Origin of the sequence: Paenibacillus amylolyticus, from assembly GCF_047302515.1 — a bacterium.
GTDB classification, from domain to species: domain Bacteria; phylum Bacillota; class Bacilli; order Paenibacillales; family Paenibacillaceae; genus Paenibacillus; species Paenibacillus amylolyticus_G.
In genome coordinates, this window is record NZ_CP168019.1 from 3,287,269 (window position 1) to 3,344,755 (window position 57,487).

The following is a 57,487-nucleotide window of genomic DNA, read 5'->3' on the forward strand; positions in this document are numbered from 1 at the left end:
CAATTGCATGACGCGGCGACTTGACCGTACTTCCTGTATCTACAACGAGCAGCTTGCCTACATCCGAACGATCTGCACCAAAGAAAAGGCGAGCGATCTCGGTACGACCAGACCCCAATAACCCAGCCAAGCCCACGACTTCTCCTTTGCGAATGTCCAGATCGAATGGCTCAATTGCTCCTTTGCGTCCAAGTGCCTTAGCGGTAATTAACAGTTCTCCCGACTCCGCCTGGGCAGCATCCGCTTCCTTCGGAAGCTCCTCAAGCACCTCGAGCTCCTTGCCGATCATCTTGAGCACCAGTTCCATGCGTGGAAGTTCTGCGGCTATGTACTCTCCTTCCAATTCCCCGTTACGGAGCACCGTTAGACGATCCGACATTTCGTATACCTGATCAAGAAAATGAGTAACAAAAAGAATTGCGAGACCTTCACTCTTTAATTTGTGCATAATACGAAACAGTTGCTGAACCTCGTTTTTGTCCAGACTGGATGTGGGTTCATCCAATATGAGCACTTTTGCCGAGATGCTGAGTGCTCTTGCAATTGCAATCAGTTGTTGCATCGCGACCGAGTAGGTCTGTAAAGGAGCCTTAACGTCGATGGACAGATGTAATCTGTCTCGCAGAATGTTCTCCGCATCTTTGTTCATTTGCTTCCAATTGATTTTGCCAAATCGCATCGGCTCCCGCCCGATGAAAATATTCTCAGCGACCGTTAAGTTTGGACAAAGATTGACCTCTTGATAAACGGTACTGATTCCCGCCTTTTGCGCTTCAAGCGGACCGGAGATCGAAAGATGCCGCTTATCCATGGTTACCGTTCCTTCATCAATGGAATAAACGCCAGTCAGAACTTTAATAAGCGTCGACTTCCCCGCTCCATTCTCACCCATCAAGGCATGAATCTCGCCCGGAAACAAGCGAAAGCTGACGCTGGATAGCGCTTTAACCCCGGGAAATTGTTTGGTGATGCCTGTCATTTGCAAAATGGGTGCTTGCTCGGCCATATAACCCTCTCCTTTGTTATGGAAAAAAGTCATTTAGCGACAGCCTGGTCGAAAAATGACTTTTCGGTGTTATACGAATCTGCTTTTAATATTCACGTGTTGGCAATGCTTCTTTGGCTTGCTCCGATGTGAAGGTCGTCTCATCCGTAACGATTCGGGGTTCGATGTCTTTCCCGTCCACTACCGATTGAACCGCTTCCATTAATTGAGGTCCTAACAACGGATTACATTCAACGATAAAGTTGATTTTGCCATCAGCAGCAGCCTGCATCCCATCCTTCACGGCATCCACAGAGATAATGGTAATATCTACGCCTGGTTTCAATCCTGCCGCTTCAATGGCCTGAATTGCCCCAAGTGCCATATCGTCATTATGTGCATAGAGAACATCTATTTTTTTATGTGCTTTGAGGAAAGCTTGCATGACTTCTTTGCCTTTGGCACGTGTAAAGTCACCCGATTGTGAAGCAATCACTTTAAGCTTCGAATTGGAAGCAATCAATTCCATAAAGCCCTCTTGACGGTCATTCGCTGGTGCGGAGCCTGTTGTACCCTGCAGCTCAACAATGTTGATTTCGTCTTGTGTGTCCTTGTATTGGTCACTAAGCCACTGACCTGCTTTGCGTCCTTCTTCTACAAAGTCGGAGCCAATAAAGGTTTTGTAGAGGGTTTTATCCGGGGAATCCACAGCACGGTCCGTCAAAATCACGGGAATTCCTGCATCCTTCGCTTCCTTCAATACGGTATCCCAACCGGATTCTACAACAGGGGAAAAAGCAATCACCGTCACCTTCTGTTGTATGAAGGATCGCAAAGCTTTAATTTGATTTTCCTGCTTCTGCTGCGCATCGGAGAATTTCAAATCATAACCCGCTTCTTTGGCTGAATCCTGAATCGACTTGGTATTCGCCGAACGCCAGCCACTCTCCGCACCAACCTGCGAAAAACCAAGCGTAATTGTTTTGGCGCTGGCAGGTGTACTGCCATTCCCACTCGTTGAAGTTTCATTATCGGAGCCTGCTCCTCCATTGGTACTGCTACATGCCGTGCTGACCAGCATCACCATAGCCAATGTTATGGCAAGTCCCCACTTTTTTTTGGTTCGCATGTTGTGATCCTCCCTTTTTTCGTTTCACCTTGTGGTGTGACCACATTATAGAACGCTTTCATTCCGAGCTTATATGGAGTCTCATACTTTATTTATGTAATAATTTAGTAATTTCAAAAAATGGAGTTTAAAAAGTGTAATTTCTTTGTTTAATTGTGTAGTATTTAGCGATTCTCTTACATATTAGAAAATCATGTTATACTAATGATACATTTTTGATCCCTTCAGATGGAGTGGAATACGTTGAAACTCATTCAATGGATTGCTTCAAGCCTCAGGCTTAAATTACTCAGCATGTTTATCATCCTCAGTTCAGTGCCACTGATCGTGGTTGGATTGATTTCTTACCACAAATCCTATACTGTCGTATCTAATCATAACAAGGCCTCGACACAGCTGGTTGCCGACCAGCTTGCCAGGAACATTGACATCTTGTTTGAGGATACGGAACGGCTGCTCGAACTGGGCAAGAACCCGCAAGTGCTTCAATACTTGTATTCTCAATCGGAGTCCTACCCAGAAGCCAAAGCCATCCTTCAGACATACAATCTTTATCGGGAAACCTACAAGTATGACAAGGTACTTAATATCTCATTCGTGAATTTTTATGGAAAAGGCATAAGTGAACGAAAAGGCGTGTTCAAGCTGGAACGAAATCCGCTGCGTAACCCGTACTTCAAGTATCTAATACAGTATCCGGATGCCATTCTGCGCATCCCTCATTCTGCAGCCTATGCCGAATATAACAGGCTGGATGGGTTTGCTTACCCTAAACAGAATGCGCTTTCAATTATAACCACGGTCAAAGAGCGAATTACGCATGAGGTCATCGGGTTCATCGTGATTGATTTGAATGATTTGTTCATTGATGATTTTTTGACGAATACCCCCATTAAGGATTCCGGTTTTTTCTATATTAGTGATCAATACGGAAATACACTCTTTAGGCCGGATGTCACCCCGGCATCCATAACCATGATGGATCAGATCCGATCGGTCCCTTTACATCTACAGCACGACAGCTTTATCCTGTCTGCAGGATCCAAGCCCCAGTTTGTTGTATACAGCACCTCAAAACAGACCGGATGGAAAATGATCGGGGTAGCTCCTTATCAGGAAATCATTGCTGAGGCCAATAGCATTCGCCAATTGATCATCATTACGGTTTTGTTAAGTGCTTTCTTTGCAATATCGTTATATTTTTTCCTGAATAACCGACTGATTCTTCCCATCCGGATTCTGATGAACAAGATGCGTAAAGCTGCAAACGGTTACTTGGAAGCCAAAGTCACACCACACGGCTCGGACGAAATTGCTGATCTGGGCAAAAGCTTCAATGTGATGCTGGATAAGCTCAAAATGCTAATTGAAAAGAGCATTCGAGAGAATGAACAGGTGAAAATAGCTGAACTACGTACGCTGCAAGCTCAGATCAACCCTCATTTCCTGTATAACACGTTGGAATCTATTCTATGGATGGCTGAAGCAGAGAAAAAAGAAAATGTAATCAAACTTGTGCAGGCCCTCTCGAAGTTCTTTCGTTTGAGTCTGAACAAGGGATTCGACTGGGTATCCATTCAAACCGAGCTTGAACATGCGCGAAGTTACTTGGTTATTCAACAGATGAGGTACCACGATATTCTCACCTACGAGATCAGCGTTGATCGTGAGCTTCAGGATTATCCCATTTTGAAGATGACGCTGCAGCCCCTGATTGAAAACGCGCTCTACCATGGGATCAAGAACAAACGCGGTCAAGGGCTGATATCCATACACGGGTATGTAGAGGACAATAGCATCATTCTCACCGTACAGGATAACGGAATTGGCATGTCTGCGGATCGATTGGCACAATTACGTGAAGAGCTGGAGAAGCCGGCAGATTCCCGTTCACCCCAAGATGACGAGCAGGAAGGCGGATTTGGTCTGCTCAATGTACATCACCGGATTCGACTCTATTTTGGACCAGCTTATGGTGTTGAAATGGAAAGTACGTATATGGAAGGCAGCACATTTATGATTCGTATCCCCAAAAGCAAGGAGGTTAACCATTGAAAAAGGTGATGATTGTGGATGACGAAATTGGAATTCGGGAGAATATACGGAGCTGCATCGATTGGGAAAAGGAAGGTTTTCACTATTGCGGGGATGCACCCGACGGTGAGCTTGCGTTGCCTTTAATTCATGAATGGGCTCCGGATATTCTGATTACAGATATCAAAATGCCATTTATGAACGGATTGGAACTGACCTCCATCGTTCGCACTCAACAGCCTGATATCAAAATCATTATTATGAGCGGTCATGATGAATTCAGCTATGCCCAGGAGGCTATCCGACTTGGTGTGACCGAGTACTGTCTAAAGCCCATTAGTGCAGCAGAGCTAATCCAAATGCTTCATAAGGTCAGCAAACAAATGGATGAAGAACATCAACGCATGACAAACCGGACGATCACCAAAGAAAAACTGCTGGCCGATCTGTGCGGAGGACTCATCGGTACAACCGATGCGATTGAATCAGCCAAACAACTCTCACTTCCTCTCTCGGCCAGGTATTATACAATTGTCATTATCGACGTTCGATTAACAGATGATTCACCGGACCCGGAATCCCTGATGAAGAAGCTGCTTCCCATACTGGAGGAAACTCGCGATCCCCACGTTGAACTTCTTCCATACATTCGAAGCCGGACCGAGTTGGTGCTTCTGCTCAAGTATCACTCCGATGACAGCATATCCATATATCTGGAGCAGCTTCGCGGGCGGGTTCGTATGGAACTTGAGCATACGTTCAAATGTAATATTATTCTGGGCATTGGCAGTCAACAGGAGCGTCTGCAAGGAATTCATGTCTCGTATCTGGAAGCGGAGGAGGATAAATATATTACCCGGCTCACCCTTCAGAACAGAGCTTCTCTACGTGAAATTAACCTGGATGAGCAAACGACTCTTTTTCTCGGCAGGAATTCGTTTCTTGAATTTCTCAAAATCGGCAGCCCCAATCAGCTTGACCATTTTGTGCAGGAGTTTGCCGCTCCATTACAGTCCTTCGACTGGAAGTCCTCCTCGTATGGCTTCTATCTGTTGAATGATCTTACGCTGGAGTCGTTTCGGCTCGCGAATCAGCTGTTCCGCATGAGTGACCATTCGGATGAGAACATTACTTCCCTGCAACAGACGATTCGGAAGATTACGAGCTGGGAGGATTGCACCCAATACATGTGTTCCCTGCTTAACCTGTTATGGCAGAGAAGAGCAGCGTGTTCTGGAAAATACAGTGATGTCATTGATCAGGTGAAAGCTTATCTATCCCGTGAATACAATAACGAACAGGTCTCGTTGAAGATGATTTCTGCACACGTCAGAATCAGTCCAAGTCATTTAAGCAAGATTTTCAGTCAAGAAACTGGTCAAACGATAACGGAGTATTTAACCCAGATTCGAATCGGCAAAGCCAAGGAGCTGCTGAAAACAACCAACAACAAAACCTTTGAGATTGCTTACAAAGTTGGTTACAACGATTCTCACTATTTTTCTAATATATTCAAGAAAACAACAGGTTTTACACCAAGAGAATACCGAACTCAAGGGACCGAGGAATCGCAGGCCAGACCAGCAGATATGAGAAAAGAGCAAATGTATGAATAAAGCCAGATTTGCACTTTTACTTACACTAATACTTGTGTTCCCGATGATCATTTCATCCGGTTCGGCACACATTCGCCCACAACAGATGGCTACAGCATTTCCTGCGACTTCACCTGTAGAGAAATCTGCAGCGAGCAAAACTTTCGGTATTATCTATCCAATGACGTATCCAACCTATGAGATGATCACGAAGGATGCAACGGAGTATGCAGGGAAACAGAATATCACGTTAATTGTAAACGCACCTGATGAAGCCAATACCGAACAACAGATCCGTATCATGGAGAATATGATCAAACAGCATGTGGACGGGATAGCTATATCTCCTGTGGATGCTGCTGCACTTACACCGGTTATTGATGCAGCCCAAGCTGCAGGTATTCCTGTCATTACATTTGAGTCAGATGTCCCATCCAGTCATCGAATCGCTTATGTGGGCGCCGATAACTATCTCACTGGCCAGCAGTTCGCGATGACGACTACACGACTCCTGCATAATCAAGGCATGATTCTTGTCGAGAATGGTTTGGAGGAGATGCAAGGTTTGCAGCAGCGGCTTAATGGATTCATTGATTATATCCGCAGTGAAACAGACATCGAAATCTTGGAAGTTCGTTATCATCAAGGGAATGAAGATCAAGCCATGTCCGATATGGAGAACATGATTCAGGCTCACCCTCACTTCAATGCAATTATCGGGCTCGATTTTGTTTCTGTCTCTGCCTCTACCCTGATCTGGAAAGCAAAAGGCCTTAACCGGCATTTAATCGCGTTCGGTGATAGCCCGACCAGTGAAAACGGGTTGCTCAACGGTCAATTGTCTGCCGTTATTTCGCAGAATGAAGGAGTCTGGGGTACCAAAATGATGGAGACCCTGTTACTCGCTAGCGACGGTGTGCCTGTGAAGGAATTTATTGATACGGGAATCATCGAAATAAACCATGAAGGTAGTAATTAAGGGAGGTCCTACTGTCATTCTGATGACAGTAGGACCTCCCCTTTTAAATTTTCGTACACGTAGTTATTACATCCGTTCATGGAAGTGTTTCTCAAGAAAGATGACTCTCAAGTATGATGATCCTTTTGAGAAGTCATTTTTTCCATTCATTTTCTAATATGCTCATCTCGATTAGATTCCAGAATGTATCTTCATATCTTCTCGCATCACGAATAAGTCCTTCTTGTACAAAGCCCGCTTTTTCATAACATCGGATGGCTGAGACATTAAAATCAAATACGCCCAGACTGATCCGGTGCAACTTCTCCTCTTCAAATCCAATTCGAAGTGCCTCATTGATCATTTGCTTTCCATAACCTTTACCCTGATATGGCTTACCAAGAAGTACCTTACCGATACGCCCTGAACGATTATATCGATCGATACCGCCAAGAGCAATATGACCCACAATCTCCTGAGTCGATTCATCCATCACTTTATAAATGAACTTATTTGAAGTGTTCTTATCATTGGCGCCATGCAAATAATCAGATAGCTGCTCTCTGGAAAGTGGATATTGGAACTGAGGGCCGGCCCACTGGAGCAGAAATGCTTCATCCCCACTCCATTCGATCAGTTGATCAAAATCTTCCGGTTCAAAGTATTGGAATGTAATCATGTGTATCCGCCCCTTCTTTTTTTATGTCATATCATAACCTATTTCAGTTCTCTTGTATCGTCATAATTATGAGTTTCATCAAACGCTCTGTTTCTTATATTCATTTCACGAATGTAGTTTCTGACAACATTCATTGTACTAATTAAACAGATAACTCCACCCAAAATACATATCGCGGCTATCCAATAATTCAGTGCAAAATTCACTTGATAATCACTCGGAGTATAACTGCCAGCTGCTGCTGACTGGAATGCTGCATAGCCTAGCTTGGGAATCACCTCTTCAATCATTTTCGAGATCGTAATAATCACAATTCCTAACATGATAAAGAGTAATGAGAAAATAATGTGTACATGCTTCAAAGACAAGCTACCTCCTTTACAATCCACATCGCGTGTGTTTTGGCACTACTTGCATCTTAGAAGCCGAACGACTTCGCCATCAATCAGCCCTTCACTTACGCTGTGAAAACCAAGTGATTCATACAGATTTCCGGCGATACCATTTTCCGGCCTGTGTCCAAATCATGATGCGTTTACAATTCAGCGATTCTTTCATTAGATCAATCAACTTCCTCAACGCTTCTCTTCCATAACCTCAGCAATCCAATATACAACTGGCGCGGGAAACTTTTTCTCTGCTCTTCAGTTACATCCAGTTGGGTGCAAGCATACCAATTATCCACCGACACACGTTTTAAATGAATCATAAATTGAAATTCCTCCTAGTGAAAATTACACAGAGGAATCCCTCGGAACCCTTCCTTGGGGGTCCTCTGCGCTAGACAAAAACACCTCTGGCAACTCCATTTCTTCTACTCGGATTTGTATTGTTTCTCATACGACATCACTCCTCTCACGTTGTTGTGCAAACTTCTTGCGACTTCAATCACCTCAAACTAGACCCTTGATCTCTGATAGTTCAGGAGTATGTTTGACAACGTCAGCTATTTCATAAGATGCATTAGTTGCTAATGCATCTTTAACTGCCTCAGTCCCTCTTGTCTTCCAGATCGAATATATCCACTTGGAAAAACCATATGCATTCATGTGGTAACCCCGTTCCTGTATCTGCACAAACAATTTCACACTTTCCTCATACCTTTCAATATCCGTTAAAATACAGGCCAAATTATTCAACGCAATGTTGATATCTCTCTGCGAATTTCTAGAGACATTAATATCCTCCCAGCTACCGACCACTTCATCTTTTCTTGAAATAGGAATTGCTCCATCATTGATTTCATCAATCCAGTCCATCGTTTCGTTTATAAGAACTTCAACTCCCGCAACCTCCCCGGCATGATGCAGATAGGCCAGACGCTGTTTGTTGTATGTAATTCGGGCAAAAAGAATATTGGACCATGTCTCATCTTCTTGTATAAGCTGGTTCATATTTTCAAGCACACTGTCCATTTCACTGTATCTCTCCAAAACCCAAAGCGAACCACCCAAAGCCCGATGACTCTCGAACCGAACACCTCGGTTGGTATCCAACTTCGGGGCATGATCACAAGCATACTGGTACCAATCCATCCAATGATCAAAGTAGTTCCCCAGAGATAATGACAACGCTTGTGTCGAATCCGAAACGATCCAGTGTAACTGCTCCGGGGCGAGGTTTTTTCTCCCCCATTCGAAGAATTCCCGGTGATTGGCATAAAGCGGTTCCGGCTCTCTTAACAAGGCATAACCATCTGAAATATTCCAGTAGACCCAGCCTCGTTCATGGACAGACAATTTCCTGGATTGTTCGAAGTTTTTCAGTAACTCAATCATACCCTGATGATCCCCTCGAACTACTAATTCCTGAAAAGATTGAACGATATTCATCCCCATCCTCCGTCCCTAATTAGTTTCAACCCAGTTATGTCAATGGCTTCGTGCCGCAAGCTGTAATGAAATTCATCATGGCATAGGCTTCCGGCGAATGATTTATCGCTTCAGAAGCTTGTTGCAGCTGAGCAAATTCCTCCGAACTGATCACACCTTTTTCAGCAAAATGTACAAAACGATTAAGATTAAACTGGTGCTTAAACCCTTCTATGCCTAACAGATCACTATGTTGAAGGACAGAATCAATGTCAACATCGATGTATCCGCTCTCAGAAAGGAGACGCGGCAGACTTCTACCAATTAAACGATTACCGCCGTGTTGTGCTACATAGTTCGAAATTTTCATTAATACCGTATGCAAAGCAGGAACATCAGGATTCACTGCTCCAAAAACGCCGTCATCCACATCAATAATAGCAAGACGGCCACCAGGCTTCAGCACACGATATATCTCTTTTGCAGCTTCGTCAGGATTGTTCAAATGAAGAAAGATAAGTCTTGCCACGACAAAATCAAAAGAATCATCCGGCAGATCCATCTGGTAGATGGAAGACTCTACAAATTGCAATCGCTTGGAAGGAATATTTTTCAGCCGTTCTTTGGCTTGTGCTTGCAGTGAACGATCAATCTCAAGCGAGGTAAGCTCGCTGTCCGGCAGACTGTTTAATAATTGCTCTGTAATGTAACCTGGTCCGCTTCCGACCTCCAATACACGCATTCCATTTTTCAAACCATACCACTCTAGATTTCGGAATTCTTTGGACCACCCCATGACCGCCTGCATCTTTAACCTCTCTAATTCCTCTTGTAAACTTAACACTGCCGTTTGGATACTGTATGTTGAACGCGGATCACTCATATATTCCCTCCTGTTCTTCTGTGGAAAAATAAAAACATCTAATACGACGTATAACAGGCCTTAAGTTACTTAAAAGCGTCATGCGGAAGGACAGCATGCACACCCTTCACGCCATTCACAATTTGGGTGATACGCAGATCAATTACCGCGCTTCCAAGTGCAATCGCTTCCACTCGATCTAGTCCGTACAACTCACCCATCAGATTGAGCATCCCGTCTAATGCTTGAACCGTAGCCTCATTCAGATCTTCATGAAACCCGAAGGTAATCCAGCCGGACGGCGTATGTGCACGAGGATTGGTCAAAATCATATCATTAATCACGTTGATCGTGATATCGACAACCTCCATTGGACATTCAATGGCCTGACAGCTGACTTCACCGTCCCCCTGCCGTGCATGACCATCACCAATCGCGGGATAACCTCCGTCTACGGGGATTTCCTGAGTTAATTCAATTGTATGAATGGTCATCATAACCTCCACAGTTTCGGAATTCAGCTTTTCACTTAATTATCACGGTATCGAGTATCTTTATTTGCAATAACGCTCTGCTTCAAATGATCATATGAACTTCTCATCCTTTCTAATAAATAACTGTTCAAGCTCTTCTCTCGTCACTGGATGTAAAATGATATCTTGTGAATTTATCATTCGTTCTACCAGATTAGAATCTTTCACTTTACGTCCCCATTTTCTTGAAAAAGACCTCCAATCACATACCATTTCTATCAGATATTTCGTAGGCATGGGCAGAGCTTCTTTTGTATTCCTATTTACAATGCAATACTCCCAATGATGTTTGTTATGATTTTGGTGATGTAGCCATGCGTTCTTCCATCTTAGATGGGTGTCTTCATCCTTCTGTTTTGAATAAAAATGAATTGCATAGGGAATAAATTCTTGCGGAAAGAACTTTGATATATCATGAATTAAACCTTGCACATACAGACCTTCTTGCCAACATTCGATCAGCACGTTCAATTTATGCTCAACAACATATAGAAAATACCTCCAGTATGCGGAACGAATGGTCACCATCTCCCATAACGTTGTGTTTAGAACAGCGCTGCAATAATCTTCTCGGCACATTCTTCAGGTGTATGCACACTCGTATCCACCGAGAAACTATACTGAATGTCGGAAGCCATGATTTGATGCTGCTCATCCGATTGCTCTTCTCTTCGATCCCCACGTTCGATGTTCCGCTGACGGCAGATGTCGAGGGGGCAATATAACTCAACGATATCCAGTGGAAACCCTTCAAAAATCTGTTTGACTTGTTCATAATGCAGCGCGAGCTCCGGTCTTTCCACAAGAATGCCATCAATCAGAACATGCTTTCCATGGTCTGAAAATACTTTTGCCGTATGATACATCATTACAGTCGCTTCACTCAGATACTTCCAGTAATCCGTCTGAAGATGTTTATCACCAATCGTATTTTCAAATAAATCATTAGCCACCACATAGAAAAACGGATCATCGTATGATTGCATCGCCTCTACAATTGAAGTTTTACCAGAGCTGGTTACACCGTTCAAAAATATAATTTTTCCTTTTTCCATGATAGTCATCTTCCTTGCTTAAGTATAATTTTATAAACGTAATACAGCGTGTACTACGTGTGTTTCATTGATTTTTTGAGCAGCATGATCTGTCCAATATGATAGGCATTATGAATACATAGATTTGATATAACTCCCCACCATGGCGCGTTGAAATAGGAAGGGATTTCACGGGTCAATTTATGTTCTTCGCTATCTTCAAGTGCCCTGTTCCAATCACCAAAGACGGTTTTTAGTCTATGTAATGTCTTGCCCCACTCCACATCATTCAAGTTAGACAGATCTATGTCGAATGTATCCTCATTATTCACTGAATTCTGCCCGTCGACCTGTTCGACAATATATCTCTCAAGCCACTTCTCATTCCAGAAAATAAGATGATTGACAATCGCCCAAATGGAATGCTCCCCCTCATTCTTTACATAAGCGGCTTCCGCCGCATTGAGGTCTGTCAAAATATCATGAAGCGGAATAAACCAGCTCTTGTCATGATAACAGGCGTTTAATTGGTCTATGAGAATAGCTTTGTAACTCATCGCTGCACCTCACTCAGATTAATATCATCATTTATCCGTTCATTGACTTCGCAATCTTCATCACAAGATCTTCGGACATATTTCTGCCAATGATCTCGTATTGCAAAGCCTTCCCATGCACGTCCTCTTCGATCCATACCAATTGGGAAGTTTCGTTATTGAAAATATAAAATGCTTGTACACCACGTACAGCTGCTTGTTTAACCTTAGTACCATCATGATCAGGCAATGCGATTCGGCTTTTTGTTGTCCCGAAAATATTAAGTTTATAACCACCGTATTCTTTATACGTGATGCTGATGCCCACAACCTTCTTATTGGGCTTCAGGTCTCGTATCACTACATTTCTACCTGACCTGTTACTTTCTTCAATCATTTCATCGATTTCTTGCGGAGTTAAATTATCAAATCCATAAAATACATGAATGGCATCTATATCAGAATCAATCGGAAATTTCGGCTGCCATGGAGAATAATGTTTCTGCAATTGTTCCAAACCGTCTTCCCATGGAATAGCTGCATAATTGGTCTGTTGCGTGAATTGATTCTCTATAACATCTGCAGTGTAAATCGCCTTCCCGTCACCTGGCTTTAAGTCAATGACGATCCGGTCAATCGCATTATCATTGCGTAAGGATTCAATTTGAATTTTTCCAAGCACATCTCCGCTTTTGTTTTTGATATCCATTGGTCCTTCACTCCTTTGCTTTCAAAAATACCTTTCTGATCTTCATACAATAGAAAGCTGAGCCCTACAGAAGATAAAGCGATCATTAGGACTCCAAACATGCAAATGGTCGGCAAGATATCCTCGTAACCATAACTTGTCGTTTATTCGTCTGAGATAAAAACCTTTTGGAAATTCATGATTCTCCGTAAGGGCTGCAGATGCTATGGTAATGGAGCCGGACGGAGCTTTGTTACCCTCTGAAATATTGGTAGAACATATCTCGGGCTGATCCAAATGTTGCATTCTTAGATAAGGTCCTAACTCGACCGGACAACATTCTAGCCCAAGATCATTTGCTCTTCGAAAGAGCTCAAAAGTCGTAGCACCATTCGAAAATCCAAGCTGTCTGATGGTTAACTCAACCGTTTGCAAGCTTTGCTTTGTACTGGAAACTATAAATCTTTCATCATTTAACAACTGTTCTCCATATTTATTCAATGAAATAGAGTATTGGTCCAGTTTCTGAATAAGCTGTGGCTTTGTTAAGCCGCCAATGTCTACCGTTCTTATTTCAACTGAACAGTCAGGGTATACGTTTTCATCTACAATCAACATTTGTATCCCCCTAATCAAGATTACTTCTATTTGACTTTATATTTAAAACGCAGTTACTCATCTAGTTCTGAATCCGTTTACATACAAATGCTCAGTAAATGATAGCAGCAAACCAAGGCTCCTCAGAAATTCAATTCACAATCACGGTGTTCCCACACATCAAACAAGTTACCGTCCAGATCTTCTAACACAAAAAACTTCCCATACTGTCCCTCATCACTAACAGCCCCTACTTTCACATTCTCTGATGTTAAGTAGTCATGTAAAGAACCAATGTCATCAGTGAAAAATGTAATGACCCATCTCTTTTTCTGATGCACTTCAAATGTCGCTCGTGTTTCATTGTCGCTTTGAATCAAGTCCAAAATTGGGCGATCACCCCGAAATAAACTCAAATATCCTTCGCGTTGGTGGCGAATGTTAAATCCAAAATGCTTTACAAACCAGGCAGCTGACACTTCCAAATCTTTCACTGGAATTACATTATATGCTATGCCTAGAATTCTTCCTTTCCCCATTATGTTACCTCCACACTTGAAATGTATAAAACCCTACCACCCTTGCGATGTTATACAAGATTTAATTTGAGCAATATGATGTTGCCCATGCCATACAAATCTTTGAATAGCGATATCCAATGACATTGTACCTAACACTTCTGTTCGGAGTTTTCGTCTAAACTGATCGGGATGTAAACCAGACAATAACGTGAGAAATCGCTTGTGTAGTATATCCATCAGCAAAATTGAATCTTCGATGGGCGTATTCCTGTAATCATGTAATGATGCCCATAAATCCTCTCGATATGAGCTTGCCATCGGTTCATCTTCAGTCAAGGCTCTCTTAAATCTGATATAAGCGTTCATGTCATTGTCCGCAAGGTGGTGCACAATCTGTGTGAATGTCCAACCGCCATCACGATAAGGAGTACGTAGTTGATCATCATTGAGTTGTTGTGTAATCTCTCTTAAGGTCTTCGTAATTCCGGGAATTTGACCTATGATGTGGATTCGGTCCTCATTAGAGAATTTAAGACTTGGCTCAAAGTGTCCTATCGGAAAGCGTATTTTTTCATCCAAGGTTGATCACTACTCCATTTCTCTACTATAGAACCAAATCATATCCAATATAACCCACAATGTTCCATTTGCGAAGTGTAAAAGCAAAAAAAGAAGCAACCTTTGTTCCCGGGCTGCTCCTTATATTACACCACTCTCATATCTGTATTTGGATTAGAAAACTAGCACAATTAAACCTGAGTTACGAAGGTACCATTATATAAAAAGCGCCCCTATCTTGGGTAGAATGGTGTTTGTCTAGAACATCGCCAACCAAGAGAGGAGCAACTTTAAGGTACAATCTACCATAATGAGTGACCTTATTCTGAAAATTCAATCAGAAAAGGATGGCTTTTCTCATCTAATGCATTATGAATTCTGTTATAGAAATTCCCCCAAGTTATCATTTGCTGAGCTTCTTCTAAAGTAAAGTAGCCAACCTCTTCACTTTCATCACTGGTAGTTAAAGCTCCACCAATCGGTTTTCCAGTAAATATATTGTTGCATACGCCGCGCGTTATATTCTGATACAAACCACAAAATTTAATTAATTCAATGTCAATCCCTGTTTCCTCTTTCACTTCTCGAACTGCTGCCTGCCTAATCGTCTCTCCTTCTTCAACACAACCTTGAGGCATTTCCCAACCTCTTCGACCTTTCATGAGTAAAATCTCATTATGTTCATTGAGAACGATTACACTAGCAGAAACGATAAATTTCATTCTAATTCCTCCTATGTTGGTTTAAATAACCACTCTTCCTCGAATAGCTATAGCTAAATCCCTAGAACTGAAACATAATCTTGAGTTGTTAATTGCTCTTTAATCCATACAACAAACTCTATGATTAATTCACGAAGTTTCTGAACACTATTGAGAAAATCTTGTTGAAACTCATCTTTAGAATTGCCGAAGAAGAAATATACATGTTCATTTATTAATTCAATTGTTACTTTTTCATCAAGGAGATTAGCAAACGTTCTCAAATCCTCAAGGATCACCTCCCACGTTTTCCGATGTATTTCGTTAAATGCATAATGATCATATCCAGAAAATATATTTTCTATTGTTTTCTCTATATAGCCGAATACTTCCTCATCAAAGTAAATTGAGTTCTCATTCCAACATTGCCCAAGGTACTTCCTGGGTAAAACTTCAATATAACCAGTTCCTTCAAGTTCTTCACTATTTCTTATTATCTTCATTGTTCACCCTCGTTAAATAATTTCGTCGATTTCACATACTTTTCTGTATATAAGACCCAGCGTATGCTGGGTGTACTGCGAATGAATGTCGAGATTCTTGCACCCTGTTACAAGTCACTACTTCTGTATTCACTTATGTGATCTTCTATCGCTTCATCTAATTCGTTCTTTAATTCTTTATGATCTTCCCAATATCCTTTATTCACTTTAAACAAGGAACAAAATAAATCCTTGATATAGATGTCTCCTGATTCTCTGTTGAAACTTCTGCTGACAGAGGGACGTATATCTCGATGTGTGAATGCTGAGTTATGGTATTTCACTACCTTCATTGAGCAAACTAATCATTTTCCTGTTGGTTTTTAAGATTATCACTTTGTCTTTATAAGGGGACAAGAAACTACAGATCTCTTTTCGATTTGTACTATTAAATTTATGATTCCAAACAAGCATTTCAATTAGTCCTCTTAATGTTTGCTTGTATATAGATCTTTCAACGCCTATTCCTTGTTTAACAAATCTCATGATAAATCTAAAATGTCGAATCAACACATTAGTATCTAGGTAATAAATTACATCTGCTCTTGAAAAGCTATCAGAAAGCCATTTATAATATACTCCCTCTACAATCCAACTATCATTATCAATTATTTTATGTAGTAATTTATCTCTCACGTCTGGAGAATTCTTTCCTGAAAACTCCACTTTACTGCTCCACATGACTGTATCTAGTTCGTAAAATTTTATATTTAACTTCTCTGATAAAACTTGACCAAGATATGTTTTTCCACTACCAGTTGAACCTATAATATGAATTCTTAAAGGTCTAGACATAATCAGCTTCTCCTCTTTAATTTATTGCAGTGATTTCTAATCACCTTCCTGTTTTCATGCAGTTCAACAAACTTGGAGGTGTCTACCATAATATCATCTTCTAAATCCATCCAGCAGACCAAGACTCCATTAGGAGCTGCTGCTTGAATATTATGTTATACGACAGAATCTCATCTTTGAGTAACCAGAAGATGTTCTTATCCCATCATTGATCTTCTATATGCTCCAATAGATCTCCGGGCTGACATCCCAATGCCGTGCATAATTTATCAATTACTTCTAACGATACGTACTCATTCGTATTGAGTTTTGCCATCGTTGCCGATGAAATCCCCGTCATTTTCAATAAATCCTGCTTCTTAATCTCCCTGTCAATCAATAATTTCTGAAATGGTTTATAACTTATCATCTGGTATCCCTTCATTTCCGAATTGAATTTTTCTTTAATTATATGAAATTATATTTTCTTAATCAAAAATATATTTGACATGTCTTGACTATCAATTTCATTATGATAAAATAATATTTAATAAGTTGAACTTTTATTCGCAAAATAAAACATAACGGATGGTGATCATTTATGCACAATTCTTTAGAAGTCCTACTTGATTCTTTGATACGTAATCGGATTGAAGCTCTATATATATCGATCTTCTCAAAAATAACTCCATCTATAATCAATACTCTTCCGATCGGAATCTTTACTTCAAACAGTTACATGAGCTTTTACCTCAGGATATGCATAAAACTCTATTTCTTTACGATGACGCAGACCTTTCTGTTCAAGCAATCTTAGAACGTGAAATCTACTTACAAGGTTTTAAGGATGCTCTTCAATTACATAATGAATTAAATATATCATCTAATTGAGAGCCAAATGGCTCTCTTTTCATTTGAGTCTGTCGAAAACGTTCCTGTATTCACGACGCCCACCGACTTAAGTCCCCGCTAGGATTCGGCCGCGGTGCGGATGTGTCCGATGACTATGATTCCTTGCTACTGAAATTCCTCCCCATGCTATACCATATCTGAAATAAACATGGCTTTTGTGCCTTCTTCTGACTTAAATCCAAATAATCCATAGAATTTTTCTGCACTATCATAGGATATAAGCACTTTTGTTTTGATATTAGAATATCGACTAAGCATTTGTTCCATCATTCTCTTTCCAATTCCTAATGATTGATATTCTTTGTGTACTAACATGTAATGAAAATATACTGTCATCACGCCGTCAGACAATGCATTTATTAAACCAACTAATTTGTTATCATCCCATGCAGTAATAACTGTATGCGAGTTGTTTATTGCTTGTCTAAGATCTTCTGGGAAATCTCCTGATTTCCAGTCCACCGAATGAAACAGTTCTTGAATTGCCTGTGTATCAATGTCTTTTATTTCTTTGAACATGATTGTCATTATATTGCTCCTATGCTTGTTGTTTGGATTGGGGGTATTGGACAACGTTTCTATATTCAAGAACCCCGAGGGGGATGTTTGCTGAGCATCTTCTCGAAATCCATCCGCAGCCCCAGGCTCCCAAAGAGCAATGCTTGAATATTATGTTATAGAGATGGAATCGCTTCTCGAATTGACCTTCACGATTTATTTTTCTCCTGGTACGTATTTAATCAAATCAGATAATTTACAATTAAATGTATCGCATAGCTTGAATAAGGTTTCCAGCTTTGTTGTTTCTATATTTGTTTCCCTATAGAGCTTATTGATCGAATTCCGGCTTAAGCCCGATTTTGCCATCAATTCTGTTATATCATCTATTCGGTGTTCTGCCATGAGTTCTCGTATATTACACTTGATTATGTTCATCTTTTCCCCTCCGTAATTCTATCTTATGGAGTGTCATAGGGAGCCCACTCAGCTTTCTGCGGAGACAGATCAATACTCTAAAACACTTCGTGATGCTTTGCCCGATCAACTTCAACATACAGTTTTTCTTTATGAAGACGCACAAATCTCACTCCAATCCATCCTAGAAAGAACTATCTACATACAAGGTTTCAAAGATGCCTACAACTATTTAGTGAATTGCAGAATTCTAGTATTTAGAGGGTTATATGACCCTCTTTTTCTATTGTTTTTGATTCTGTCGTATAACGTCCTGCACGTTCACGAAAATACCCAGCCTTAGATAGCTCTTATCTTAGGCTGAGTCATGTTTTCTGAATGTTCTTCCATGATTATACATCTTACAACCAAGGCGTGGTATCCCCGCAGCTTGAATACATTGTTATGTGCCGTTACTGACTTCGAAGCAGTACCTAAATACCTTTGATCCAGATTCCAATTCTATTTTGTACTTTGGTATAAAAACTCAACTTCACCATCTAGCAAATATCGATATTCAAATAATTGCATTGTTCTTTCCCTAATTCTCTCCCGTATAACCGTTGTTAGGCTTACTGATCCTTTTGATCCAAGGTAACCATTATCAATAAATGTCTTCTCTACAAATTTTGTTTCCCTTAAGTGATGCTGTAACCATTCTTTCTGCGATTCAATTAGTGCTTCTTTTGATTCTCTATCCAACTTAGAAAGAAGCATTTTATATATTTGATTCAACTCATTATCCCAAATCTCTGTATATTTGCTTTCAAATGCCCCCCATTCCAATGTTGTAATAATCTCTTTGGAATTTTGAAATTCATTAAATTCCACTTCATAATCATGATCTATACGATTTCGAAGCATTTCATCATAAAATTCTCCTTTTAAATCAAGGTTCCCAATGCTCATGGGTAATATTTTTTTATTGTTAGCAGTATCTGATAGACCTTCCGTTATTTCTTTTGATTCTGTTCCATCACCTGTACTCACAACATCAGGAGGCAGTTCAGAATTCATTTTTGATTTAGTTTCGCTGTTCAAGGTAGTCGATTGACTACTATTTTGGCAAGATGAAAACACTATTGTAATAAAAACTAATAAGAGTATCTTACCTTTCATAAATTATCTCCTTTAATGGCGCATAACGTTCCTGTATCCACGACCCTCCCACCAACTTAAGCGACCAATTGGAGCGGCCGCGATGCGGCTAGTCGTACGGATGTGTCCGCTGATTCTCTTCCCTGCCGATTGCTTCTTGCAGACCGAGGAGCTTTTAGGCGCCGAAGCACGGATATAATGTTAGAAACTCCCTCAACTTATGCCCTCAAAGTCCTTAATGAGTCCTGTTGCTTTCCCAATATTATTTAGTCCCCATTGAGCATATTCTTTCGCATTCCTATTATTACCTTGAAATTTATGTGTTCTTGCAATTAACAAAACCAGCCTTAAATCAAGTGGAGCTCCAAAATCTTCAATCTTCTTAGATCTAGCTATTATCTCGGCCAATGAAATTGATGTAATCATCCTAGGATCATTAAATTGAGAAAAATAACTCATTCCTTGATCCAAAAATAACTCCGTATTGAAACCATCTTTCACGCTCCATAGTAAAAAATCTCTTCAGCCAATTTGCTTTTTTATTAAGACGTTTTCTGAATTCACAATCATAGGTCGTGATTTCATTTGAAGACTTAGATTCACCAATAGAATTAGGGAGAAAATCTAGATACACCCCCATCTCCATAACACAAGATCCACCGGATTTATATGCCTAAATCACCAGAGTGTAAATAAAGTGATTATCAGTTTTCTTAACAAAATGATGATCGGTTCCCATAAACCCAACCTCATGTAGTTTTGGAACAAAATACACCCTAATTAGCTTTATAAAATCTTTAGTATTCACGTTTTCATATCCTTTGTGAGATTTTCGAAAACGTTGTTTTATTCACAAACCCGAGAGCTTAAAGAGCACCAGCGATTGGGTCGAAGATCTAGCATCATAGGAGTTGTCTGTCTGATACGACTTCCTCGAAATATCTCTGGCAGACCAAGGGGCGTTAACCCCACAGCGTGAATAATTTGCTATCGGATGTCTTAGTTCCATTGAGCAACCTACAGATTCTTTCCATATTCATTAAGTACTTTATTTACAAATTCGGTCTTCCCATCCGTATAAGACTGACGATTTTCTCCATATTTAATAGCAAGTTCTTTCTTTAGATTGGCATATTCGACTACAAATTCGGGATTGCTAATTAATGCATCTCTGAACGATATATGTCTTAATAACTCTTTTCTCTCTTTATTACAAACATATAAATGATGTTCAGGTTTCTGTATTTTTACTATACTATAAGGAACATTTGCATCTTTTCTTGCGAAAGCTTCTCTGTTCTCAACACCCAAATTCCCTTCATGATAGTAACCTAAACTTTCTAATCCTTGAATTACATCTGGAAGCAAGTCCATAGAATCAATTACTACATCAATATCTAAAATAGGTTTTGCCGCTAGTCCAGGTGCTGCGGTACTACCAACGTGCTCAATTCTAAGTACTAGATCCCCGAGTCTTTGTTCTATGATGGATTTTAAATCAGAAAACATTTCAGGCCATTCATTGTTGTAATTTTCAATAATTATTGTTTTTTTACTCATCCTTGAGATGCCCCCCAAAAATAAAGTATTTACGAATATTTCAGATAACATTACTGTATCTACGAACCCGAGAGTCTTAAGTGACCGAAGCGAACGGGTCGCCAGACTTATGCTCACAGGGTTGTCAGGCTGTTTTCACTTCCCTGCCATAACTTCGGCCGGGCCTAAGGTGTTAGCACGCAGAGTGAATACGTTGTTATAAGCCCCATCTTCTTCAAATCCCTCAAGCTATGGTTTACTTAAGTGTTTAATATATCTTCCATCTGTTCCGTCTTGAAGCAACTCTAGTAACCCATCTGGTACCAGTTTTACTGTCAAGTTCCCCTTAAAATAATGAAGTGGTTTCCATACTGCTTTATAGGGTTTACTTCCTTCTATTCCATCTATTTCTTCCAAATCGTAAAGTGATCTATTCATAAGTTCAGCCTCATAAATAAAATCATTTTCGTGTCCAATTTGATCCCGATAGTTGAATATATTCTCAATTACACCAATCAAGATAGGTTCTGAAATATCTGCATCAATTTCTTCTTTGACTTCACGAATTACGGTGATTTTACTACTTTCTCCATATTCAACGGTTCCCCCTATAGGTCGATAATAAGTTATGCCTACAGCCTCATCAAAAAACTCTTCTAACAGTAGTTCATCCCCTCTTCGGATAACACAAAGTGAAACTGTTCTAATCATTAATATGTCCTCCCTGCTTCTATGCAATTAGCCCACATAAATATAATTAGAGTTTGTCGTATAAAGTTCCTGTATCCACGACGTCCAACCGACTTAAGGACCCTCAATAGTCCGGCCATGAAACGGTTAGTCAGGACGGATGTGTCCGCTGATTCTCTTCCCTGCCGATTGCTTCTCGTGGACAGAGGAACTGTCAGGCTCCGAAACGTGGATATGGATTGTCAACATCAAATCAGACAACTTTTTTAAGGGCTTCTTGGCGATACTGAACAGGCGTTAAATACCCCAGTGATCCATGAATTCGGTGCCTGTTAAACCAGTTGACGTAGTCGTATAATTCCAATTCCAAATGACGGAGGTTTCGGAATTCCATCTGGTAAATAAACTCCGTTTTCATGACCTTGTAGGTGGCTTCGGCCACGGCGTTATCGTAGGGACATCCTTTCTTGCTGAGTGATCGGCCAATACCAAACGTGCCTAGAAGCTGGTCCATCGCGTGGTTCTTAAACTCACTCCCACGATCCGTATGAAACCACTGGATTTGGCTCAAGTCGCCTTCTACCGTTGAAAAGGCACGCGAAACCAGAGCAGCGTCCTTATGTGGACCTGCACTGTGGCCAATAATTTCTCGATTGAACAGGTCCATGAGCACACAAATGTAATGCCACCGATGACCGACCTTCACATACGTGAGATCGCTGACCACAAAGCGCTTTGCTTCCGTCTGATCAAACTCTCGACCCAGTTCATTCACTGTTTTCTCCTCATTACAGGCCGTTTTATGAGGCTTGAATTGCGCAACGGTGTACGTGGAGACGAGACTCTGCTCTTGCATGATTCGACCAATGCGACGTCTAGATACGATGAGTCCTCGTTCCTGAAGCTTGGCTTTTATCTTTCGTGTACCATAGACTTTTCGATTTTTGTGGAATATCTCCACAATAGCTTCCGTGAGCTCATCTTCATTTGGCTTTTCCTTTGCTTCATGATAGAAGGTACTTTTGGCGATTTCGAGGACGTTACACATTGCTGATACTGAGTATTTATCACGGTTATTCTGGATGATAGCTACTTTCGTCCCATGATCAGCGCGGCTTGCTTTAAAATGTCGTTCTCCATCCGTAGACGCTCTAGCTCTTTACGCATAGCCATTAATTCGTTTTCTTCAGGTGAACGGTTGTCTTTCTCTTTGAAAGAGCCCGTTGCCTGCGATTGCTTGATCCAGCGATCTAAAGCCGAAGCAGTGAGGTCGTATTCCTCCACAATTGCAGCTCTAGATTTGCCGTTTTCAAAGAGTTGCACCATTTGTTTTTTGAACTCGGTTGTGAATGTGCGTCGTTGTTGTTTAGGCATTGTAGAGATCCGCTCCTTAACATGATAGTTTTATTCTACAAGCCCTTATTTTTTCTGTCCAACTAAGTGTAGCCGATCCATGTATTCACGAACCCTTACTGGCTTAAGGGCCGCCATGGGCTTCCCGCGTGAATACGTTGTTATCTAAGGGGAATTTTTGTTCGAATCTGCGATATAAAAAGCTATTTAGTCTTTGGCCAATTGACAAACCAAGCATTAGAAACGTACTTATTCCACTTAATGTTTGTATATTCAGCTCTTATAATTATTTCAGAAAATTCATTATTAAAGTTTGACGCCATTCCAAATAGCTTATATAAGTTCATACCCTCTTCTGCAAGGATATCAAATTTAAGTATTTCAAAATCATTATTATGAATTAATTCAATATCTATCCTTGTATCCTTCTCCCGTTCAAAATACCCTGACTCATATCTCTCAACATTGATAAATTCTAAAGTGCATTGGTCAGTGTTTTTAGCAACATCATATGGATTTAACATATGACCAACCAATACATTAACTGATTCTATATTGAAAGTAATCTTATTCTCTTCTAAGTAAATTGATTCAACTATGCAATCATGAAAATCAATGCGATCTAGTTCATTCTTTGTGTTGTACAACTCCATCGAGTTCACCCTCATTAATTATGTTTCAAGCTCTTTCAGATAACGCTCCTGTATTCACGACTAAGTGAATGCTGGGTGTGTCTGCTGAATCTGCTTCCACGAAATCCCTCCAACAGACCAAGACTCCATGAAGAGTCGCTGCTTGAATATTATGTTAAGCGACAGATCTCATCTTCAAATAATCAGCAGATATTTTCATCCCATCATTGATCTGCTATATGCTCCAATAAATCTCCAGGCTGGTATCCCAATGCCGTACATAATTTATCGATTACGTCTAACGACACATACTCATTCGTATTGAGTTTTGCCATCGTTGCCGATGAACTCCCCTTCTCGCTTGCCTTTCGGAAAACGTTGGTGCATTCCTGACGTTCAAGCGGCTTAAATGACCGAAGGAACGGGTCGATGGACTTAGCCTGTTGCATGTATCGCCTGATACCGCTTCTTTGAAATTCTTCTAAGCGATCAAGGACGAATGCCCACGGTAGAAATGCGTTGTTATACGACGATACTTCCTTCTTCGATTCCACTAATAATATCTCTTACTTCTTTTAGATCTCTACATATAAAGTTGGGTTCTGCAATATCTGTTTTAATCTTATTTAACCGATTTAACCAGACTGTCGCTATTCCTAAAATACCTGCTCCACCGACATCGCTCATTAAAGAATCCCCGATATGTAACACCTCTTTAGGAGACAGATTGTGTCTTTCTAAGGCTTCAATAAATAATTCTGGTCTTGGTTTATATGATTTAACGTCTTCACTTGTAATTATTTCATTTACCTTTATCCCATGATAAGCTATTGCGGCTTTTACATCGGCTGTGTCAATATTCGATAATATGTAGACTTCATATCCTTGAAGAGTTTCTAGAAATGGAATTGTATCACTAAATATTTTAGGCTCACTCCAGTGATCGAATTGCTTCTGGATGATCTCATTTACATCACAGTTTGATCTATATTTAGAAATCGTCTCAGATAATGATAAAATCCCGAGTTCGCGCTGGGATTTAAATGTCTCACCATAGCTGTTTTTAAACATGCTCGAAAATATGTTCCACCAGTATCTACCTATATCACTTACTTCGCATTCTTCCACACTATTTTCTTGTATTTCCTTACAGATCAATGGGATGATATCGTCATCCTCATGAACCAAGGTTCCATAAAAGTCCAGAAATATTGCTTTAATACTCATCATCATCCCGTCTCCTTTGATTAAACTCTCTAAGCCTATTCTTCAGTATTGTCGTATAACGTTCCTGTATTAACGACCTAGCGTATGCCGGGTGTCTGGCGAATGCCGGACCAAAGGCGTATGCCCGAAGCGTGAATATTATGTTATGTGGAATCGACTTACAAACTGCTCCTGTATTTAATTATCTGCTCGTCTAATGTCCTTCTCACTTCTTCATAGATTCTAATCACTTCATTCAATTCGTTCTTTAATTCTTGATGTTCGTTCCAATATTCTTTCTCTACTTTGAGTACCGAACAAAATAAATCTCCAATATATAAATCTCCTGATCCGAATGGGTTCTGTATTAATTTTTCTAAGGCTATTCGCAAAAGAAAATCTAGATTCATTTGTTGCCCGATCAAAAGTCTTAATTCTTCATTATTCAATTCGCAAAGAGGTTTTTTCCTTAATTGATGTACTTGTATTACTAATGAGGAAGCAAAATTCGGTTCGTCCCAATAGTCGTTTTCAAGCTCTTCAAGGGTTTTGGTTAGATCGATTTGCTGCATGGTTTCACCCTCTTAAAGAAATGATTTGTGGTAAGTCACATAACGTTCCTGTATTCATGAACCCCAAAGGGTTGTCTGCTGAAATGCCCCCTGAAATCCTTTTCACAGACCAAGGCTCCAATGGAGCCGATGCTTAAATATTATGTTAAGCGTTGCTTCTGTCTTCCTGAGTTGACTTCATTGATCCTGTACTGACATAAATCTAATTTTCTTGGTTCTTATTCTTGGTATGCCAATTTAAGATCTCTTTATGCGTTCTATCAATCTTGCTGTTAAATCGTTCTTTGTACTCTTCTTTAATATCGTTGGGATCATATCCATACCATATCTCACAATTGATTAAAAGATCCCGAATCTCATCCATCGACTCTTGAGAAAGCAACATTAATATTTCCGTAGTTAAACGATCATGTTCGTCATCAGGAGCACCACCTTCAACTAGATTCACAGGATCAAATCTGTTAACGATTTCTCTTAGTTCTAAAAATGTCTTTGAATCTTTTGAGATCTTTATTTCACGATTCTCTTGAGAATTATTTCCAAATTTCATATATTCCCTCCACGATAAATCTTCGAGTCCACTTTAACGTTTAATAGGCCTAAAACCTGTAAAGTGTTTGCTTTATAGGCTTGCTCCTCGGTAATCACACCTCTTGTTCGAATCACTTCGTCGATCTTAGTAATTCCTCGATTTTGAACCGTTCTTAAATGCGCTCTTCCAGAAGTTGCGCTTAACGTTCCTGTATTCATGAACCCCAAAGGGGTTGTCTGCTGAAATCCCTCTTCGAAATCTGTCCGCAGACCAAGGCTCCGAAAGGAGCCACAGCTTGAATATTATGTTATATGTTGTCCCTGCCTTCTCTGAATCGGCTAATTACTCTATTCTTCTTTCTTAAATAATTGTTCTAAATTCATTATTCCCACATTTACTGATGTTTCGATATATCCTTTGATCTGTATAAAACTAAAGACATTCAGCGGTTCATTTATTACTTGTTCTTCATATTCCATATCTCCTATTACATGAGGAACGAATTCTATTACATCACGAGACTTTACTTCATCCAGATCAATGACTTCACCAGCTTTATTATTGATTGCATTCCTCATTTCATCAGTAAAATCGTAGTACTCTAACAGCTTTCCGTTCAGTAATTTAAAATCATTATGATACAGTGGATACACTCCAACATCCGCTTCCATTTGATTCCTCAGCCAAGGCATATAAAATCCCTTCATCCACTGCTCATCTGCAATTAAATGTGCAAAATATCCAAGCACATACAGGTTATTAGAATATGATTCATATTTATTTAAAAATTCTCGATAGTCTATGTGTCTTGTGAAGTTCTGATGTTCCCCTCTATAGAAATGAGATTCATCTTTTGTAACAACCGCATCTGGAGCAATACTGCCTTGCAAAAACGAAGTTCTGTCTTCGATATTCAATCTCTCAGCAATTTTATGGCCGATAATCAAATGCATGATTCTTGATCCCATAATATAATTCACCCCATGGTAATTGATCTTGATCTTCATGCTCTTGCAGGGATTACATATAACGTTCAAAGGTTCACGACGGGCTTCAACCTTAGATAGCTCTTATCTTAGGATGAAGTCTGTGTTGGTGGTTTACTTCTATTGTATTCACATCTTCCAAACAAGGACGAATGTCCGTTGCGTGAAACTTGTGTTATATGATGTCAGCGCCTTCTTCGATTCACATGCAAAAGGTCTTTTATTCCTTGTTAACTTATAGAGTAATTTCTTTAAGAATCTTATCCTTACTCATCTTAACTTGTTCAATCTTATGCCCAATATTACCCTCACCTGCAAACAATGACATATCGAAAAAATCCTTATTTAAATCGGACCAGTATAATTCATTTTCATCCCCGTAGACGTCTAAATGATAATTTAACTTGCCAAAATAAACTTCCACGTAACATTCTTGAATATAGTATTTGAAGTCCATTAAATGATGTAGAATAATATCTTTGTTAGATATGCCAGTCTCTTCAAATAATTCTCTATATGCCGCCATAATGCCGGATTCTCCGTGTTCAATTTTACCGCCAACAAGATTACTTAAACCCTTATATGGATTCCTTGATCGCTTGCACATAAGTAATTTATCCATATCTTTGCTGTAAATCATGAGCACATTATACCCTTGCACTATTGATCCCCCTTTTAGAGACATTTAATATTGTGTGCTAGTTGATTTTTAACATATTGCGTTGATTTCCTATAACGTTCGCGCATTACCGACGTTCAATCGGCTTAGGACCGTAGGTCCGGGTGCCTCTGCCACTTAGCCGATTGGATGTGTCACCTGATTCAGCTTCTACGAAAACTCTTCTTGGTGACCAAGGGAGCGTAGCGACCGATGTGGGAATGCAATATTATCGGATGTAACATGACCCCTTGAATCAACTAATAAAATCCTGTATTCTTCTTCCATTCTCTATCCGTTCTTTAAATTGCCCTTTTGTATATTCATCAATGGTTTTATTCCAAAATATCTGAGCCGATTTGTTTCCTTCGATCTGATAGACTTCCCATTGTCCTTTATATAAATCAAAAATACGAGCAGCTACAGCTTTGCCAATCCCTTCTCGTCTATATTTCTTTAATATAAAAAACTCAGCAATTGAATAGTAATCACGTTCAGCCGTTTCAATTAACCTTACCAATACAAAACCCACATGCTTATCATTTTGTTTAATTAAATACGGAAATCTATGATTCTTTTCTATCCAGTAATCTTCTAATGGATACGCTCCGTATAGCCCATTTTCTTCTACATCGCATTTTATAAATTCTGAAAAGTCATAAATATAAAACTGCATCAAATTCGCCAAAACTTCCTTACATTCTTTGTTTGCTTGAATTATTTCAAATTTCATTTGATGTTCTCCGCTCTAATTTTATATATTCATGTTATTTCCGATTACGTTCCTGTATCCACGACGTGCCACCAACTTAAGCGACCAACGGGAGCGGCCGCAATGCGGTTAGTCGGTGCGGATGTGTCCGCCTGAATTCACTTCCCTGCCACTCTCCTTCTGGCGGACCGAGGAGCCGCCAGAAGGAGAGTGGATATGATGTTATCGGAAGTGACTAACTTCTTAGATATACCTACTAATTGTTCTTGTATTCTTCGTAGTTTAATAACCTAAGTCTTCCTTCATCATGCATTTCTTCTGGGAATCGTACAGAATCAAGAGTATGAAGTGTTCTTGCTATATTTATACATTCTTGCACTTCATTATCAACTTCATATTTTCTTATTAAAATTTGCTTTAATCGATTAATTGTCTCCTCATTAGCATTATTAATATCTATTAAAATACTTAAAAACATCCATCGCGTGTGACTATCGCTTTGAATAATTTGGCCATCAATTGATGGAGTGTAACCTGAAAACACCTCGAAGAGTGTGACAACTTCCCTTGATGCAATCACACCTAATTTAATTATTTCTTCCTCAACATCATACTTATGGCGGTACATTTGTTTAAGTGATCTTGTACCTTCTGTTTCATTGCCAATAATAAATTCATATAACAAATTAGACCAATGTGTGACTTGCTCTTCTTTAGACGTTGAATAAATTATGCTTAAATATTGTTCATACTCTTTAACCTCAGGAAATGCTTTATAATAGTCTTCTATTGTTACCGTCTTTTTTATGTATTCATAATATTCAGAGTCATGCTCTACAATAAATGAAATAAAGTGACCCGTTTTATTTAGTTTAGAAAAAGTAAATCTAAGTTCAAAGATTATTTCCACTAAAGCATTAATAAACTTTTGTGTCAGCTCATTCGATGATTCTTCATCTTCATCATCGAAAAACTCCGAAAGTTTTTCTTCATATAATTGTTCGAATTCATTTATTAATTCTGGTTGTTTTGTGTCTTCGTATGAAAAATCCCCAACATTGTATTCTAGCCCCCTAATGCCGAGTAGTTTGTCTGAAGTATAAGAACTATAGTGTTTATTAACATGTTTTTTAAACGAATCAAAGGTATTCCACTTCAAATTAACATTCCCATATGTAGCATGACAGTCCAAAATCAAGCAGTACACATCTTTATTTTCAGTTGTTGTTGCAAACTTCTCAAGATTATACTTAAAATGATTCAACAATGTACTTCTCCACAAATTGATATCAAGGTTCTTCATTTTTTCTATTCTCCTTTTCAGGTCATTTCCGATAACGTTCAGGTATTCACGAACTTCCCCAGGAAGTTGTCACATGAATCTACTACTCTGCCAGAAGCATCACCATTGACCAAGGCGTAGCCGCTGCATGAATACTGTGTTATCAGATGGTGACGACTACTTGAACTACACACTAACTGTTTGCCCCTTAATATTAATCTCAACGATATCAGCCGATCGTTTATGATTAAATGAATTCTGTAAAGAATATGATTTTCCTTGAATAAATTCACTTAAGAAAGCAGTTGAATAATCACTAATAATTTCATGTTTATTTATTGCTTCAATATCTTTAAAATGTATTGGAACATCACTAAATGTCATGTGGTGAGCTCCTTGGACTTTTACAGCAGCTTTATAACCATTTAATTGTTTATAGAGCTTTTCAAATCCACTAATAAAAGGATTGATTATCCCTTCAGATAACTCAGTAAGTAATTCATCGTAAGTACACTTTTCTTGTCTCATAATTAAAAACGGAGTATCTATTTTTTCGTTTTTTTCTAAGTCTAAAAGATGGAAACTAGCATCAAACATTACTCCTGCTCGAATTCTATTGTCTCTTTTAGCCACCTCAAATGCAGCAGCGCCTCCCAAAGAATGACCCACTATTCCTATGCTTCTATAACTAAATCCTTCGAGCAATGATTGAGAAAATAGTAAATCAAGATGATTAATAACATACAAGATATCTTCTACTCTTGTATCTAACAATTCCCTCCACAATATAAAATCTGTACTTTTGATATTAGTTAATTGAGCAGTTTGATTAACAACACGCCCATCAGGAAAGATTGAAAAAACAGATTCGTATGTCGCACCAATGGATACTACTATATATCCACAATCCACCAAATATTTAATATGATAGGTATACATATCCCTAGAAACTCCAAATCCAGGAGAATATAAAATAACATCAGATACTGCATTGGAATATTTCGGATTATAATTGTTATATATATGTGTTTCTATGGTATTCAAATATTCAATGTCTACTCCTAAGTCTTTTAGTATGTTAATTGCCTTGTCTTTAGATGGATCAAATAAGTCCATATAATTACTAACATTAATCTGAGTATTTTTATCATCAGTAGGATAATAAATACTAGTTATAATTGCTCGCTCCTCATCGTTAGAAAAGGGATCTTTTCTAGATCTATCATTCAATACGACAACATTTCTTCCCACATTCATTAATTTCACCTATTTCTTTTGTATTTTATAACTTTCTGATAATGTTTCTGTATTCATGAACCCCAACGGGGTTGTCTGCTGAAATCCCTCCTCGAAATGCATCCAGCAGACCAAGGCTCCGACAGGAGCCGCAGCTTGAATATTATGTTATAGGATGTCATCGACTTCTTTGAATCACACAATAATACGACATTCAATCCAATAAGAAATCACTGGCAATCTTGTTTGACACAAACTTGCTTTGATCGTGGGAAAGGAATAGATAATCTATTGGATATCCAACAGATGGTGTTGGTTTTAAGTTCTCCGCTTGAATTTTTAGCTTAAAAAGTGTTTCCATGAAGTCAAAAACTTGGTTTTCTTGCATCTTACTAAAATCGGGCAATGGTAACACTTGATTACGAACTTCCGTATCATCAATTCTAGCTAGCACACTATATCTTAAAAAGCCTTTACGATCCACGTTCTCCCTTACTAGATTGAGTCCACTATCAAAATCTAGATCATATATAAATGGCTCAGTATCTTGATATCCCGCTATATGGTAGGACGTTTCGAGCTGTGGGAAATTTGACTTTATATATAATTGAAGAGCGTCAGCTACATCACACTGTCGCATGCTAGATTCCACTGTGTGGGTGAAATTTTGTAAAATTTGTTTAATTGTCTTTTCTCCCCATGAAGCTCTCCCTCTCACAGAAATCCCTGTTCCGGTTTTTCGAATAAAAAACAACTTCTGTATTGAGCCATAACCGATTATTTTATTTGTCTGATAGTTTTCCGTCCGCTGGAGCAAGGTATCAGTTCCCATAACTATACATTCATGTGCATATGCTGTTGCTATTAAAGTCATTCAGAACTCCCTATCAATGGTAGGATCTTGTGATTTAAGATTTATTCTATTCCTGCTGATTTCCTATAACATCATATATACGAACTTCGTAAACACCTCTCTTTTTAACGAATATCCGAACTACATATAATATAACCCATATTAATCCATCTGCGAAGTCACGAACGTACTCAAAAAAGCAGCCCCGGTGCGAACTGCTCCATTTGTTAGAAAAGACTAACCTTTTGGATCCAGTTTAACATTTGGGCTGCTCTTTTCTTCACTCAACAATAGAAGAATTACGGACAATCTTTAGTGATCAACCTTTGCTCTCCTTCACCTAAAACATTTACTTCGCTCCGCTACTCCACACCACGCGCTCGCTCATGGCTTTGTGCTGTGCAATCAGACAGAGTTCTGCCGCTTTGAATGCATGTTCTTGTGTCATGGCTGTCTCGGTCCGGTCCAGGCAATCGCGGATGAGCTGACCGAAGAACGGGTAGCCGACCTTGCCTTTTACATTGTAACGGTACTCCCCTTCATGGTTTACCAGATAGACCTGATCTCCTTCCGGTTCTCTCGCTACATCGATATACTTCCGCAGCTCGATATAACCGTCCGTTCCCAGAATAACTGTACGCCCATCGCCCCATGTTCCCAGACCATCCGGTGTGAACCAGTCCACTCGGAAGTAACCCGACGCTCCGTTGTCCCCGATCAGAGAAGCTTCGCCGAAGTCTTCCAGTTCCGGGAACTGTGGGTGATTGAAGTTATGCACACGACTGAACCCTACCTCAGCATCCGTACATGATGCAAACGTCAGGAATTGTTCGATCTGGTGACTCCCGATATCACAGAGAATACCGCCATACTGCTCATGCTTGAAGAACCAGTCGGGTCTTCCTCCAGCATTCAGGCGATGCGGGCCTGTACCCATAACTTGCACTACTTTGCCGATTGCCCCTTGTTCGATGAGCTGCCCCGCATAGATCGCACTTTCTACATGCAGTCGTTCACTGTAATACACCATGTACTTCTTGCCCGTTCGCTTCACTTCTTCTCGTGCAAACTTTAATTGCTCCAGCGTGGTAAACGGGGCTTTGTCTGTAAAATAATCCTTGCCTGCGGCCAGAACTCTCATACCAAGCGGCGCACGATCTGAAGGGATCGCTGCACTTGCCACCAATAACACCTCATCATCTGCAAGCACCTCTGCTTCAGATCCAGCGACTTGAGCCTGTGGGAACTGCTTCCGAAATGCCTCTACCTTCGCCGGGTCCGGATCATACACCCACTTGAGAGTAGCTCCAGCCTCCAACAATGCCCCAACCATGCCGTAGATGTGTCCGTGATCCAGCGCAACAGCAGCAATCGTGAACTCACCCGGACCACATACGACCTCTTTTGTAACACTTTTTGGTGCATAAAACATCCCGTCTTTAGCCATGTCATCCCATCCTTTTTATAAAATGTTGATTACAATGAACTCGTCTTACATAACAAATCGTCTTCATTTAAACGTCTGATTCAAATCAGCAGGTTGACTGCCACTGAATGCCTTGTCTTTCTTCGTCGTTGATCCAGCAATGCGTTCCTGCAGATGCTCATAGAACAGATCCTCATCGATCGGCAGATCCACCCAGTTATCCGTCCAGGTGGACAGCAACATAGCGTTCGATAACGTCAATCCGTGTATACCATCCTCACCGGGAGCAATAAGTGGTACGCCTGTACGAATCGCATCAACCCAGTTACGAATCAGACCCGGGTGACCCGTTTCCACACCTGTAATCGGAATCTCGCATTTCCAGCATTCTGGCTGTCCAAAACCTCCGGTAAACCGCTGATTGAATTCAGGCTCAGATTCCCGAAGTCGCCAGAACGTAAGTTTTCCATCTTCGATCACGATTTTACCCCAGTCTCCGTTGACCTCGAATCGATTGGTACCCGGTGCTTCTCCAGTAGTCGTTACGAAGACACCCGTTGCTCCATTTTCATACTCCACATAAGCTGTTACATCATCTTCCACTTCAATGTTCCGATACTTGCCAAACGAACAGAAAGCACGCATTCGTACCGGCATCATGCCGATGGTCCACTGCCACAGATCCAGTTGATGGGGGTCCTGGTTAATCAGTACACCGCCCCCTTCACCTGCCCATGTTGCCCGCCAGCCGCCGGAATCATAGTAACTTTGGGATCGATACCAGTTCGTAATAATCCAGTTGGTACGCCGTACTTCACCCAGTTCGCCCGAAGCAATCAAGTCTCTCAGCTTAATGTAGAGTGGATTGGTTCGCTGGTTGTACATCATGGAAAAGACTTTGCCACTGGCCGCGGCCGCTTCATTCATCTTGCGTACCTGTTTCGTATATACACCGGCCGGCTTCTCGATCATGACATGCAAGCCATGCTGGAAAGCCTGAATGGCCTGTTCCGGATGATCATAATGCGGCGTTGCAATAATGACTGCATCAATCGTACCCGAAGCCATCATCTGCTCTGCATCCTGCCAATAGGTGACCGTTGCCGGAAGGTGACTGGATACCCAGCTCTCCATCTCTCTTCTTACATCACATACGGCGACCAGCTCTGCACCGGGTACTTCTCCAGCCACCAACGTTCTGGCATGTGCTGCTCCCATGTTTCCTATACCAATAACCGCTACTCGTACGATACTCATGACTGCTCCTCCTCGTCCACACGACGCTCAATTTCGGCGAAAACGTCTGCAAAATGCTGTAACATCGCCTTGGATTCCAAGGCACCACTAAAGTCCTCTATTCCGTAATATCCGTCATACCCTACGGCACGAAGATCCCGCACCATCTGTACCCAATCGACCATGCCTTCAGTCAGCGGCGTCCAGTGACATTTCCAGACTGTATTCAGAGCCACTCCCCTGCTCTTCTCAGTCACATTAGCCTTTTGCGAATCTTTCCCTTCTGCTTCAAACCACCCGGCATTTTTCACATGTACATGAGCCAGATAAGGGCCTAACAACTCAAGTCCCATCCGATGATTCTCATATCCTTCATGCACCATATTGCCTGGATCGTACAATACACCCACATGCTGCGGGTCGAGCGATTGCACAAGCCGATAGGCCAGCGATGCCGTCGGTGCTATCGTCTGATGATGCGTCTCTACAATCGCCTTTATGTTGTACTGTTTGGCCAGATCTTGTACTTCACTCAGGTAATCAACGGCTTTACGATACAACTCAGGATAACTGGTCTTGCGATCATATCCAGGGACACCCACACGCATCATAGATGCTCCTAAACCAGCAGCAGCCTGAAACGCTTGCTTGGTGGCAGACAGATCATCACAGTTCAGATACGGTACAAGTGCGATGGATTTTCTACCTTGCCCTAACGCTGCTTCACGAAAAACAGGAACCTGTTCCTCCCAGCGGCTTGGATCTACCGAGCATCGATTATTTCTCCAGTAAGAAGGCTCTTCAGACATAGCATCTTCAGGAATTCCACGGAATCTCCACTCAATTCCATCAATCCCCGTTGCTGCCGCAGCCGATGCCAATTCTTCTGCATTCAGATCAGGGGTAGCCACGGTGAATACAGACAGTTTCATCATGATCCATCTCCTTATGTAAACGTATTCATTTTATGTCGTAAAGGCATTGTATCACTCCACTGAACGTCACCATAGGGGAAAACGCCAACAGATGAATGACAGATAACGAACAGAGCACATTCCCCATTCAGAGATAACTTCCCAAGAGAATGATGTGATCTCAAATCAAAAAAGACATCCCTGGAACAGATTTGAATTCTGCTCAAAGATGCCTTGTACAATAATCATATATATAAGATGAAATTTAAGGAAAAAAAGTTCCCTGTCAGTTATCCAGTCGCCACTTCAGTAGCTGGTTCTGGTTCTTGCACTCGTCCAACTTGCAACCAGCGCATATCTCTCTAATCCCGATCAAAGAATACGTGTTCAGCCTGTATTCTCCCCTGATCTATTGTCATGATGCCAAATGAGTATTGCTTCTGAAAACGCCGATCTGTAGGCGACCCGGGATTAAATACCAGCGTGTTGTCCACGGTATGCATCACTGGGATGTGTGAGTGTCCATAGATCACAGCATCCACATGCTGGCCTGCAAAGGTATGAATTGCATTCTGCTCCGTACCCTTTGATCCCAGATGACCGTGCACAAGACCCAGACGAAGCCCTTCCACTTCAACAATACGGGAATATCCCAGTTTTTCAGCGATTTCAGACGGGTCCGTATTACCCGCTACCCCTTCAACTGGTGCATACTCACTAAGCAATGGGTATACACTCCAATCCGACCAGTCACCGGCATGAAGAATGAGATCTGCACTCGGCAATACATCCAGGAGCCTAGTCGGTAACTTCCGTGATTTACGTGAACAATGCGTGTCAGATATGACTACAATTTTCATATAACAACCCACCTTTCCTTTAAGGTCGTTCAAAAAGTCCGCTTTTGATTACGAAGGATGCCTAACGGCATCGCAGCATCGAATATGGAATTCAGCCGAATTAAGCATATGCTTACGAAGGTTGTTTCCTTAGGAAACATTGTAGTTGCTCACGTAGTTTCCTAAGCTCCGCTACTCCATTTCTAGCTTCATCCCATCTTCTCGGTACTGAAAACCAACATGAACTTTTCGTCTTACTGCAATCTACTCTGTCTGTGATGGAACAGCTTGCATCTGAGTACAGGAACGTTCCAAATCTTCGAGTGTAATGGATGCAAAGAACTGCTCCACCTTCGCCTCGGCAACCTGATACAGATTGGTCAGCAAGCTGTCTATATGCAAGCCCACTTCACAATCCGGGTTACAATTGCCATGAATCGGGAACAATGGACCTTCGTCCTTGGCAGCCTGATAGATCATGGCTAATGTGATTTCACTTGATGGCTTCGCTAAGTAGAAGCCTCTTGTTCCAGGAGAGGAGTTCACCAATCCTGCCTTTTTCAGCCCGCCCAGAATACGTCTGACGACGACAGGGTTGGTATTCACGCTACCTGCAATGTGTGCAGACGTGATTCGTTCAGGCGCGCTGAGTGACAATAACAACAAACAATGCACACTGACCGAAAAATGAGTACTCATGATTAACCACCTTTATTTAATATAATCCAGGACATGCCGACCTTATTCAGAGAACAGATCCTTTTCGGGACGTGCTCTGATCTTGAGCTGTCGCACACTGTATTCCAGTTGTTTCACAATATCATCCAGTTGTTTGCGATCAATCTTGGTCGGATCTTCCACCGGTTTCGCGGACGACTTGAGATCGCGGATCGTTAACTGCTGTTCTTGCCATTTGTCCATCAGATCTGCAATATTGGCATAGAAACGTTCGTAATCTTTGATGACCAGATCAAGATAAGCATCTACCTCATCCGGATCATAACCACGAAGTTTATAATTAAATTGTTTTTCATGTATCGATAACGCATCTAGCTGCACACCCAATTGTTTGAACAATTGTCTCTGTTTATCCAATCTTCGTTTCATATGTTCATCCATATTGACAACCTCCATTATAAGCCAAGCCGTGTTTCATTTCCTGTGAATAACATACGGCATTTTCTCTCTCTATTTTTTATAACACATAATCCGTCAGATATAAAACGATACAGCCCTATTCCTCACGAAAATGATTGCTTTTCATCCAATTCGGGTAAAGACTCACTACACCCCACAACGGGAAAGGAGCATGTCCTTATGAGTACATTAACTAAAGATCAACATCAAATACTGAAAAACGCCCTTTTGGAGCAACGTGAAAACTTGCAGCGTCATTTTGAATCCAGCATGGAAGACGGTGCTCCAGTCGAGTCGCTGAAAGATTCAACCGGTGAGCTGTCCTCCTATGATAATCATCCGGCAGATGCTGGTACGGAAACATTTGAACGCAGCCGTGATCTGGCGATTGACGATACATTAACAGACGAATTCAATCAAGTGAACGACGCATTGGAACGTATGGAGCAAGGTACATATGGAACCTGTGTAACGTGCGGCGAAGATATTCCCTTCGAACGACTTGAAGCTATCCCCTATACGGCTTACTGTATTGACGACACGCCTAATCGGGAGATCAGCAACGATCGCCCCGTTGAAGAAGAAGTGATGACCATGCCTCCGAGTGGTGCTGGAGAAGGAAGACAGAAGCGGGCCGGCAAGTTCGACAACGCAGATGCCTGGGAAGCGGTCGAAGAATATGGTACATCCAACTCCCCCGCAACCGCAGCCAAACGTGATGTGAAGGGTTACGATGAGAACATGTAACTTTGTTATGAACTGAAACGTTAAGCGTTAAAATTGATTGATTCCATAGGCTGCTCCACCATTAGCCTTCCTTATCACGCATTAAAAAGCCGCCATTGGGCGGCTTTTTCTAGTTTTCTCCATAACAGTCTCTCACGTTTGCGGTTACTTGCTTCCAGCGATAAGGCTGAACCCATGTATTCCATCCGTTTATTCTTCCGACTCACTACCAGATGATGCAGATTCCTGCCGCTTAGACACAGATCGAGACTTTTTCGTAGTTGCTTTGTCCTTATCAGACGTAGCTTTCTTTTTCTCTTTTGCATTAGTCTTAGAAGCAGGTATTTTCACTATAGGTTTGGAGAGAGCAGAGAATAACTGAAAAACCTCCTGTTCCCCTTGCCGATTCTCTTTTGTTGTATAGGGTTCACAGAGTTTTATGATGTTTTTATACAACTGCTCTACTTCCTCACGGGTTGCATACAGCGTGATGTCCGAGAGAAACATTCGATCTTCATTTTCCGCCTGGTGCATGAATCGCTGACGACTCTGTTCGAACATCTCATTTAATAATTTGAGTGTCTCGGACCGAAATACCTGTTTCAATGGAGAGTTTTCCTTATCTTCATCTTCGTGACGGAGATGGATCTCTCCGGTGAACGGTTCGTAGTATTTTGCGATAATCCCATTAATCTCACGTGTGGAAACGATCGTCAGCAGACCAATTTTCTCCAGCTTTTTTACATGATAGTGAACTTTGGCTGGTACCTCACCCATCTGGTCGGCGATTTCTTTGACAGTGGATGGTCTACCCTGCTTGTTAAACATATTCATAATCTGTATCCGATACGGATCGGAGTAGATTTTAATTTCTTCAATTGTTGAAAGAACCTTGTGCGCCATCCCTGTATCCTCATTTCCGGGGTACCTGTTGTCCATCCATGTCTCTATTATACCGCTGCGTCAGGACTTCGGTCAAAACGAGCCAGAAATGACTTGATACAGAAAATCGGCTTATGATCACTTCTGAATATCTTCACAGAGCACTTCGAAAACTTTTGCTAAATAACAGCATACCTGCTGACATGGCAAGCATAATACCAAAGACGATAAACAGAACAGGCATGGTCATCCAATCTGCAAGTGCTCCCGAAGCCAGACTCCCAAGTGGTGCGACACTCAAGACAAGCATACTTTGAAGGGCGTACACTCTGCCTAGCATCTCCGAAGGGGTAACTTCCATAAGATAGGTTGCCAGCGGTGTTGTAGCCAGCGGAATCCCCATACCCATCAGTAGACAAAAGGCCGCTGCAACCGGTAGTTGGAAGGAAGTCATGTAAGCGGGTAGTGCCGTCATCGCGTAACTGAGACCCAACATGACAATACCGCTTATAACCAGCACACTTTTACGATAATTCGCTCCCCTTTGCGTCAACCATACACCACTAAGCAACATCCCCCCCACCATCAGCCCACTGAGCAGACTTAATCCCCCAGCGCCAGCATGCAACGTTTCAATGACATAGGGTGTACGGAGAACATTAAACGGCATCAGGCAGAAATTAACGAAGGCAAACAGGATGGAGACAATTAACAATAAGGCATGTTTACGGAGAAAATGAAAAGCTTCCGCCATTTCGGAGAATATACTACTTTTGTCGGATGGATGAGAATTCATTTCATATGATGTTTTATCTTCATTGTTAGCAGATGTTAGGACTTCAGGGTAGCCTACTCGGCTCATAATTAAAGCACTTAGCGCAAACAACCCCGCATCAATCAGGATCGTCCAGGCAATGCCTATTGTAGCAATAAGGGCACCCGCCACTGCAAGTCCTGCGAGTTCGGCCACTCTGGTTGCGGAAGAGGACATGGCATTACCCGAAAGCAGCATTGATGGGGGAAGCAATCGGGGGACACTGGACACTTCCGCAGGAGTAGTGAAGCATTCCAGCAAAGAAATCAGAATTGTAATGACAAACAGATGCCAGACTTCAAGTTGGCCCAATCCAAACAGCAGAGCTGTAATACCCACCAACAACCCGCGACCCGTATTCGTAATCACAATCACTTTTTTGGGAGACATGCGATCAACCAAAGCCCCGGCGAACAGTCCCAGAAGGATATTGGGCAAAAAATTCACCGCCAGCAACGTACCCATCAGCACTTTCGAACCGGTTAGAATGTACACCATCCAACTGTAAGCAATGGAATCAATCGAATCACCAAATCTGGATACAACTTTACTAAGCATAAATTGCATGTACGGTCTGATTCGTATTAACTCACCCATACCTTGCTTGCCAACTGCTGTGTTATCGCTCATCCCTTTTCACTCCTCAACGTTAAAATATTTTTCATGTTAATTTTATTTTAACGTAAGTTATGCAGAAATCAATACCTCCGTGAAAATAATTTTAACGACAAGTAAGTAAAGTTATAGCTCGCTATTCTTTCAGATGATTCGTAATCAACACAAAGACTTTTTTAACAACCTTTTTGGGCAACCTCTATAACACAAAAAAAACAGACCACATGTGGTCTGCTCGGCTGGACGTATTGTATTTGAACTGTCTTTATTTGCTGCCTACTTCTCAACAAGCAATTGAAATCCAGCCTGTTCAGCCTGTACCTCCAACATCAAATCACGTACCCGGCCTGCTTCATTCCCCAGTCGTTCTTCGCTGATTTGGTAGTTGGTCCATTTTAGCTCAAGTGGAAGTTCAATCGTACCCGTCAGACAATCCCACAATGCATCGAGATTACCGCCATAAAAATCCGGCAGTTTAAGCTTAACCTTTAATTGTTGATGAAGTTCAACGCTACTAGCAAAGTCTTCTCCATCCAGAATCACGGTATTCATGGCTGCTCCTTCCTCTATTTCAAACGTGTAAAGGATGCATAGTGATCTGTCGTTTTGTAGATAAGTCCATCATTGGAGTACACAATCCGATCCGAATTACGAAAGCCGGAAGTATAGTTAATATCCGCTTCGCGCCATGTACGTCCGCTGGCCGAAGGCAGCAGCCCTTCCCGATTGCCAAATGTGTCCCCACCGATGCTTTTCCCAGGAGCTACTACAGCCAAGTTTCCTTTTGACGCTACCCAGCCGAGCCCAGTTGCCTGTGATTTGGTAATAAAGTTACATGGCAACGTTCCGTTTGCACTCAAATAATTTGCTACACCCGTAAACGTATTGATGATGGTACATGTTGCAGCAGATGCCTTCTGCTGTGCGACTGGAGTGAACTGTGAACCTGTGAGGAAAACAAACGTTAACAACAATGCCAGTAATGCGGTGGATATCAACTTTTTCATCAATCCGGCCTCCCGATCCCTCAAAGTAGATGAACGTTGTCACGATATGCGTTCTGCAAGCTGTAACAGTCTAGTTGTATGTTCTGCTAGATTATAGTAAACAAGTCATCTCATGACTATTTATATCACATCATTTTGGTAGAAATATCAAATGAAGACGTTTAAATTGTAAAATATTATAATTGTAACATTTTAAGACAGAAAAAAGACTCTCATCCCTGAAGATGGAGTCTACTTTTCTAGTATGTTTAAACTGATTTGACCTAATCTAATCGATCAATTGCACACGTTGACGAGTTCGAGCCGATTCCAGGCATGCATCAATAACGCGCATGTTTTGAATGGTATTTTCCGGACTGAAAGGTAAGGCCTCTCCTTCAAGCACAGCCGTTGCAAACGTCTCCACCTGAAGCACATAGGAATTCGACACGGATACACGTTCCTCACGACTGACCGAATCCGTGTGTACAATAATCTGAGGTGGAATATCACTGTTCTCCCAGCCAAATACTTTTGGCAGTTCAATCCGCCCTTCCGTCCCGAGAATCTCCATCTCCGCTCGACCTGAAGCCCACATACCACAGTCAAAAGTTAAAGCTACCGAATTCGGAAATTCTACCAGTCCCGACGCCATCATATCCACGCCATCATGCTCGTCCGAGAATAGAGCGTGAACTGTTACCGCTTCCGGTTCCTGTCCCAGATACATCCGGGCTGCCGAGATCGGATACACGCCAAGATCGAATAACGATCCGCCGCCCATCTCTCTTTTGAACCTTACATTTTCCTTGTCATCAGCGGTATTACAGGTAAAGTTACCATGGATGGCTCTAACGATGCCAATCTCTCCACTAGCTATAATCTCTTGCACACGTCTGTGCTTGGGATGATATCGATACATAATTGCTTCTGCAAAAAGAACACCTTGCTGATGACATACCTCAATCATTTCTGTCGATTCATCTGCATTCAGGGCAGCCGGTTTCTCACACAACACGTGTTTGCCAGCCTGTGCCGCTTTGATGGTCCATTCTTTGTGCATATGGTTAGGCAAAGGAATATAGACGGCTTCAATGTCCGGATCAGCGATGAGCTCTTCATAACTGCCATACGATCTGGCAATGCCGAGTTCTTCAGCAAGGGTTTCCGCTTTTTCCTTACTACGGCTGGCAATCGCCAACACCTCACCGCGTTCGGACTGCTGTATCGCCGGAATGACTGCATTTTTGGCAATGGTTGACGTACCGAGTACACCCCACTGTAACTGTCTGTTCATGCTCATCTTCCTTTCGTACCGTAATTGTCCTCTTCTGCCTTGTGTAACATGCCGAGACAACGATCCAGGTCCGTTTTGACCTGTTTCTTGTATAACTCAGCTTTTTCCGCACCATCATCCGTAAAATGATATAAAACGATTTCCTGAAAATCGACCTTTGGATCGTTACCCTTCAGCTTCTTCGTTCGATAAAAAACACCTTGCTGTACCAATTCATGCAGTGCCCGATATACCTCGCTCTGGGGTGGTACATAACCGTAGTCTTTGAATTCCTGCTTCATCGCCTCCAGCATCTCGTAACCATACCCCCTGTGCTGTTCAACCATCGTAATCAGATACAGCTTGATAAATGCCCGCTGTGCAATCATAAAAGCCACGTTCTTTCCCCTCCTGTCAGAACTTATATATCTAGTATTATAAAACTTATGTTCGGGTTCTGCCATCTTTCTCCGCTTTGCCCCCCTTTTATCTATCTTCAAGGAGGGCGAGCAAGAAATCGTGTGAATACGCTTTGACCTGGGGGAAGCACGGAAAAAGGTTTGCTTTTGTGACTTTTTCATGTAATGAAATTTTAATTTATATTCAAAAGAATCAATTTCATAATACTTTTAGCTGCTTCAATCAAGGCTGGATATAGATCGAAACGGTTCAATTTGTCTATATCCAGTTACAGAAATCCATTTTTAGTGAGTTATGAAATTGATTCGAAAGTTTGTTTATTTCAGGGCTCAGGGAGTCGTGTGCAAGAATTTTAATAATAAGAAAGACTGTGCAGAAGCTGTAAAAGCTGTAATACCTGTGCTCCTGTATCTTGTGTCCGTATACTCTACTCCCTTATACTTCTGTACAGCTGTGATGATCTATTATGAATTTTTCATATGTTGATGTTTTCATTTATTTCGGACAGATTTCGGTACGGCTCCCACAATCCATTTGCCCCAGCTTACACGCGAGATAAGCCATGTCACTACACAGGATAATGTAAGAGCCAACAACCAGGTGATGATCATTCGGACGACAGGGTTCCAACCCATAGCAACGTAAAACAACTCATCCGGAATGTAGCTATACCGCAGCATCAACATATGCATCAGATAACCGCCATACGATACACCACCAATCCATCCCAGCAATCGTGTAGCCCTGAGGTTATGCAGTTTTCCGGCCAACTGGTACATGACCATAATGGAAGCGATCAGAAAGAGTGCCATATCAGGGCGGATCAAGCTGACCGTGTAGAACGTAATTTTGATTCCTTCCGGCTTCTGAAACTCTAGCATTAATAAATAAGTAAACCGCAGACCCAGAACAATAAACACTGTCCAGTATATCCAGCGCAATCGATGAATCCATTCATTCCAGTGCTGGACGGATAACCCCGCTACTGCACCAAGTACAAAATAAATAAAAAAATAGAGGAAATTGCGGTCTGCATACGTTGTAAAAGCATCTGTCAGCACCGGGATATTCAGCCGTTCCATGAACTTGGCGATGTTTCTTAATTGATCCGCAAGTACAAGATACACCACACCAGAAATCAATAATGCGATCAAGCGCCCCTTGGCCTCATATCGGTTATATACATAACGAATGGCATGCAAAAAGAGCGGAAATAACAGATAAAACTGAATCAACATAATGATGTACCAAAAGTGTGAAGTCGTTTTGCCCGTAAGCAACTTCAGGCCTAAGTCTGGGATGTCATTCCATCCAAATCCGGTCCAACCACGCGGTGCAAGTGTAAAATAAATGAGTGACCAGATCAGATAAGGCACGATCACGTCGTTTACTCTTTTTCTCATGAACTGGCCATAGTGCAGCTTGTCTCCCGTGTTATAAAACAGCACCATCCCTGTTATGAATATGAATAAAGGAACTGCAAATTTGGAGAGCATCAGCAGTATGGCCAGTAACACGCCATCCTCCAGTCTCGTTTCCGGGACTAATGAGTAATGTGCGATGGAATGCTGGAGAACCACCGCTCCAAAGGCGATTCCCCTTAAGCTCTCTATTTCTGTAATTCGTTCTTTGCGAGGCATACCTTCAGCCATCCTTTCTTGGTTTTACGATAAGAGATATAATGAAAATGAATCCGTATATTTAATGAACGGAGTTGATTCACATTTCTTCCACAGACAAAGACGTAACCACTACCGATTCCAAGTATGTCCAGCAACATCTGGCTAACGAGCGAACTTTTCTGGCCTGGGTACGCACCGGTATTGCCATGGCGGGCATCGGCTTTCTTGCTGCCGGATTTGGCTTCAATTCGTCGGCGTATGATCAACTTGCACATATTGCGGCGATTATTACGGGTATCACTTCTCTGATTGGCGGCATATCCATCATTGTATATTCGGCAGCAGCCTATCATCGGAAGCGTACACAAATCAATGAACAGACGTTTCAGGCATCGACCGGATTAATCCGGTTCCTTACCATGATGCTACTGGTGATTGGACTCGCTTTGGCTGTACTGTTATATGTATTGTTATTCCCTGCTTGACTGGGTAAAAACACCATCCGTCATTATTGACACCCACCCATATGCAACACAGGGACAAAAGCCGGCTTCCCTTAAGGAAACCGGCTAATGACCATCTGGTGGATCATATATGTCATTCCATTTTACAGATATTAAGTCATTGGGTTTTATTTCATATCAACCGAATTCGCGGCAAAATTACAGGAATGTATTGTTACCCAATCGCGTTGCCTTGGTTTGGGCTTCCAATCTGCGTTCTTCCATATCCAGATCCGGACGCTCGGCTGGCACATCTCCGCGATGAGCTGCTTCGGCTCTGTCTCGATTAAGCTGGCTGTTTCCACTGAACACATCATACACATCGGAGTCCCGATCCGTAGAATCTACGAGCAGCAGGATTTTACCATTCTGTACATACTCCTCATACTGTTTAGCGTCCTCTTCCGGAATACCAAGACCCACAAGCCCCCCCACCAATCCGCCAGCTCCCGCACCCACAGCTGCACCGGTAAATGCTGCTGCGATAGGGCCTGCGGCCAGAATCGGTCCTATGCCGGGTATGGCTAGTGCACCGATACCTGCGAGCAGACCGGCTACGCCACCAAGGACACCACCTGTTGCTGCACCAGCAGCCACGCCTTCAGGGGCTTTGGTACCTGTCTCTTCCCGAATTGCCTTCAGTTCATCCCGATCCTGTGTAACAACGGAGATTTCGTCTGAAGTGAATCCTTGTGCTTTCAGACCCTCGATAGCCTGCGATGCTTCACGTTCTGTATTAAACACACCTACGATTTTCTTCTGCATAGTGAATCCCTCCTCATATTATTGAGTGGTTCGCTATGTTATTACCCGCCTAAGTTTCTTTTAAACGCTAGCAAGTCAATTTACTATGTGTTGATAGCAAATAATTGCTGAGGTTCATTCCTTTTTATTCCTCATCAGGGTGTGCCTTCAAACTCAGGCATGTGATACTTTGTCAGGCATGCTCTACGTTGAAGGACGTGGGCGTCCAGAACATCTTGAAGTCCAGACTGGCTGATCCTGGCGAATTGTCCAGACGATTTTCTAAGGAACCGAGGACGTCTTATTTAGCCTCCGGGTCCTCCTTTTATTTTGTAAGGAACATGAGACACGTTATTTACCAAAATCACCTGAAAAACCCGTTGTAAATGGCTGGTTATTCAAATATAAGGTGTTTCAAATTCCTTAGATTGCTGCGGGCGCTTCAAATCGCTGAATAAGACGTCACAAGTTTGTTAGCGCTCCGCTCCATGGTTCTGCTCCATGTTCAGCTCCCCAGGCACGTGCAGTTACACTTCGGCTTCGGCAGATTTGAAGATACGCTCTGGGGTGTGCCTTCAACCTCTAAAAAAGCAGATTTTGCCAAATTATCGTTCCATGCTGGAAGTTTTCAGCAGGCGTGCCGGAGCACGTCAAGGGAAGGTAACGCAGCATGGAGCGAAAAGGCAAAGTGACGTAACATGGGGCGAAAAGGTAGTAAAGATGCACGTTAGCGAGTTTTGAGACACGTCCTGGTTAAAGGGTGATTCTTAAAGACAGAGAATGATTCGATCAGCTACAAAACTGACTGTTGTTCAGCAAAGTCTAACCTGATAACGCGCCCTTTGGGAGCCAAATCGTTGATATTTGAAAAAACGAAATAATTCATCTATTTCCCCCGTGGTTTGGCCCGATTTGTGGCGACCGCTTCAAGTGGATTATCCGGCCAGTAATGCTTCGGATAACGACCTTTCAGGTCTTTTTTGACGTCAAAGTACGTCTCTCGCCAGAAATTCGCCAAGTCTCGTGTGACCTGTACAGGTCGCTGAGCCGGTGATAATAGGTGGATTGTCAACGGGACTCGCCCACCAGCTATACGCGGTGTCTCCTGTTGTCCAAACATCTCCTGTAATCTTACCGCCAGCGCCGGGTCCTCTGGACGACTGTAGTCCACAGGAATACGTGAACCACTGGGCACCTGTATATGCGTCGGCGCTTCATCGTCCAGTTGTTGTCGTTGCGTCCAGCTCAGGCCACCCAGTAATACATCTTGCATCGACAATCTCTTGAGGTCGGCTGCTGATCGCATGCCTGTCAGATAAGGGGTAAGATGTTCTGCCAACTCTTCGGTCAGCTCATCTTCGATCAGGTCAGGCCACTCAGGTAGATGGAGATGCAGGAACCGCAGCCTGTCCGCAAGTTGTCTGGATGTTTTGGTCCAGGGCAGGCAATCCAGCCCTTCCATTCGTATTCCGGTTAACAGTGCTTCCAGAACCTGATCTTCAGGTGGCTGTGCAATACTGCTCTCTTTAATCACAAGGGCTCCAATACGAAGTCTCTTATGTGCCCGCACGCTGCGGGTATTGGAATCCCAAGCCACTTGCACTTCATCGTGCAGCAAGTGCTGACCTGCCTGCAACAAGGTCTGCTCCTGCAACGGCGCAGCCAGCAGGATGCGAGCATCTGCGCCCTGGTCGTCTGCCTCGGCTGCGACCAGATACGCTGCACGGCTCAGCGATTCTGTCGCTGCGAGCCTTACGCCGCGGCCGCTGCTCAGCAGATAGCGGCCGTCCTCCCGGCGTTGCCCGATCCGGTCTGGATAGGCGAAGGACAGCAGCAATCCGCAGCTGTCCTCATCCGGCCTTACCGGATCGGCCGCCGGGCCGAGCGCCGAGCGCAGCTGGCGGCTCTCCTGGAGCATGCGCCGCACGGCCGCGCCGTCTGCGACAGCAGCTGCCGCTTGCGGCATGCCGCTGCTGTCAGCGGTCAGCAGCGCCTCTACGCGCGGGCGGAGGTCCGTGCCCGCGCCTGCACTGCCACTGCTGCGGAGGCCGGCAGGCTCCTGCAGCAGTGCCGCCAGCATGCTGGCGTAGCTGGCCAGCCCAAGCTCCGCTGCGCGGAGCAGCATGCTGGCCAGTCGCGGATGCACGCCAAGCGTGTTCATCCGCCGCCCGAAGGGCGTGATGCGGCCTGCGTCGTCCAGGCCGCCCAGCTGGCGAAGCAGCGCCTGTGCCTGGCCGTAGGCGGCGTCAGGCGGGGTGTCCAGCCATTGCAGCTCTGCTGGGGACTGGACACCCCAGACGGCAAGCTCCAGCGCCAGCGGTGCAAGATCCGCGGAGGTGATCTCCGGGCGAGCTGCCTCAGGCAGTCCCCCGTGAACCTCTTCGCTCCATAGCCGGTAACACACCCCCGGGGCAATTCGCCCCGCACGCCCCCGCCGTTGATCGGCTGACGCCTTGGACACCGGCAGGGTGACAAGTCGGCTCATGCCTGTGCGCGGCGAAAACGCCGATGCACGACTTAGCCCTGCATCCACCACAATCTTAACTCCAGCCAGTGTGAGACTGGATTCCGCAATGGAGGTGGACAACACAACTTTGCGCGAGCCCTCGGCCGCCGGGCGTATAGCCTCATCCTGTTGTTCCACCGGCATACTGCCATACAGGGAATGAACTTTCACATGTCCAGGAAGAGAACCATTTGATAACTCCCGCTCTGTACGGTGTATCTCTCTAGCCCCTGGAAGGAAAACAAGCACGTCCCCCTCCTGTTCGGCTAATGCCCTGTTCACCGTCTGAGCCGTGAATTGTTCCAGAGGCATAGCTGCCGGTCTCGGTACATATCGAGTTTCCACCGGAAACGTGCGTCCGGGACAGTGAATTGATTTTGTACCTTCGCCAAGCAATACACAGACGGGAACAGGATCAAGGGTCGCCGACATCACCAGCAATTTCAGATCTGGACGTAACATCGCTCGCGATTCCAATGTCAGAGCCAAGCCCAAGTCTCCGTGTAAGTGACGCTCATGGAATTCATCAAATATAATCATTGCCGTGTCCTCAAGCCCCTGATCCTGCTGCAACATCCGGGTCAATACCCCTTCCGTCACAACTTCAATGCGTGTCGCCTGACTCACCCGGGTATCCATGCGTACACGATATCCTACAGTCTGACCCGCCTTTTCCCCTAGCGTAGCCGCCAGTCTCGATGCAGCCGAACGCGCAGCCAGCCTTCGGGGTTCCAGCATAATGATTTTCCGCCCCGCAACCCACGGCTCCTCCAGCAAAGCCAGCGGTACAACAGTTGTTTTCCCCGCCCCCGGTTCTGCAATTAACACACCTGTATCTTGATACCGAAATAACTGTCTTAACTCAGGAATAACCTCTTGTATCGGTAACTCTATATGCATATGATCGCTCCTAATGAATGTACCCTACTGCTCTTCAGTATCTCTATTCGAATGTTAGCATTATAACAAAAAAAGCCGTTCCAGAGGAACGACTATCGCAGACACACTTATCTAACCAAGATGGAAATTATTCAGAACGCTCCCTTAGCTGAGCAATGACTCGGCACCATCAATAACAATCTCTGCTCCGGTAATATGTCTGGATTCGGACGATGCGAGGAAGCTTACCAGATCGGCAACATGTTCAGGCTGACCCGGCCCGTCCGCAAGTGGTTGCTGTCCTTCCGGAAACTCCATCGGAATAATGATCTGTTGCAGATCATCCGTTTTGACCGTGCTTTGATCGATATTCGTCGCAATTGCTCCTGGACAGATCACGTTCACACGTATCTTGAACTTCGCCAGCTCCAGCGCAGCCATCTTCGCAAAAGCAACCTGCCCTGCCTTAGACGTGCTGTACGCCGACATGCCAAAGCTTGAGAAGCGTTGATTGCCATTAATCGAACTCGTGATGATGATACTGCCGCCACCCCGTTTTTTCACGTGAGGCAATGCATATTTAATCGTGAAAAATGTACCATTCAGGTTGGTTGTAATAATCTGCTGCCAATCTTCAACCTGAATCTCCTCAATGGGCGCCGATACACCGTTAATGCCCGCATTGGCAAAAACAATATCCAAACCGCCGAATAACTCAACGGTTTCCAGTACAGCCTTTTCCACACGTGCCGGGTCGGAAATGTCTACATCAAATGCTCTTGCCGCACCGGGGTGCAGCGCATTAATCTCTGCTTCCGTTTCCGAGATCCGATCATTCACCAGATCAAACAATGCAACATGTGCACCCTCTTTAGCCAGCTTGACCGCAGTGGCCTTCCCAATCCCGGATCCTGCTCCGGTAATAATCGCAACCTTACCCTGGAACCGTGACTTGCCGTTATGTTGTGTCATTATCCATCCCACTCCTTCATTTTAGCAATTATGTAAGAATGTACGTTCAAGCTCAAAATCAATTCTTCACAAGATTACCCAAAAAGAGTGTCTTTTAAATCAACACCAACAAGTTTTTTCACAGTTGATCTTTGCCGCTGTCACAGCTTCATCAGGATCGATCCACAACTTGATATCCCACACTCACCATTCCAGCTCAATGAAAGCGGCATCATCTTCAAGACCGCCGGTATGTGTAGCATCCAGTAGTACCTGAATGTGTTCATCCGGGACATAGGCTTGAATGGCATCCAGATCATTTAATCCATCCGTATATAACTGGAGCCGTAGCGAATCTCCTGCGGACCCTTTCATCTCGCAGATGTGCGGCTTACCACCAACAGGTCCTTCAAGTGTAGACCAACGCTCATTTGTCTTGCAGTGAGTCTGAAATAATTCAGACTGTTCCTGACCATTACGCCACAGGCGAATACGGGAATCTCCTTGCCATGCTAACCATACACGGCTTTTGCGGCCGCCTCCCGTGAGCTCGATCCGCCCACACACATACATGGCCTGACTGCCCCGACTTCGCTTTTCCATCAACACTTCACGCAGCAACAAAGGGGAACTTTCCAGTGGCTGTAATTTCTCCAATTGCTCCGATGCGGGAAGGGTTAGATCACGGAGAAGACGCTCAACACCCTCTACCGTTGTGTGTTGCGTCGTTTCCAACCAATCCAGCAAAGCGTTCCCCAGAAAACGCGCTGCAAAATCGCCCAGGTAACTCATGCCTACGCCATCACACAAAACAAAATTGCAGACATTTCCTTTCATACGTACCGCAGCAAAGTCCTGTCCGGTATCTCCCTGATGTACCGTCTCAGCCGCTCTGCCATAACCATATCTGCACTTAAATGTGCCCTGATAGCGAGTTAGCGGCTGTTCCCCGGTCTGTACACTCACATAGCGAAAGTTGCCATGCCGTTGCTCGGCATGGCCCCCCTTATCTCCAGCAGACAATGTTGCCAAACGCATCGCTCTCATGATTCCCCTCCTATCTCACAGGCGTAGCAGCGGACATCTGGAACCCGATTGATACCAATTCTGCACATGTACCTGGCAGCATCATGAGTGCACCGGGTGCAAGCAAATAATCAGCTTCAACAAGCATTTCCCGATAACTTTCGGGCAGAACGGATGACATATTCCGCAGCTTCTCTCCATGCTCATCCTGTAGATTCGTTTCCGAAGAGATTCCCTTCCATCTTCGAGGTTCAGCAATTGGCCCTTCCAGCAGATGATCCGATATAAAAATATTCTCGACCAACACATTGCCGTCCGGCACACTCATGCCCATGATTCTTTTGGCAATCGGCTCGGGATCTTCACCTGTAGCCACCCCATCGGTCATGTGGCATACAAGTGGCGCAGGACAATCCTGCATATTCGGAATTTCGGCCTGTAGAATCTTTTCCGCCTGCAGGAAAGCCTTCGCAGAATCTGAAAACCGTCTCGGTGTCAGGTCAGGCAAAGAACCAACTGCAGCGATCTCGTCAATCCCTTTGATTCCGTTCAACAAGTCATATACATCATCGCTGTAAGCCAATATGGCTATACGATAGCGAGGTGTCAGACGATTTCCCTTGGTAGAGCGAAATACCATTTGGCGGATCGCGAGAGATAAGGCATCATAGACGACGTCAATCCGTCGACGATTTTCCAGAACCATGTTCATGGAGGCGCTAATATCAATTAAATATATAATAAGTGCAGGTGTACGCTGTGATGCTTGAATCGTGTAGTTCATCTAGGGTGAGTCACCTCCATCATTCACATTAATTTATAAGTTAGGCAACGTATAGCTGTTGTTGCTCAGGAATTTGTTAATGGCACTCATTCGAGCGGCCACTTTGCCGACACCTTTGAAATAGGCAGCATCGGTATTATACAGATTTTTGAAATCACGGGCATACGATTCCGCGTTTTCAATTTTTCTGCCTTTTTGCGCGTTATACGTTTTATTGTAATGAGCAATCAACGTGACCACATTCTGGGCACGTTTTTTCTTCAGAGCTGCTTTCTGAGCGATCTCCTGCTGACGTTTAACTTCAGCTGCCGCTTTACGATCCGCTTCCTGTTTGGCAAGCTTGGCATCATTCTCTTTTTTCCAGACCAGATAAGCTTCATATTTTGCCTGTTTATCGTATTTTTCCTGCTCCGCTTTCTTCGCAGCTTCTTTCTTCTGTTGTTCCTGCTTCACCAGAAAGGCCTCATATTTTGCCTGTTTGTCGTACTTGGCCTGTAACGCCTTACGTTCTTCTTCTTTTTTCTTTGCTTCAGCTTCCTTCTGCTTGGCTTCAGCAAGCTTTTTCTTTTCCTCTGCGTCCAGTTTTGCAGCATCTGCGGCCTTTTGCTTCTCTTGCTCTTCCTGCTGTTTGAGCGCAGCTGCCTTTGCTGCTTCAGCCTCTTCCGCAGCTTTGATATCTGCCAGTCGTGTGGCTTCCTGCTGTTCTTTCTGCTTCACCTCTGCCTGATCGGCGAGTATTTTGACCGTTGGCACGCCACCTGCCAGCAATACAATAAGCACAGCGGAGGAAATCATGAACTTTTTGGATCTGTAGAATGGCACAGGTACGGGCTTGTCTGTGTCTTCTTTTGGATTAAGCCTTGCATCCAGTTCCTTAATTGCAGCCTCGACTTCCATCTGCATCGCGCTGTTATGAGGAATAAAATGATAAAGCGAGCGGTACACTTCCAGTGCTGCAGCCGGTTTATCTTCATCCTCCAGGGCTCTTGCTTGCAGGAACAGACGGTTCACAACCGCTTCCTGATCGGGAGAGTGCGGCGTTTGAGAACGGTTCCCGTCTTGCGTATTCACCGGTTCACTTACTGGTTCTGAGCTCTTTTTCAGATTCACATCAGCTTCGGACGAATTGGCAGCTTCTTCTTCCGCTGTCACAGCAGCCGCTGCATTGGCCTGATCCACGTCTATCGCAGCCAATGCAACATACCACTCACCAAACGTCGGACAACTGCTCAGATCGTGACTTTCCCAAGCTCGAATAAACAGATCGGACAGTTTGGAACCCCAACGCTTCTCAAGGGACTCCCGCATCGCATAATACCGTTCACTCACCGTTTGCATTTCATGCTGATCAAAATAACTTTCGCCCCACGCTTTCTCTACAATCACAGGGTCGGACCAGCTTAACATTTCAGCAATGATAACCGCTCCGGCAAATCGGTCAGCATATGAACTCCACAAACCGCTGTGCACTGTTCGATGAGCTGCATAACCGGGTGACCCGGCAAGCAGGGCATCCGGACGATCCATCTTGGAACCGTACATCTGCTCGACATCCACAAGTTCTACCGCAGACATCTTCCCCAGGTTCTCCACTTCGGAAAAAAACGGAATCATTACATTGGGAGCGGACATATCGCAATGAGCCAGTCCACGTTGTTCCATAGCCGAACCTGTTCCAGCAAGCGCTCTAGCCAGCTTCAGGCTCTCCTCAGCCGTCAACTGTCTCTGATCACTGATCACATCGAACCAGGTCTGACCTTGCACCCATGGCATCAACACCGCATATAACAGATCGGGATGTTTTCCAATGAGCGCTCCGTTTCTTTCCGGAGTGAGCACATCACGCTTGCATACCTGCAAACCTGGCAGTTCACTATAAGACTCCATATGCTCAGACTGATATACCATAGCCGGAATACGGAATTTAGGAAAAAATACTTTTAGTGCTTTAGCCCCATGAATGGAACCATTTCGGGGTAACAACTGATAAACAATCCCCTGCCTTCCGGCTTGGGCATAAGCCAGACCCGGCGCTGCCGGATGTTGCCCAATCGTATAGGCAATGTCGTTAATCACCACTTCATCCCCGGGATTTGGTTGAAAAGACATGCTTATCCCTCTCTCTGTCCTAGTGTCATAGTTGCAACAAAAACCGGGTGTTGTGAAAACGCCCGGTTTTTGCTGTAGTTGTACATCTTCAGCTTGCTATCCACCTATAATTCAGGACGAATTCAGACTTCACATCGGCCTGATCTATGTAAAGCAGATTAACGAGCTTGGTCAGCTGTACGGAATTTGTTAGCAATAGCTGTAAGTTCAGCGCTGATGCTGTTCAGCGTTTGAACGAATGATTGCATTTGTTTGCTAGCTTCTTGGAACTCTTGGAAGAAGCGTTGCTTTGTCATACCCTCCCATTGTCCTTCCATGCTTGTGATGGATTGAGTCAATGTAGATACGATTTGCTGACTTTGCTCACCGCTTTGTTTAAATTGGTTGGAAACCTGATCAAGCTGCTCTGGGGTAACTAAAATACGTCCTGCCATTGGTAAATTCCTCCTTGGTTTGTGCAATTAAATTTTTACTTGTTCAAATTGTACTATACCAGGATCGATCGGACAAAAGCCGAAGGACCTAATCCTATTTACCCCATTTTTAGCACTTGAAACTTCTCCTAACAGCCTATTTACAAAAAAAGATTCACTTTCTGCTGTTACTTTTATTCACCCTGTTCAGGAAACAACAGGCTCGGTCCCTCTTCTTCCCCGAAAGGAAGGATCTGTGAATCTCCATGCTACAGGCTCAGGCTGCATAGCCTGCACCAGTGTAGCCGGGGAGCCATCAGGCGGAGCGGCATCCTGTACACGATATACGGCCGCCATTGCGGAAAGGGGATCGGATACTACAGCTACAGTTGCAGAATGTGCAGGCATGATTTCTCCTGTACGATTGTTCTGAAGAACATTCAGCATATTGACCGCATTACCATAGGCTGTGTTCACATGACTCAGCACGGAACGATACTCCATGTCTGCCTGCTGGAATAACAACGCTTTGCGTCCCAGCTGTACGCTTAAGTCCATTAATCGACGCAGCGCATCCTCGCCCAGTCGTTTACTGTGATTCCATTCATTCATCACCGCTGCGCGGGATTCAACCTCCCACTCCAGCGAATGAATCGCCTGATCCAACACTGTCATCTTTTGCTGTATTTGCTCCGCTGCATACTGAATCTGCTTGCTCAGTGCCCGAAGCACATCCGGTTCCACACGAATGCGCATTTACCATCACCTTTCCTCTTCCCCTGCAGGCTGTTTAAGCCAGTCCAGCAGCATCTCGTGAAACTGTTCTCTAGTCGTTAGTGCTGCAACAAGCCAATCATCTGAAGCCGCAGTGCTCATCCGGAACAACCAGTTGGATACTGCACTTGCAGCAAATGCTGCCGACTGCGACTTCCACCCGTCTTCATTCCATACAAGCAACCTAAGCTCCCCGTCTGACTCCTTACCCACCAGACAGCGTGCCAGTGCAAGTGAGCCCTCAGGATCACTTGTCTCCTGTTCGAGTTCCGCTGCTACGGTCTGTACTCCGCTGTTTTCGAGCTCATTCATGACATCATAAAATTTTTTCTTGGAGCACATTAGGGCCGGTTTCTCCGCAGGAGAATGGCCGCTCCATTTCATCCGCTCTATCAGAACATCAATGGCTTCACGAACACTTCCCAGATCGCTGAGCCGGAACGAGTCCGGTACGTCGTCAACACGGGAAACTTCAACGACCCGCTCATCCGTGCAATGTATATAACTCTCATACGACTTGCCGTTGATCGTGTAGCGAATCCAACAAGCTCTGTCGGACAATCCGGCAATGGCTACCCTGGAGAAAACGGTCGGTGTCATGATCAGCTCATCGGTATCCTGATCCCGAATCAGATATCCTTTGTCAAGCAGGGAGGTTTTGACACGCTCCCACTCCATCGCGATATCCTCAGCCATATAGCCGCGAAACGGATCTTCCACACCAAGCAGTCGGTCTGAACCGAGAATACCAGCCAGGAAAAAAAGTTCCTTTGTTTGCAACGTGACTACCTTTTGCTTAGAATCATGAACCGTCAACATTATGAGCCACCTCCCCTCAAACTACAACATGCCATCGGTCACGAATTTCAGAAACCCAATCGGTCATTTTCCAGCTGTCATCACATGGAACTGCACCTTTAACCCTGGAATATTTACGTTTTACATAATAACCTTGACCCGGAGGCAGTACCTTCAGCCCACCTGAACTACCTCCAGATTCGGAATAAGGTATACGGAAGAACGAGAGATCGTTAGGGTCTAAAGTCCCGAACAGCATTCCACTCTGGGAAGCCTTCACATCCGTTACCCAGTCAGAACCAAAGGTTGGGAAGTCTGCCGGAACTCCGGATAGAATCACGTGTACATCGCGATCCCTTCCTTGACGAACAATCGCTCCCAATTGATCTTTTACATTAAAATCGTTTAACTGCTTGGACAAGGTATCCGCATCGTCGATGACGAGCACAAGTTCCGGTCCACCGGAAATCTCGCCTCTTTTCAGAACTTCATCGTACAACTGTTGAATGACAGGTGCAAGCTGTTCTTCTCGCGATACATGTCCACGGACATGGGGCAAACTGCTGATTTCCCCCAGCCCACCTGAGCCATAACGCATATCTACTGTGTATATTTGCACATCTTCCGGAGAAGCATGATAAGCCAGTGATAACATCCATGTCAATAAAAATGTCGTTTTGCCGCCTTCCATCGGACTCGTTACCATGAAATGCGGACCTTCACGCAGATTAAGCTCGAATGGTTCCAGATCATCCGTAAGCAGTCCCACAGGGACAGTTACAGACGATGTATCCCAAGCCTGACCATATGATCCTGTCCGAATGAGCAGATCCTTGAGTTGGATCTCTTCCGGAAGTGGAGCAATCTGCGGAGCTTCTTCTCCTGTCCAGCCTTGGCGAATCTCAGCAATCGTACGGCGCAGTGCCGATGAACGCTTGCCCTCATCTGCCCCGGAAGAAGGTAATGCCGCCTGGAACATTAACGGAGGCACTTGCCCTTTGACCAGACCTCTTCCTGGCGGAAGTTGGCTTGGCGCCTTGGAAGGTCTTCCCACGGCATAATAATAATCGCTTGGATCGGATAACTCAAATGAAACCGCATTGGGAATATTACTTCTGAATTTTTCAAATACATCTGTTACCCGATTGGCGGTGAGCACAAAGGTGATACCCAGACTTCCGCCTTCACGCAGGATCGTCTCCAGTAGTTCATTCTCTTCCGGATAGGCATTGCGGAATGAAAGATAACCATCAATAACGACCACAACCTGCGGGACAGCCGCATGAGCTGTCCGGCGGTAGGCCGAAATCGTTTTAACCCCCGCCTCCGAGATGATATCTTTACGTTGTGCTGAC

Annotated in this window: 65 protein-coding genes and 2 pseudogenes (2 of these 67 running past the window's edge); 7 read left to right on the forward strand and 60 right to left on the reverse strand. The window is 43.3% G+C overall.

The features are described 5' to 3' along the window. Positions 1-1,006: the 5' portion of a sugar ABC transporter ATP-binding protein gene (locus ACDJ59_RS13910; protein WP_413409497.1), read on the reverse strand. It extends 506 nt beyond the left edge of the window; the window shows 1,006 of its 1,512 coding nt (coding positions 1-1,006); its start codon is at positions 1,004-1,006; its stop codon lies beyond the left edge, outside the window. An 85-nt stretch (positions 1,007-1,091) separates the two neighbouring features. Next, entirely contained in the window at positions 1,092-2,114 is a 1,023-nt protein-coding gene (locus ACDJ59_RS13915) for an ABC transporter substrate-binding protein (protein ID WP_017689009.1), read from the reverse strand. A 243-nt stretch (positions 2,115-2,357) separates the two neighbouring features. Between ACDJ59_RS13915 and ACDJ59_RS13920 the strand changes: the two genes are divergently transcribed. The 3 genes from ACDJ59_RS13920 to ACDJ59_RS13930 are packed head-to-tail and all read left to right on the forward strand — an operon-like array spanning position 2,358 to position 6,722. Then, positions 2,358-4,169 carry a cache domain-containing sensor histidine kinase gene (locus ACDJ59_RS13920; RefSeq protein WP_413409498.1) on the forward strand — a complete coding sequence of 604 codons (1,812 nt, stop codon included), beginning with the start codon at positions 2,358-2,360 and terminating at the stop codon, positions 4,167-4,169. Positions 4,170-4,174: 5 nt separating this feature from the next. Next, entirely contained in the window at positions 4,175-5,764 is a 1,590-nt protein-coding gene (locus tag ACDJ59_RS13925; protein WP_413409815.1) for a response regulator, read from the forward strand. Next, positions 5,757-6,722: a sugar ABC transporter substrate-binding protein gene (locus tag ACDJ59_RS13930; protein WP_413409499.1), complete on the forward strand. Its 966-nt coding sequence runs from the start codon at positions 5,757-5,759 to the stop codon at positions 6,720-6,722. The genes ACDJ59_RS13925 and ACDJ59_RS13930 overlap by 8 nt, the downstream gene beginning before the upstream one ends. A gap of 133 nt (positions 6,723-6,855) precedes the next feature. Here the strand turns inward: ACDJ59_RS13930 and ACDJ59_RS13935 are convergent, their stop codons facing one another. The 17 genes from ACDJ59_RS13935 to ACDJ59_RS14015 all read right to left on the reverse strand — a co-directional run bounded on the left by ACDJ59_RS13935 (position 6,856) and on the right by ACDJ59_RS14015 (position 16,967). Beyond that, on the reverse strand, positions 6,856-7,380 hold the full coding sequence (locus ACDJ59_RS13935) for a GNAT family N-acetyltransferase (RefSeq protein WP_074094664.1): 525 nt from the start codon (positions 7,378-7,380) through the stop codon (positions 6,856-6,858). A 38-nt stretch (positions 7,381-7,418) separates the two neighbouring features. Then, the gene (locus tag ACDJ59_RS13940) at positions 7,419-7,742 is read right to left on the reverse strand and encodes a hypothetical protein (RefSeq protein ID WP_339199062.1); all 324 of its coding nucleotides are present in this window, start codon (positions 7,740-7,742) and stop codon (positions 7,419-7,421) included. A 200-nt stretch (positions 7,743-7,942) separates the two neighbouring features. Further along, positions 7,943-8,089 carry a hypothetical protein gene (locus ACDJ59_RS13945; RefSeq protein WP_413409501.1) on the reverse strand — a complete coding sequence of 49 codons (147 nt, stop codon included), beginning with the start codon at positions 8,087-8,089 and terminating at the stop codon, positions 7,943-7,945. 184 nt (positions 8,090-8,273) lie between these two features. Then, the gene (locus ACDJ59_RS13950) at positions 8,274-9,212 is read right to left on the reverse strand and encodes a hypothetical protein (protein WP_413409502.1); all 939 of its coding nucleotides are present in this window, start codon (positions 9,210-9,212) and stop codon (positions 8,274-8,276) included. A gap of 34 nt (positions 9,213-9,246) precedes the next feature. Continuing rightward, positions 9,247-10,074, reverse strand: coding sequence for a methyltransferase domain-containing protein (locus ACDJ59_RS13955; protein ID WP_413409503.1), 828 nt, complete (start codon positions 10,072-10,074; stop codon positions 9,247-9,249). Between the two features lie 65 nt (positions 10,075-10,139). After that, positions 10,140-10,550, reverse strand: a complete 411-nt coding sequence (locus ACDJ59_RS13960; RefSeq protein WP_413409505.1) for an acetamidase/formamidase family protein — start codon at positions 10,548-10,550, stop codon at positions 10,140-10,142. Positions 10,551-10,637: 87 nt separating this feature from the next. Beyond that, positions 10,638-11,165 carry a DUF5662 family protein gene (locus ACDJ59_RS13965; RefSeq protein WP_413409506.1) on the reverse strand — a complete coding sequence of 176 codons (528 nt, stop codon included), beginning with the start codon at positions 11,163-11,165 and terminating at the stop codon, positions 10,638-10,640. Next, positions 11,132-11,641, reverse strand: a complete 510-nt coding sequence (locus tag ACDJ59_RS13970; protein WP_413409507.1) for a phosphotransferase-like protein — start codon at positions 11,639-11,641, stop codon at positions 11,132-11,134. Before ACDJ59_RS13970 ends, ACDJ59_RS13965 begins: the two co-directional genes overlap by 34 nt. A 53-nt stretch (positions 11,642-11,694) precedes the next feature. Further along, positions 11,695-12,177 carry a DinB family protein gene (locus ACDJ59_RS13975; RefSeq protein WP_413409509.1) on the reverse strand — a complete coding sequence of 161 codons (483 nt, stop codon included), beginning with the start codon at positions 12,175-12,177 and terminating at the stop codon, positions 11,695-11,697. A 31-nt stretch (positions 12,178-12,208) separates the two neighbouring features. Next, positions 12,209-12,865, reverse strand: coding sequence for a DUF4367 domain-containing protein (locus ACDJ59_RS13980; protein ID WP_413409510.1), 657 nt, complete (start codon positions 12,863-12,865; stop codon positions 12,209-12,211). A gap of 42 nt (positions 12,866-12,907) precedes the next feature. After that, positions 12,908-13,462, reverse strand: coding sequence for a helicase (locus tag ACDJ59_RS13985; protein ID WP_413409512.1), 555 nt, complete (start codon positions 13,460-13,462; stop codon positions 12,908-12,910). 122 nt (positions 13,463-13,584) lie between these two features. Continuing rightward, on the reverse strand, positions 13,585-13,980 hold the full coding sequence (locus tag ACDJ59_RS13990) for a VOC family protein (protein ID WP_100528746.1): 396 nt from the start codon (positions 13,978-13,980) through the stop codon (positions 13,585-13,587). A gap of 33 nt (positions 13,981-14,013) precedes the next feature. Then, entirely contained in the window at positions 14,014-14,541 is a 528-nt protein-coding gene (locus ACDJ59_RS13995) for a YfiT family bacillithiol transferase (protein WP_413409513.1), read from the reverse strand. A 299-nt stretch (positions 14,542-14,840) separates the two neighbouring features. Then, complete coding sequence (locus ACDJ59_RS14000; RefSeq protein WP_413409514.1) at positions 14,841-15,242, reverse strand: NUDIX hydrolase; 402 nt, start codon at positions 15,240-15,242, stop codon at positions 14,841-14,843. A gap of 53 nt (positions 15,243-15,295) precedes the next feature. Next, on the reverse strand, positions 15,296-15,724 hold the full coding sequence (locus tag ACDJ59_RS14005) for a hypothetical protein (protein ID WP_413409515.1): 429 nt from the start codon (positions 15,722-15,724) through the stop codon (positions 15,296-15,298). Between the two features lie 309 nt (positions 15,725-16,033). Next, the gene (locus ACDJ59_RS14010; protein ID WP_413409516.1) at positions 16,034-16,558 is read right to left on the reverse strand and encodes a DNA topology modulation protein FlaR; all 525 of its coding nucleotides are present in this window, start codon (positions 16,556-16,558) and stop codon (positions 16,034-16,036) included. Between the two features lie 205 nt (positions 16,559-16,763). Further along, positions 16,764-16,967 (reverse strand): helix-turn-helix domain-containing protein, encoded by a 204-nt coding sequence (locus ACDJ59_RS14015; RefSeq protein ID WP_307537520.1) that lies wholly within the window; start codon positions 16,965-16,967, stop codon positions 16,764-16,766. Positions 16,968-17,138: 171 nt separating this feature from the next. Between ACDJ59_RS14015 and ACDJ59_RS14020 the strand changes: the two are divergent. Further along, positions 17,139-17,428 (forward strand): annotated as a pseudogene (locus tag ACDJ59_RS14020) (hypothetical protein). Between the two features lie 147 nt (positions 17,429-17,575). Here the strand turns inward: ACDJ59_RS14020 and ACDJ59_RS14025 are convergent. Then, positions 17,576-17,977, reverse strand: a complete 402-nt coding sequence (locus ACDJ59_RS14025; RefSeq protein ID WP_413409518.1) for a GNAT family N-acetyltransferase — start codon at positions 17,975-17,977, stop codon at positions 17,576-17,578. Between the two features lie 186 nt (positions 17,978-18,163). Continuing rightward, entirely contained in the window at positions 18,164-18,385 is a 222-nt protein-coding gene (locus ACDJ59_RS14030; RefSeq protein WP_413409520.1) for a helix-turn-helix domain-containing protein, read from the reverse strand. Positions 18,386-18,407: 22 nt separating this feature from the next. Here ACDJ59_RS14030 and ACDJ59_RS14035 point away from each other — a divergent pair. After that, positions 18,408-18,625: pseudogene (locus ACDJ59_RS14035) on the forward strand (hypothetical protein); the annotation flags it as partial. Positions 18,626-18,865: 240 nt separating this feature from the next. Here the strand turns inward: ACDJ59_RS14035 and ACDJ59_RS14040 are convergent. From ACDJ59_RS14040 to ACDJ59_RS14145, 22 genes are all read right to left on the reverse strand, one after another. Then, positions 18,866-19,522 (reverse strand): lysozyme inhibitor LprI family protein, encoded by a 657-nt coding sequence (locus tag ACDJ59_RS14040; RefSeq protein WP_413409521.1) that lies wholly within the window; start codon positions 19,520-19,522, stop codon positions 18,866-18,868. Positions 19,523-19,714: 192 nt separating this feature from the next. Then, on the reverse strand, positions 19,715-20,002 hold the full coding sequence (locus ACDJ59_RS14045; RefSeq protein WP_413409522.1) for a hypothetical protein: 288 nt from the start codon (positions 20,000-20,002) through the stop codon (positions 19,715-19,717). A 516-nt stretch (positions 20,003-20,518) separates the two neighbouring features. Beyond that, complete coding sequence (locus ACDJ59_RS14050) at positions 20,519-21,061, reverse strand: GrpB family protein (protein ID WP_413409523.1); 543 nt, start codon at positions 21,059-21,061, stop codon at positions 20,519-20,521. 228 nt (positions 21,062-21,289) lie between these two features. After that, positions 21,290-21,751 carry an NUDIX hydrolase gene (locus ACDJ59_RS14055; RefSeq protein ID WP_413409525.1) on the reverse strand — a complete coding sequence of 154 codons (462 nt, stop codon included), beginning with the start codon at positions 21,749-21,751 and terminating at the stop codon, positions 21,290-21,292. Between the two features lie 232 nt (positions 21,752-21,983). Next, positions 21,984-23,104 (reverse strand): IS3 family transposase gene (locus tag ACDJ59_RS14060; protein WP_413409526.1). Its coding sequence is split into 2 segments (ribosomal slippage): positions 21,984-22,855 and positions 22,855-23,104, totalling 1,122 coding nucleotides; the frame shifts between segments, so codons are not numbered across the junction. 182 nt (positions 23,105-23,286) lie between these two features. After that, complete coding sequence (locus ACDJ59_RS14065; RefSeq protein WP_127543661.1) at positions 23,287-23,736, reverse strand: hypothetical protein; 450 nt, start codon at positions 23,734-23,736, stop codon at positions 23,287-23,289. Between the two features lie 203 nt (positions 23,737-23,939). Beyond that, entirely contained in the window at positions 23,940-24,164 is a 225-nt protein-coding gene (locus ACDJ59_RS14070) for a helix-turn-helix domain-containing protein (RefSeq protein WP_282321802.1), read from the reverse strand. Between the two features lie 73 nt (positions 24,165-24,237). Beyond that, positions 24,238-24,948: an HAD family hydrolase gene (locus ACDJ59_RS14075; RefSeq protein ID WP_413409527.1), complete on the reverse strand. Its 711-nt coding sequence runs from the start codon at positions 24,946-24,948 to the stop codon at positions 24,238-24,240. Between the two features lie 152 nt (positions 24,949-25,100). Continuing rightward, positions 25,101-25,493 carry a contact-dependent growth inhibition system immunity protein gene (locus ACDJ59_RS14080; protein WP_413409528.1) on the reverse strand — a complete coding sequence of 131 codons (393 nt, stop codon included), beginning with the start codon at positions 25,491-25,493 and terminating at the stop codon, positions 25,101-25,103. Between the two features lie 202 nt (positions 25,494-25,695). Further along, entirely contained in the window at positions 25,696-26,043 is a 348-nt protein-coding gene (locus ACDJ59_RS14085; RefSeq protein ID WP_127543665.1) for a hypothetical protein, read from the reverse strand. A 329-nt stretch (positions 26,044-26,372) separates the two neighbouring features. Beyond that, entirely contained in the window at positions 26,373-27,005 is a 633-nt protein-coding gene (locus ACDJ59_RS14090; protein ID WP_413409529.1) for a zinc dependent phospholipase C family protein, read from the reverse strand. 241 nt (positions 27,006-27,246) lie between these two features. After that, positions 27,247-27,672 carry an NUDIX hydrolase gene (locus ACDJ59_RS14095; protein WP_413409530.1) on the reverse strand — a complete coding sequence of 142 codons (426 nt, stop codon included), beginning with the start codon at positions 27,670-27,672 and terminating at the stop codon, positions 27,247-27,249. Positions 27,673-27,925: 253 nt separating this feature from the next. Further along, positions 27,926-28,402: a GNAT family N-acetyltransferase gene (locus ACDJ59_RS14100; RefSeq protein WP_282321806.1), complete on the reverse strand. Its 477-nt coding sequence runs from the start codon at positions 28,400-28,402 to the stop codon at positions 27,926-27,928. A gap of 235 nt (positions 28,403-28,637) precedes the next feature. Next, complete coding sequence (locus ACDJ59_RS14105; RefSeq protein WP_413409531.1) at positions 28,638-29,684, reverse strand: hypothetical protein; 1,047 nt, start codon at positions 29,682-29,684, stop codon at positions 28,638-28,640. A gap of 165 nt (positions 29,685-29,849) precedes the next feature. After that, complete coding sequence (locus tag ACDJ59_RS14110) at positions 29,850-30,920, reverse strand: alpha/beta hydrolase family protein (RefSeq protein ID WP_413409532.1); 1,071 nt, start codon at positions 30,918-30,920, stop codon at positions 29,850-29,852. 193 nt (positions 30,921-31,113) lie between these two features. Next, positions 31,114-31,773, reverse strand: coding sequence for a hypothetical protein (locus ACDJ59_RS14115; protein ID WP_413409533.1), 660 nt, complete (start codon positions 31,771-31,773; stop codon positions 31,114-31,116). Positions 31,774-32,101: 328 nt separating this feature from the next. After that, on the reverse strand, positions 32,102-33,199 hold the full coding sequence (locus ACDJ59_RS14120; protein WP_413409535.1) for a Gfo/Idh/MocA family protein: 1,098 nt from the start codon (positions 33,197-33,199) through the stop codon (positions 32,102-32,104). Positions 33,200-33,262: 63 nt separating this feature from the next. Further along, on the reverse strand, positions 33,263-34,435 hold the full coding sequence (locus tag ACDJ59_RS14125) for a Gfo/Idh/MocA family protein (RefSeq protein WP_413409536.1): 1,173 nt from the start codon (positions 34,433-34,435) through the stop codon (positions 33,263-33,265). After that, the gene (locus ACDJ59_RS14130; RefSeq protein ID WP_413409816.1) at positions 34,432-35,346 is read right to left on the reverse strand and encodes a sugar phosphate isomerase/epimerase family protein; all 915 of its coding nucleotides are present in this window, start codon (positions 35,344-35,346) and stop codon (positions 34,432-34,434) included. Before ACDJ59_RS14130 ends, ACDJ59_RS14125 begins: the two co-directional genes overlap by 4 nt. A gap of 344 nt (positions 35,347-35,690) precedes the next feature. Next, positions 35,691-36,188 carry a metallophosphoesterase family protein gene (locus ACDJ59_RS14135; RefSeq protein ID WP_413409538.1) on the reverse strand — a complete coding sequence of 166 codons (498 nt, stop codon included), beginning with the start codon at positions 36,186-36,188 and terminating at the stop codon, positions 35,691-35,693. Between the two features lie 243 nt (positions 36,189-36,431). Next, the gene (locus ACDJ59_RS14140) at positions 36,432-36,866 is read right to left on the reverse strand and encodes an Rrf2 family transcriptional regulator (protein ID WP_413409539.1); all 435 of its coding nucleotides are present in this window, start codon (positions 36,864-36,866) and stop codon (positions 36,432-36,434) included. Between the two features lie 42 nt (positions 36,867-36,908). After that, positions 36,909-37,286 carry a DivIVA domain-containing protein gene (locus ACDJ59_RS14145; protein ID WP_017689054.1) on the reverse strand — a complete coding sequence of 126 codons (378 nt, stop codon included), beginning with the start codon at positions 37,284-37,286 and terminating at the stop codon, positions 36,909-36,911. Positions 37,287-37,484: 198 nt separating this feature from the next. Between ACDJ59_RS14145 and ACDJ59_RS14150 the strand changes: the two genes are divergently transcribed. Then, a complete protein-coding gene (locus ACDJ59_RS14150) occupies positions 37,485-38,051 on the forward strand; it encodes a TraR/DksA C4-type zinc finger protein (protein WP_101313450.1) in 567 nt (188 codons plus the stop codon). 189 nt (positions 38,052-38,240) lie between these two features. On the opposite strand, the gene ACDJ59_RS14155 is transcribed toward ACDJ59_RS14150, so the two are convergent. The 7 genes from ACDJ59_RS14155 to ACDJ59_RS14185 all read right to left on the reverse strand — a co-directional run bounded on the left by ACDJ59_RS14155 (position 38,241) and on the right by ACDJ59_RS14185 (position 44,663). Beyond that, a complete protein-coding gene (locus ACDJ59_RS14155; RefSeq protein WP_413409541.1) occupies positions 38,241-38,933 on the reverse strand; it encodes an ArsR/SmtB family transcription factor in 693 nt (230 codons plus the stop codon). Between the two features lie 133 nt (positions 38,934-39,066). Beyond that, positions 39,067-40,356, reverse strand: coding sequence for an MFS transporter (locus tag ACDJ59_RS14160; protein ID WP_413409543.1), 1,290 nt, complete (start codon positions 40,354-40,356; stop codon positions 39,067-39,069). A gap of 261 nt (positions 40,357-40,617) precedes the next feature. Continuing rightward, a complete protein-coding gene (locus ACDJ59_RS14165) occupies positions 40,618-40,893 on the reverse strand; it encodes a barstar family protein (RefSeq protein WP_076318557.1) in 276 nt (91 codons plus the stop codon). Positions 40,894-40,907: 14 nt separating this feature from the next. Beyond that, the gene (locus tag ACDJ59_RS14170; RefSeq protein ID WP_036609184.1) at positions 40,908-41,348 is read right to left on the reverse strand and encodes a ribonuclease; all 441 of its coding nucleotides are present in this window, start codon (positions 41,346-41,348) and stop codon (positions 40,908-40,910) included. A gap of 268 nt (positions 41,349-41,616) precedes the next feature. Then, entirely contained in the window at positions 41,617-42,624 is a 1,008-nt protein-coding gene (locus tag ACDJ59_RS14175; protein WP_413409545.1) for a Gfo/Idh/MocA family protein, read from the reverse strand. 2 nt (positions 42,625-42,626) lie between these two features. After that, entirely contained in the window at positions 42,627-43,001 is a 375-nt protein-coding gene (locus ACDJ59_RS14180; RefSeq protein WP_036609188.1) for a helix-turn-helix transcriptional regulator, read from the reverse strand. Positions 43,002-43,514: 513 nt separating this feature from the next. Next, a complete protein-coding gene (locus ACDJ59_RS14185) occupies positions 43,515-44,663 on the reverse strand; it encodes an acyltransferase (protein WP_413409546.1) in 1,149 nt (382 codons plus the stop codon). A 74-nt stretch (positions 44,664-44,737) separates the two neighbouring features. On the opposite strand from ACDJ59_RS14185, the gene ACDJ59_RS14190 reads away from it, so the two are divergent. After that, positions 44,738-45,130: a YidH family protein gene (locus ACDJ59_RS14190; RefSeq protein WP_413409548.1), complete on the forward strand. Its 393-nt coding sequence runs from the start codon at positions 44,738-44,740 to the stop codon at positions 45,128-45,130. Positions 45,131-45,307: 177 nt separating this feature from the next. On the opposite strand, the gene ACDJ59_RS14195 is transcribed toward ACDJ59_RS14190, so the two are convergent. The 10 genes from ACDJ59_RS14195 to essC form a co-directional block, all read right to left on the reverse strand. Then, the gene (locus tag ACDJ59_RS14195; protein ID WP_221825175.1) at positions 45,308-45,913 is read right to left on the reverse strand and encodes a general stress protein; all 606 of its coding nucleotides are present in this window, start codon (positions 45,911-45,913) and stop codon (positions 45,308-45,310) included. Positions 45,914-46,778: 865 nt separating this feature from the next. After that, positions 46,779-49,298 (reverse strand): ATP-dependent helicase HrpB, encoded by a 2,520-nt coding sequence (gene hrpB / locus ACDJ59_RS14200; RefSeq protein ID WP_413409549.1) that lies wholly within the window; start codon positions 49,296-49,298, stop codon positions 46,779-46,781. Positions 49,299-49,442: 144 nt separating this feature from the next. Further along, positions 49,443-50,249: an SDR family oxidoreductase gene (locus ACDJ59_RS14205; RefSeq protein WP_017689067.1), complete on the reverse strand. Its 807-nt coding sequence runs from the start codon at positions 50,247-50,249 to the stop codon at positions 49,443-49,445. A gap of 183 nt (positions 50,250-50,432) precedes the next feature. Then, positions 50,433-51,275 (reverse strand): protein phosphatase 2C domain-containing protein, encoded by an 843-nt coding sequence (locus tag ACDJ59_RS14210; protein ID WP_413409551.1) that lies wholly within the window; start codon positions 51,273-51,275, stop codon positions 50,433-50,435. 10 nt (positions 51,276-51,285) lie between these two features. Continuing rightward, positions 51,286-52,038 (reverse strand): vWA domain-containing protein, encoded by a 753-nt coding sequence (locus ACDJ59_RS14215; RefSeq protein ID WP_017689069.1) that lies wholly within the window; start codon positions 52,036-52,038, stop codon positions 51,286-51,288. 33 nt (positions 52,039-52,071) lie between these two features. Beyond that, positions 52,072-54,147 carry a hypothetical protein gene (locus tag ACDJ59_RS14220; protein WP_413409552.1) on the reverse strand — a complete coding sequence of 692 codons (2,076 nt, stop codon included), beginning with the start codon at positions 54,145-54,147 and terminating at the stop codon, positions 52,072-52,074. A gap of 158 nt (positions 54,148-54,305) precedes the next feature. Further along, complete coding sequence (locus ACDJ59_RS14225; RefSeq protein WP_017689071.1) at positions 54,306-54,581, reverse strand: WXG100 family type VII secretion target; 276 nt, start codon at positions 54,579-54,581, stop codon at positions 54,306-54,308. A gap of 186 nt (positions 54,582-54,767) precedes the next feature. After that, complete coding sequence (locus tag ACDJ59_RS14230; RefSeq protein WP_017689072.1) at positions 54,768-55,316, reverse strand: WXG100 family type VII secretion target; 549 nt, start codon at positions 55,314-55,316, stop codon at positions 54,768-54,770. A 6-nt stretch (positions 55,317-55,322) separates the two neighbouring features. Then, positions 55,323-56,153 (reverse strand): hypothetical protein, encoded by an 831-nt coding sequence (locus tag ACDJ59_RS14235; protein WP_047842537.1) that lies wholly within the window; start codon positions 56,151-56,153, stop codon positions 55,323-55,325. A 16-nt stretch (positions 56,154-56,169) separates the two neighbouring features. After that, positions 56,170-57,487, reverse strand: the final stretch of a protein-coding gene (gene essC, locus ACDJ59_RS14240; RefSeq protein WP_413409554.1) for a type VII secretion protein EssC. 2,687 nt of this gene lie beyond the right edge of the window; only the last 1,318 of its 4,005 coding nucleotides appear in the window; its start codon lies off the right edge, out of view; it ends in the stop codon at positions 56,170-56,172.

Excerpts from the sequence above, each read along its gene's own strand:
- ACDJ59_RS13915 (WP_017689009.1), bottom strand. The coding sequence starts at position 2,114 with ATGCGAACCAAAAAAAAGTGGGGACTTGCCATAACATTGGCTATGGTG.
- ACDJ59_RS13930 (WP_413409499.1), top strand. The coding sequence starts at position 5,757 with ATGAATAAAGCCAGATTTGCACTTTTACTTACACTAATACTTGTGTTC.
- ACDJ59_RS13935 (WP_074094664.1), bottom strand. The coding sequence starts at position 7,380 with ATGATTACATTCCAATACTTTGAACCGGAAGATTTTGATCAACTGATC.
- ACDJ59_RS13945 (WP_413409501.1), bottom strand. The coding sequence starts at position 8,089 with ATGATTCATTTAAAACGTGTGTCGGTGGATAATTGGTATGCTTGCACC.
- ACDJ59_RS13950 (WP_413409502.1), bottom strand. The coding sequence starts at position 9,212 with ATGAATATCGTTCAATCTTTTCAGGAATTAGTAGTTCGAGGGGATCAT.
- ACDJ59_RS13955 (WP_413409503.1), bottom strand. The coding sequence starts at position 10,074 with ATGAGTGATCCGCGTTCAACATACAGTATCCAAACGGCAGTGTTAAGT.
- ACDJ59_RS13960 (WP_413409505.1), bottom strand. The coding sequence starts at position 10,550 with ATGATGACCATTCATACAATTGAATTAACTCAGGAAATCCCCGTAGAC.
- ACDJ59_RS13965 (WP_413409506.1), bottom strand. The coding sequence starts at position 11,165 with ATGTGCCGAGAAGATTATTGCAGCGCTGTTCTAAACACAACGTTATGG.
- ACDJ59_RS13970 (WP_413409507.1), bottom strand. The coding sequence starts at position 11,641 with ATGGAAAAAGGAAAAATTATATTTTTGAACGGTGTAACCAGCTCTGGT.
- ACDJ59_RS13975 (WP_413409509.1), bottom strand. The coding sequence starts at position 12,177 with ATGAGTTACAAAGCTATTCTCATAGACCAATTAAACGCCTGTTATCAT.
- ACDJ59_RS13980 (WP_413409510.1), bottom strand. The coding sequence starts at position 12,865 with ATGGATATCAAAAACAAAAGCGGAGATGTGCTTGGAAAAATTCAAATT.
- ACDJ59_RS13985 (WP_413409512.1), bottom strand. The coding sequence starts at position 13,462 with ATGTTGATTGTAGATGAAAACGTATACCCTGACTGTTCAGTTGAAATA.
- ACDJ59_RS13990 (WP_100528746.1), bottom strand. The coding sequence starts at position 13,980 with ATGGGGAAAGGAAGAATTCTAGGCATAGCATATAATGTAATTCCAGTG.
- ACDJ59_RS14000 (WP_413409514.1), bottom strand. The coding sequence starts at position 15,242 with ATGAAATTTATCGTTTCTGCTAGTGTAATCGTTCTCAATGAACATAAT.
- ACDJ59_RS14005 (WP_413409515.1), bottom strand. The coding sequence starts at position 15,724 with ATGAAGATAATAAGAAATAGTGAAGAACTTGAAGGAACTGGTTATATT.
- ACDJ59_RS14010 (WP_413409516.1), bottom strand. The coding sequence starts at position 16,558 with ATGTCTAGACCTTTAAGAATTCATATTATAGGTTCAACTGGTAGTGGA.
- ACDJ59_RS14015 (WP_307537520.1), bottom strand. The coding sequence starts at position 16,967 with ATGATAAGTTATAAACCATTTCAGAAATTATTGATTGACAGGGAGATT.
- ACDJ59_RS14025 (WP_413409518.1), bottom strand. The coding sequence starts at position 17,977 with ATGACAATCATGTTCAAAGAAATAAAAGACATTGATACACAGGCAATT.
- ACDJ59_RS14030 (WP_413409520.1), bottom strand. The coding sequence starts at position 18,385 with ATGAACATAATCAAGTGTAATATACGAGAACTCATGGCAGAACACCGA.
- ACDJ59_RS14040 (WP_413409521.1), bottom strand. The coding sequence starts at position 19,522 with ATGAAAGGTAAGATACTCTTATTAGTTTTTATTACAATAGTGTTTTCA.
- ACDJ59_RS14050 (WP_413409523.1), bottom strand. The coding sequence starts at position 21,061 with ATGAGTAAAAAAACAATAATTATTGAAAATTACAACAATGAATGGCCT.
- ACDJ59_RS14055 (WP_413409525.1), bottom strand. The coding sequence starts at position 21,751 with ATGATTAGAACAGTTTCACTTTGTGTTATCCGAAGAGGGGATGAACTA.
- ACDJ59_RS14065 (WP_127543661.1), bottom strand. The coding sequence starts at position 23,736 with ATGGAGTTGTACAACACAAAGAATGAACTAGATCGCATTGATTTTCAT.
- ACDJ59_RS14070 (WP_282321802.1), bottom strand. The coding sequence starts at position 24,164 with ATGCAACAGGCTAAGTCCATCGACCCGTTCCTTCGGTCATTTAAGCCG.
- ACDJ59_RS14075 (WP_413409527.1), bottom strand. The coding sequence starts at position 24,948 with ATGATGATGAGTATTAAAGCAATATTTCTGGACTTTTATGGAACCTTG.
- ACDJ59_RS14080 (WP_413409528.1), bottom strand. The coding sequence starts at position 25,493 with ATGCAGCAAATCGATCTAACCAAAACCCTTGAAGAGCTTGAAAACGAC.
- ACDJ59_RS14085 (WP_127543665.1), bottom strand. The coding sequence starts at position 26,043 with ATGAAATTTGGAAATAATTCTCAAGAGAATCGTGAAATAAAGATCTCA.
- ACDJ59_RS14100 (WP_282321806.1), bottom strand. The coding sequence starts at position 28,402 with ATGAAATTTGAAATAATTCAAGCAAACAAAGAATGTAAGGAAGTTTTG.
- ACDJ59_RS14105 (WP_413409531.1), bottom strand. The coding sequence starts at position 29,684 with ATGAAGAACCTTGATATCAATTTGTGGAGAAGTACATTGTTGAATCAT.
- ACDJ59_RS14110 (WP_413409532.1), bottom strand. The coding sequence starts at position 30,920 with ATGAATGTGGGAAGAAATGTTGTCGTATTGAATGATAGATCTAGAAAA.
- ACDJ59_RS14115 (WP_413409533.1), bottom strand. The coding sequence starts at position 31,773 with ATGACTTTAATAGCAACAGCATATGCACATGAATGTATAGTTATGGGA.
- ACDJ59_RS14120 (WP_413409535.1), bottom strand. The coding sequence starts at position 33,199 with ATGGCTAAAGACGGGATGTTTTATGCACCAAAAAGTGTTACAAAAGAG.
- ACDJ59_RS14125 (WP_413409536.1), bottom strand. The coding sequence starts at position 34,435 with ATGAGTATCGTACGAGTAGCGGTTATTGGTATAGGAAACATGGGAGCA.
- ACDJ59_RS14130 (WP_413409816.1), bottom strand. The coding sequence starts at position 35,346 with ATGAAACTGTCTGTATTCACCGTGGCTACCCCTGATCTGAATGCAGAA.
- ACDJ59_RS14135 (WP_413409538.1), bottom strand. The coding sequence starts at position 36,188 with ATGAAAATTGTAGTCATATCTGACACGCATTGTTCACGTAAATCACGG.
- ACDJ59_RS14140 (WP_413409539.1), bottom strand. The coding sequence starts at position 36,866 with ATGAGTACTCATTTTTCGGTCAGTGTGCATTGTTTGTTGTTATTGTCA.
- ACDJ59_RS14145 (WP_017689054.1), bottom strand. The coding sequence starts at position 37,286 with ATGGATGAACATATGAAACGAAGATTGGATAAACAGAGACAATTGTTC.
- ACDJ59_RS14150 (WP_101313450.1), top strand. The coding sequence starts at position 37,485 with ATGAGTACATTAACTAAAGATCAACATCAAATACTGAAAAACGCCCTT.
- ACDJ59_RS14155 (WP_413409541.1), bottom strand. The coding sequence starts at position 38,933 with ATGGCGCACAAGGTTCTTTCAACAATTGAAGAAATTAAAATCTACTCC.
- ACDJ59_RS14160 (WP_413409543.1), bottom strand. The coding sequence starts at position 40,356 with ATGAGCGATAACACAGCAGTTGGCAAGCAAGGTATGGGTGAGTTAATA.
- ACDJ59_RS14165 (WP_076318557.1), bottom strand. The coding sequence starts at position 40,893 with ATGAATACCGTGATTCTGGATGGAGAAGACTTTGCTAGTAGCGTTGAA.
- ACDJ59_RS14170 (WP_036609184.1), bottom strand. The coding sequence starts at position 41,348 with ATGAAAAAGTTGATATCCACCGCATTACTGGCATTGTTGTTAACGTTT.
- ACDJ59_RS14175 (WP_413409545.1), bottom strand. The coding sequence starts at position 42,624 with ATGAACAGACAGTTACAGTGGGGTGTACTCGGTACGTCAACCATTGCC.
- ACDJ59_RS14185 (WP_413409546.1), bottom strand. The coding sequence starts at position 44,663 with ATGCCTCGCAAAGAACGAATTACAGAAATAGAGAGCTTAAGGGGAATC.
- ACDJ59_RS14195 (WP_221825175.1), bottom strand. The coding sequence starts at position 45,913 with ATGCAGAAGAAAATCGTAGGTGTGTTTAATACAGAACGTGAAGCATCG.
- hrpB (WP_413409549.1), bottom strand. The coding sequence starts at position 49,298 with ATGCATATAGAGTTACCGATACAAGAGGTTATTCCTGAGTTAAGACAG.
- ACDJ59_RS14205 (WP_017689067.1), bottom strand. The coding sequence starts at position 50,249 with ATGACACAACATAACGGCAAGTCACGGTTCCAGGGTAAGGTTGCGATT.
- ACDJ59_RS14210 (WP_413409551.1), bottom strand. The coding sequence starts at position 51,275 with ATGAGAGCGATGCGTTTGGCAACATTGTCTGCTGGAGATAAGGGGGGC.
- ACDJ59_RS14215 (WP_017689069.1), bottom strand. The coding sequence starts at position 52,038 with ATGAACTACACGATTCAAGCATCACAGCGTACACCTGCACTTATTATA.
- ACDJ59_RS14220 (WP_413409552.1), bottom strand. The coding sequence starts at position 54,147 with ATGTCTTTTCAACCAAATCCCGGGGATGAAGTGGTGATTAACGACATT.
- ACDJ59_RS14225 (WP_017689071.1), bottom strand. The coding sequence starts at position 54,581 with ATGGCAGGACGTATTTTAGTTACCCCAGAGCAGCTTGATCAGGTTTCC.
- ACDJ59_RS14230 (WP_017689072.1), bottom strand. The coding sequence starts at position 55,316 with ATGCGCATTCGTGTGGAACCGGATGTGCTTCGGGCACTGAGCAAGCAG.
- ACDJ59_RS14235 (WP_047842537.1), bottom strand. The coding sequence starts at position 56,153 with ATGTTGACGGTTCATGATTCTAAGCAAAAGGTAGTCACGTTGCAAACA.